The organism is Butyricicoccus sp. AM27-36 (assembly GCF_003480945.1).
Taxonomy (GTDB): Bacteria; Bacillota; Clostridia; order Oscillospirales; family Butyricicoccaceae; genus Agathobaculum; species Agathobaculum butyriciproducens.
The window spans coordinates 1-48,645 of sequence record NZ_QUJR01000013.1 but is presented as its reverse complement, the minus strand read 5'-3'; the positions used below and the strand labels follow the sequence as shown (position 1 = coordinate 48,645).

The following is a 48,645-nucleotide window of genomic DNA, read 5'->3' as shown; positions in this document are numbered from 1 at the left end:
GTTCATCCTGAGCCAGGATCAAACTCTCTAAAAATTGTATTTAAAGAACCGAAGTTCTTAAAATCGACTTTAGAGTCTGACGTGTCACTTTATTTTAACTGGAGTTGTGACTTCCAGTGATTTACCAAGAGTAAAAAACTCTCGAAATTTCAGGTTCGCACTACAACCTTCGTTCTTTTGAACAAAAGTTTAAGCACATCGTTGTTTAATTTACAAGGTGCAATTTTCCTTTGCCTTCAGCGGGAAATTGTACCGCGTGTCGAAAATCTTCGTGATTTTCGACCAAGGCACTCAAATGCGTCAGCATTTGACCACTAAAGGTTCGGATTCTGTTAAATCGAAGCAGTCTTAACTGCTCATCAACAGCTTATTTAGTATACCTCTCCCCATACGCTTTGTCAACACATTTTTTCATTTTTCCCAAAAGTTTTTGCGTATAGCTTGCTCTCCCCTTGTCCATACTGAATTCCGAGGTGAATTTCCATGAAGTATTTCTGCAATCTTACAGCACTGTTGTCCATTGATCAAACGGCTTACAACTGTTTTTACGCACTTTCTCCGGAAATCCGACAGCGCATTCTTCCACACAGCGCACAGCTGCACACGCGTGAGGAACTTCTGCTCTGCGCCTTCCGTCTGCTGCTGCCGCAGGTACAGCAATAGTAAAAATCCCGAAGCCTATCGCCTCGGGATTTCTTTTTATTTCGCCGCCAGCAAGCACGCATACCGCAGTTTAAGGCGCATTTTCCAGCTTTTCTTCACATTTCTTCCCCAAAGCCGCTGCACGAACAGATCGAGCGCGCGCTCCTCGAACGGCTCAAGCGCGATGCCGCCGTATATGGTTTTCTCAAGCAGACCGTTCACACGCTCGTACTCTCCGGGCTTAACCGACGGCAGTGTGTCCGCAAGCGCCTTATCGGTCGCTGCGGTCTCCCAGCCGAGCGCCGCGTCAATTCCCCAGAGGGAAATCAGCTTGAACATCAGCTTCTGCGACTGCCGCACACGCTCCTCGATCGACATTCTGCGCCGTCTGCGTTCCGCATGCCACAGCAGGAACGCGCGCGTCAGCTCCACCGCGCACAGCAGCAGCGTGAACAGCACAATAACTATGCCGGCAATACCAAATCCAACCGCAGCCACGTTTTTCACCACAGCCAGCGGCTTGGACTGCTCGGAACCACCGGTGCCGGACGGCTCGACCACCTGATCCGCACCTGACCGATCTTCGTCGATAGCCGCAGTTTTGCGCACCGTATCCGGCAGGCTGACCATCTGCTGCAGCGCAACCGCGTCAAAATAGTAACCCGGCGTCGCATCAACCGGCAGCCAGCCGATACCGTCAAAATAGACCTCAGCCCATGCATGTGCGTCCTGACCGGTCAGCGCAGCTGTTCCGTCCGCGCTGCTCTGCGTTTTGGAAATCGGCAGATAGTAGCCTTCCGCGTAACGTGCGGGAATGCCGTGTGCCCGCAGCGCCTGCACGGTCGCTGAGGCATAAAGCACTGCATTGCCCTTCCGCGAGTCTGTCAGAAAATATGCAATCGGGTCCGCATTATCCGGTGCGGCTTCGGCAGTCTCGCTGTAGCGCACCTGCGCTTTCAGCACCTCGCGGATGCGGCTGAGCGCACTGTAAACGCCGTCATTTTCATCATCATAATCCTGCCAGAACAGACGATTCAGCACAGACAGCAAATCCTCGTCCGCTGCGGTATATACATCATACACAAAGCTGCGATAGACGGATTCCGCCTGCGCATAGGCTGCCTGCTCCTCAGTCTGCGGGTTGCTGACCCAGCTCTCCGCGACCATGAGCTCCGACGGCCGCGTACCCGAAACCTCGGTCACCGTATAATTGCGGATGCCGAACAGACCGCGCCCCTTGAGCAGCGCGTCCCTGCGTTCGCGCACGTCACCGTCCGTTACCTTTTCCATCGAAGCCGGTGCGTACACCTCGTCGCGCGAAGCGTTCTTCACCGACACCTCGACCGTGTTGGTCTCCGGTGCATCGCCGGTCAGCCGATAGTATGCCGCCGACTGTGTAAACGGGTCAAAGCCCTGTGTCTGCAGCCAGTCCAGCATGCCGATGTTTTCTCCGCCGTAGACGGCATCCGGCAGCGGTTTCCATGTGCCGTTTTCATATTTTCCGCCGGTAAATCCGCGCAGATAGACCGACTTTTCCTGCTCCGTGTGTACATTCAGCATGGTTTCGCTGCTCTCGTGCAGAAGGTTCGCCTGAGAAAGCTCGCCCTGCGGCAGCGTATCCCTGCCGTAGCGCAGATCGTGCACTGTCTGCTTGATATTCTGCCGCAGACGATCGACCGACGGCATTTCCGTGCCGGACAGTCCCACCGCACAGGCACACAGCACTGCCGATATGCCAAGGCACCATGCAACCGCTCTGCGGGTGATCGCGCGGCTGCCGCTCGTCATGTGCAGACCCAGCTGCCCCGCTGTCAGCAGCACAAGCGCCAACGGATAGAATCCCTCGCCGAACAGCGAAAGCAGCAGCCAGAATACGCTGATGAACGCCGCGAGCCGGCTGCTCTGCCGGCTGACCGCATACCACGACAGCAGCCCGATGAGCACCGCCGCCAACAGCGCAAACGCCCATACATCCCGCTCGGAGGCTGTACCGGAAAACAGCGCGAGACCGCCTTCATGCACCGTATTCCACCGGTCGAGCATGGTGTTGAGCCATGCACGGCCGCCTGCAATGTATCCGTGGAAACCGGTCACGATCAGCACGGCCGGAACGGGTGCGAGCGCCAGCAGCTGCGCCGCCGGAATGCGTTTCGCCGCAAAATCCGCCGCAGCGCCGCACAGTGCGCTGAGCGCGGCAGCCGCAAACACGGCAGCAAAGGACGGTGCGCGGCCGTTCCACAGCCGCTGCATGGTCAGCAGCGAACCACTCAGCAGCAATGCCGCCAGCAGCGCCATCCATCCGGCGGCCAGATATGGATTTGTCCGTTCGCCGGGTCGATACCGCCGAATCTCAGCCTGCTTCATCGTTTACTCCTATGACTCAGCATACCACGCGGTACACTTCATTGATATCCTGCTCGGTCGGCAGCTCCATGATGCTGCACGAGCCGCTGCCCTCCACACGGGCGGTCTTGATGCCCGAAACCGCACTCAGCACCAGTACACCGACGCGGCTGTCCAGTCCGCTGAGATCCTGCTCATAGCGTCCTGCGGAAAAGATGAGCAGGCGCGTGAAATACCGGTCCAGATGCTCCATGACAAAGTACCGCAGGCCCGAACCGCCGGTCTCCTGCACCGGAAAGCTGAGCCAACGCGGCAGAAGCTCGTGAAAATCTCGCTCCGTGCATACCTCAAACCGCTCTATGCCTTGTTTCGTCGGTACGACGGTGCAAAACGGCACGCCGCGGCGAATCAGCCGCTCGGCAACGGACGATGCAATGGCGACAGCCGCATTCAGCTCCTGCTGTGCCTCCGGTCCGGCCAGATGGCTGCGGCCGAAATCCGGCAGCAGCGCGATATTGTAATGAGAAGGGGCGCTCGCCTGACGAACGATCAGCTCATCCGTCTTGCCGGACAGCTTCCAGTGGATGGTTCGTATATCATCACCCGGGACATAGTCGCGGATGTCGAACATTTCGCTTGCATCGCTGCCCTTACGGTTCTGCATAACGCCGTCATTGCGCGTTGCGCCGATCGTTGCACTCGACAGCTCGGTTGAAACGCGCACATGATGCGGGTAGACCACCGTGCAGATTTCGGTGAACGGCTTTGCCTTGCTGCTGAACAGCCCAAACATATCCCGCACCTGCACCGAAATGCAGCGGAACGTGACCTTGCCGCACCAGACGAGCGGCACACCGATGGTATACTCCTGCTGATCGTCCGCCAGGTCGAACACCAGATATTTATGCACGCTCACGCCGAACATATCGTTGCGGGATTCCACCTCGACCAGAATGCTCTGTGCCGCCAGCAGCCGCCGTTTCGGCGCAAACGTGAACGTCATCGGTACGGTTTCGCCTTCCCGCCCGCCGGATTTAACGCGCACAGAGGTGCGCAGCAGCCGCGCATCCCTGCGGGTGAGCAGCGCCATCAGCGCCGCCAATACCACCAGAACGATGAGCGCCGCCAGCAGAAACGGCTTGCTGAACAGGAGCAGCAGCACGAGCAGCGCCGCATACAGCAGCGCGAACGCCAGCCGGTTTTTCCACATAGCGCCTCACTCCTCTGTGTGCGCGGGCTTGATCTTCGCCATGATCTCCTCCAGCACCTGCTTTGCGGCAACGCCCTCCACGCGCGCCTGCGGGCGCAGCGCCAGACGGTGTGCACATACATCGACGAACACGTTCTGCACATCCTCGGGCACAACGTAGTTGCGCTCACGCAAAATCGCGCCTGCGCGCGCCATCCTGACCAGTGCGGACACGCCGCGCGGCGAGATGCCCAGCTCTACCAGCGGATGGCTGCGGGTCTGCTCGCACAGACGGATGGCATACGCCAGCACGCCGTCGGTCATGCGCACCGAGGTCAGGTAGTTCTGCACCTCAAGCAGATTCTGCGCGTTAGTCACCGCGCGGATCTCCTCCAGCGGATTGCTGTACCGCTGTGCGTTGATGATCTTCATCTGGTTTTCGAGGGTCGGATAGCCGATGGACAGGCTGACCATGAAACGGTCGATCTGGCTCTGCGGCAGCGGCTGCGTACCGGCAGAACCCAGCGGGTTCTGGGTCGCAATGCAGATAAACGGCGCGGGCAGCGCGTGCGTTTCGCCGTCCACCGTGATGGTGTGCTCCTCCATGACCTCAAGCAGCGCGGACTGCGTTTTCGGTGAGGTACGGTTGATCTCGTCGGCCAGCAGCAGCTGACAGTTCGCCGCGCCCTCGCGGTACTCGAACCTGCCGGTCTCGCGGCTGTACATCGTAAAGCCGGTGATGTCGGACGGCAGCGTATCCGGCGTAAACTGAACGCGCTTGTTGCTCAGTCCCAGCGCGCGGGAAAACGCCACGGCGAGCGTGGTCTTGCCCACACCGGGACAGTCCTCCAGCAGCACATGACCTCCGGCATAAATGGTCATCAGGATCTTCTCGACAATATCTTTTCTGCCGATGAACGCCTTATTGACCTCGGCAATGATCTGCTTGGATTGTTCAACAATCATTCTGTTTCTCCTTCATCTTCTGTGGAAGTGCTGTCCGACGGTTCGGGCGGAATGACGATCTCGTGCTTGCCGTCCGGCATTGGCAGAACCGTCGCATCATCCGCCGAGGTGTCGGTAGAGCCGGTGTCCTTGCCGGTGCTGTCACCGGCCGGCTCGTTTGCCGCATCGCCGTCGATGGTCGGCGGTTCGCCGGTATTGCCGTTTGAGGTGTCCGTGTCCGTGCCGGGATTCGGCTCCGGAACCGGCGTCAGATCATCCTTCTCCTCCGGATTCCTGTTCTGATCATCCGGCTCAACCATTTCCGGCTCCTGCTTTTTCGGCGCAAGCTCAAAGCTGAGCTTGTCCACTTCCGGATAGTGAGTATCTACAGTGGTGCCCTCTTCAAATTCCGATGCGCCCGGAATCCACTCACGATGCCACAGCATTCTGCGGATACGATTCTCGACCGGCAGCAGGATTTCCTCCATTTTGGCATGGATTTCCTCCTCGGCTGCATCCGGCATGCCTGCAGCAACAGCTGCATACATTTCCGCATAGTTTTTATATCCCGCCATCGGATAGATCCATTTTTCAATGAAACGGAGATAAGCCTCCTCATCTCCCCAGGCAAGAATGTAGATTTTGATCCTGCTTTCATCAATACCGAAGGAATATCCCTCACCCGGTGTAAAATTCAGCAGCTCCGGCGGATTGCCATCCATGAAGGTCATGGTCAGAGTATCGCTCTCCACCCCTCGGAACGCATCCTGCTCAATACCGGCCAGACCGCTTTCCAGGATGAGATATTCCAGGTTTTTGGTATTGGAGAAGGCTCCCTCACCGATATAATCCAGGCGCCAGCCATCCAGCAGTCCCAGTGTTTCATTATCCAGATCAATCGTGGTCTTGTCGGACGGCGCACCGATCAGCGTAATATAATCTCCCCGTACACGATACGGATAGAACTCCGAGGGTTCCTCTACCTTCGTTTCTGCGCCAAGCATGGTGCGGATATCGTTCTCCACATCCACGAGTTTCTGTTTAACTGCCGCATCGGTTTCTGCATACAGATCCTCCCATGTTCCATTGAACATCAGGTCCAGCATGGTGTTGTCCCACAGATTCATGTAGCCGGTCGCATTCGGTGTGTCCATGCTGCCGAGCAGCGAATAGCGCCATTTCTTTACATAAGACGGTGCAATATCGTCTCCGGTCTCCCAGGCGGATCTGATGTGAACCCGCTGCAGCGTATCCTGCCACGTCCATTCATAGTTAAAGGTAAACGCGGAGGATGCACTGAATGTCAAAAGCTGCGGCACATTGCCGAAATCAGCAATCGTGATATCCTCCAGCGCACTGCATGCACTGAACAGACCGGTGTATATGCTGCTGTTATTTTCAAAGCCCCGTGTAATGGAAACACCGGTCAGGCTCTTGCAATCCACGAACGAGTTCATATCCAGACGCTGTATATAGCCGTTCAACTCCAGCTTCGTGATATTTGTGCTCTGGAATGCCGCCTCACCGACCTCGCTGACGGCTGTAACGACCTCACCCTCCAGACCGGAATCGGCAAACACATAAGCATCAATATACTGCAGGTCCGGCAGTTTATCTCAGTTGATGGTAAACGAGCCCTCGGCACCGTAAAACGCCTTATCGAACAGCTCTACCGTCCCCTCCGGCAAGGCAAGCTCCCCTTCGGTGTGCCTGCCGGCACGCAGACCGAGCCAGTCCTTGCCGTCGCTCGCGCCATACAGCATTTTCGTGCTGCCGATATCTACAACATCGTAGCGCTGCACACCGGATTCCTCAACGAAATACGTCCAGTCCTCACCGTAGCCGATTCCCCCGGTCGGGGAATACATCACCGTTGCCTGTGCTCCCGTGCTGACCGAATACTCGCCCATATTGATGGACGGCGCGTTGGACGCGATAAAGTTCAGCGAGGTACAGTTATCAAACGCCGCATTGCCGACAGACACCTCTCCGTTCGCATCAATCATGATGCCCTCCAGATTGGAGCAGCCGTAAAACACCTGTGCACCGATATTTGTCAGCGATTCCGGCAGAAGCGCCCACTGCAGCTTCTGACTGCCTGCAAACGCACCGTCCGCCAGTGTGGTCACCGACAGCGTATTGCCGTCCGCATCCTGAATCGTGCCGTCAAACTCGGTCTTAGTCGGGTCACCGGCCATCAGCACAACCTCCGCGCTGCGCTCGTCTGTGTAGTAGGTCTCGCCCCGGCTGTTGGTCTGCAGGACGATTGCGCGGACATCTGTAATGCCTGCCGCGTCAAGCTGCGCCTGCACGTTCTCTGCCTGCGCCTTCCCGCCGCACAGGATGGTATCCACATTGCTGCTTCGGAAACTGTCCGGGGCGATTGCAATCCCGTCTTCGCCCTCGGGCAGAATGATAGTTTCAACCTTTTCCGCGTCCGCAAATGCGTTCGGACCGATGGCATTGACGCCGCTCGGCAGAGTATAATATCTGGTCTGTGCCCGCACACGGGTGAGCGTTTTGTTCCCCTCGGTGTCCTTCTCCAGATAAGCACCATCGTGTGATTCCCAACTGCCGTCCGAGGATGCAACGTTCACACGCATGCCCTCCAGCGCAGTTTCGTTACTGCTCACGAAAGCATGAAATACGTCCGGCTCCACAATAATAACGCCGCTGTCCATACCGCCAAAGTCGATTTCCGGCAGGTCGCAGGCAGCTTTCGCCTGCAGGACCAGTCTGGTCACCTGTGTTGCGTTCGGCAGCGTCACCTTCTCTACATTTTTCGGAACGGTCAGCTCGGTCATGTCATACGGAATGCCGAGGTATGCACTGCCGTCCGCATTGGTAAGAATACCGTCCGCGGTTGCGGCATACGCTGTGCTGCCCGCATCCACAATATAGCCCTTCTTGACCTTGATGCCCTTTACGGCTGTCTGTGTGCCTTCCGTCTGTTCGCTGTAGCTTTTCGTGTTGACATACCGCACCGTATCCGGGATTTTGATGTAATCAACCTCATGCAGGGTGTTTTCCGTGCCCATATCCACCGCCTGCACATACTTCGGTACCTCGAGCACACTGCCGGGATCGCCCTCATAGCCGGTAAGTGTCTGCATGTAGATGAATTTCTGGGTGATTGAGAACTTCGGTGCGCTGACCGGCAGCTCCGATTCGGTCTCGTCCCAAGAATCCGCTGCAGGACCGTCTGCGGCATCGTCCTGCGAACGGGTTACCGCGCCGGTATCCATGTCATACCAACGGATTTTGACCTGCACTATATAGTTATCCTCCAACGGGACCATATCCGCAGGCTCGATAACACGACGGCCCGCCGCCGGATGATACATCCACGGAATCAGCTTGCCGTCCTCCAGCCAGCCGGGGAACAGCGCGGACAGACGTTTCTCTCCCAGTAGATCTCTCTGATAGCTGTACAGGTCGATTACCTTGCTCTCATCATCCGGATCAAAGCTGGTATCCTTATATGGATTGAGCAGGATATCACTGCTGAACTGACCGTTTTTATCGCTTTCCGTCAGCCTGCGGTTGAGGATGAAGATACGGTTTCGCTCCAGCGTGTAGGTAACATCCGAGTAGTCCTTCCACGCACTTTCTGCACTGAAGCGGTAAGACGCACTGATTTTGATCTCGGTCGCATCGCTCGGAATCTCATCCAGAGTCTTATCATATTCTCCGGTTGCCTCATTAAAGAAGCTGAAGAAGGTATCGCCGATCCAGATACCGTTGATACGGACGAACACGCCGAAATGCAAATCGCTGTTGTCTGCACCCTTCAGGTTGCTCCAGTAGTAAATGTTGCCGTTGTGGTCATTTACATAGGTTTCCAATGCATTGTAGATCTTGCGGGCAGTGATGTTTTTCTGACCGGCGTACAGCGCAGACGGGTCTGCCTCTCCCGAACTATTCTGCGGCTGCCGAATAACAACCTCCTTTACTGTGTTGTCATTCACATTCCCTTCATAATACGGCTTACTGATCGGATCGTGCTCACCGAAGATGCCTACGCTGGTCTTTCCGGAATCCGGCTCCCGCATGGTATCCGCAATGGAGCCGCCCTGTCCTGATGGCGGGGCAGCCGTGCCGCCGCCATTCGTATTGTCCGAACTGCCGCCGCCCGGCTTGCTCGGCTTATTATTGCCCGGCGCGGACGGCTCTCCCGGGGTATTCGGCGTATCAGGCTTTGCCGGATTTGCCGCGCCGCTATTGCCGCCCGGATTTTCTCCTGTGCCGGCGCCGCCGTTTCCGGGCACAACGGCAGTCGTGCCGCCCGGTCTGCCGCCGATGATGACATCCGCGCTGTCGCGGTCATTCGTCACGTTATATACGATATCGCCGGAGCTGCTCGCCGTCATGCTCGTGTCTGCCGTACCGCCGGCAACCGAGAGCGGGTCGGAGAAATTCTCCTGCATGCGCTCGCGCTGGAACATGAAATCCGCACTGCTGTCGTTCTGCGGACCGCTGGTATCGTCCGCGCCGCTGTCCCGCTCCCAAAGCTCGCTGTCGTCCTTTTCTGCCGTGCTGTCGCTGCCCTTTACGTCCTGATCGTCATCAAAATGCACCTGATTGGCATTGAAGCCGCGCTCCGTGTCCGAGGGGTGAAAATGATTGCCCGAGCGGTACGACGAAACGCCCAGAACCGTGCCCGTTGTCAGCGCTGCGGCGGTTGCCGCACCGAGTACGGTTTTGGTCAGTATTGCCCGCGACAGCAGAATCTTATCCAGCTTTCCCATCAGTTCCTCCCTTCTCTTCTCTGCAGAAATTTGCCGATATTACGCTGCAGTGCCTGAAAATCGACCGGTTTTGCGTAATGACCGTTCATGCCGCTCTCGACGGACAAGCGCTCGTCCTCGACAAACGCATCTGCCGACAGCGCAAAAATCAGGATGCTCTTCGCATCCGGACGCTCCATCGCACGAATGGTGCGGGCCGCCGTGCGGCCGTCCATCACCGGCATCTGCACGTCCATCAGAATAAAATCGTAGTAGTTTTCCGGATGATCTGCGAACATATCCACCGCGATCTGTCCGTTTTCGGCCTTCTCGATCTCGGCGCCCATCTCCTGCAGCACCTCGACCATGATCATCGCGTTGATCTCGTTGTCCTCGACAAGCAGGATGCGTCTGCCGCGGAACGCATCCGCGTACTCCTCCGCAGATGCGCGAGACGGCTCTGCCGCCGGTTCCGCAGGCTTTTCAGCAACCGGCAGATGCAGATACACCGAGAAATCCGAGCCTCTGCCCGGCTGGCTCTCCACCACGATCTCGCCGCCCATCAGCTTGACAAGCTGGTCAGTGATGGCCATGCCGAGACCGGTGCCGCCGTATTTCCGAGAGGTCCCCACGGTCTCCTGCTCGAACGGACGGAAAATACGGCTGATAAACGCCGGCTGCATACCAATGCCGGTATCGTGTACGCGGATCATCATATCCGCCACGCCGTTCCGCAGCATCATCTGCCGGAAGGTGACAATAATTTCACCTTCGCTCGTAAATTTGACCGCATTGGACAGAAAATTGATGATAATCTGGCTGATGCGCAGCTCATCGCCAAGGACGTAATCCACGGCCACACCGTCAAAGTTGACCTCGTAGCGGATGCCGCGGCTGTCAAGGTTTTTCGCAAACATATCGTACAGGCGGTCACCCAGCTCCCGCAGGCTGAACACCTTGTTTTCCAGTTCGACCTTGCCCGCCTCGATACGCGACATATCCAGAATGTCGTTGATGAGCGCGAGCATGTGATCGGACAGCTCATCCGCCTTGGTCAGATACTGCATCGCCGGTGCATTCGCCTCGAGGTGGTTCTCCGCGAGCGTCAGCATACCGATTATGCCGTTCATTGGGGTACGGATCTCGTGTGACATGCGCGAGAGAAACGTCGTCTTGGACCGGCTCTCCTCCTCGATCTTGGCAAGGCGCTCCTCGTACTGTTCCATCCGCCCGCACAGCCCGGTCGTGCGGCTGAAGCAGAACAGATCATATCCATCGTCCTCACTGCGTGTCACATTCAGCTGCACCCACTCGCCGTTCCTTGTCCGAAATACGGTCTCGAACGGCTGCGCTCCGTCCCACGCACGGTATTTCTTCCAGACAGAAACACCGTTCTGCCCGTCCTCCAGCGCGTCCGCAAGCAGCATAACATCCTGCCGGAGCTGCTCGAACGTCACACCGAGCAGGCTCTGCATATCGCCTGCCGCACAGATCGGCAGCAGGTCGTGCTGACGCATGATAAGGCATACGTCATTGCTCTGTCGATCGTTGTACAGCAGAATCTCATCTGCCCGCCGGAGTGCGCTCCGTTTTTTATCCGCACACTGTCTGCGGTTCCGCAGCGCAGCACACAGGAGCACAACCGCCAGCAGTGCCTCAGCACAGCCGATCACCACCAGCGGAAAGTGCTCACCCAGCATTTCCAGTCAATCCGTTATGTGCATTCCTTCACCTGCCAAATTCCATTTTTACTCTTTTCTATATTTTTCATCCAGTCGATACCTACATATCCATTTATACATAACAGCTCCTATATCTGTCGATTTACAACATTTTCCCCAATGCAACCGCTCTCTCCGACAAATTTCTCCCCAAAAAGCACAAAAAGGATACAGAACAGTACCGTTCTGTATCCTCTTGTATCAATTCGGTTTTAAGCTGAATTACAGCTTTGCCAGCTCGGATGCGATCAGCTTGTTGATGATCTGCGGGTTGCCCTGACCCTTGGAAGCCTTCATGCACTGGCCTACGAGGAAGCCGGTAACATTCTTGCCTGCCTTGAAGTCGGCAACAGCCTTTTCGTTCTTGGCGATAACGTCCTGTACGATGGCGAGGATTGCGCCCTCGTCGGATACCTGCTTGAGGCCCATGCGGTCCACGATGGCCTCGACGGTCTCGTCGGTCTCGAACATGCTCGGCAGAACCTTCTTGCCGGCGTTGCCGGAGATGGTGCCCGCCTCGATCAGCTTTACCAGAGCAACCAGCTTGTCTGCGGTCATCTTGGTCTCGCGGAGGCTTACGCCCTTGTCGTTCAGGTACTTGGAGATATCGGACAGGATCCAGTTTGCGGCAGCCTTGGGCTTAACCTGCTTTGCGGCAGCGTCGAGCAGCTCGGCCTTCTCAAAGCTGTCGGACAGCAGACGCGCCTCCATGGCGGTCATGCCGTACTCGTTGAGGTAACGCTCGTAACGGGTGATCGGCAGCTCCGGAACCTCGCTCTCGATCTGGTGCAGCCACTCGTCGGAAATCTCGACGGCGATCAGGTCCGGATCCGGGAAGTAACGGTAATCCTGTGCGTCTTCCTTGGTACGCATTACCGTGTTCTTCAGCTTAACGTCATCCCAGCGGCGGGTCTCCTGCTGGATTTCGCCGCCGTTCTCTACAACCTCGATCTGGCGTGCAATCTCGTAATCAATCGCACGAACCGCACCGGAGAAGGTGTTGATGTTCTTCATCTCGACACGGGTGCCCAGCTCGGTGGAGCCTTCCGGACGGATGGAAACGTTTACGTCGCAGCGGATGGAGCCTTCCTCCATCTTGCAGTCGCAGATGTCGAGGTAGGACAGGGTGGTCTTGATCATTTCAAGGAATTCCTTCGCCTCGGCAGAGGAATGCAGGTCGGGACGGGTTACCATCTCGATCAGCGGCACGCCGCAGCGGTTGAAGTCAACGATGGTGCCGTCGATCTCGTCATGCAGCAGCTTGCCCGCATCCTCCTCGAAGTGGATGCGCTCGAGACGGCAGGAGTGCTTCACGCCGTCCACATAGAAGAATACCTCGCCGTTCTCGCAGATCGGCACATCAAACTGAGAGATCTGATATGCCTTCGGCAGATCGGGGTAAAAATAGTTCTTACGGTCAGCCTTGCACAGCTGATTGATGGTGCAGCCGGTAGCCTTGCCCATCTTTGCGGCGTAGTGTACAACCTGCTTGTTGAGTACCGGCAGTGCGCCCGGCATACCGGTGCAGACCGGGCAGGTGTGGGTGTTGATCGGTGCGCCGAAGCCAGTGGAGCACGAGCAGTAGATCTTGCTCTTGGTGGACAGCTCCGCATGCACTTCCAGACCGATGACAGCTTCGTATTTCATGTTTGTCTTCCTCCCTTACAGTGCAGCGATGATGTTCTTGAGACCGGACGCCTGCTCAAAGGCCAGACCGGCGTTCAGCAGCGTCTGCTCGCCGAAGCGCGGACCGATGAGCTGCATGCCGACCGGCATATGATTCTCATCAAAACCGCACGGCTGAACCAGACCCGGCAGACCGGCGATATTGACAGAAACCGTGCAGATATCACCTGCGTACATCTCGAGCGGATTGGTGGTCTTGGAGCCGATCTCGTAAGCGGTGGTCGGCGCAACCGGCGTCAGGATGACGTCGCACTTCTCAAATGCGTTTGCAAACTCCTCGCGGATCTTGCGCTGTGCGGCACGAGCCTTCTTGTAGTACGCATCGTAGTAGCCGGAGGACAGAACGTAGGTGCCCAGCATGATGCGGCGCTGAACCTCGGCGCCGAAGCCCTCGGAACGGCTCTTGGTGTACAGCTCGATGATGTCATCGCCTGCATTCGGGGTACGGTAGCCGTACTTTACGCCATCGAAACGGGCAAGGTTGGAGGAAGCCTCTGCGGAAGAGAGGATGTAGTAGATCGGCAGTGCATACTCAACGAGCGGCAGAGAGATCTCGAATACCTCAGCACCCATCGCCTTGTAGGCCTCGGCGGCTGCCATAACGTTCTTGCGGACAGCATCCGAGATGCCCTCGCCGAAATACTCCTTCGGCAGACCGATCTTGAGGCCCTTGACGTCTGCGTTCAGGTTTGCGCGCAGCGAACCCTCAAACGGGGTCTTGACAGAGGTGGAATCGTGCAGCGGATCGTGACCGGTAACCGCATCGAGCAGCATGGCTGCATCCTCGATGGAGCGGCCGAACGGGCCGATCTGGTCGAGAGAAGATGCGAATGCGATCAGACCGTAACGGGAAACCGCACCGTAGGTCGGCTTCATGCCGACAACGCCGCAGAAGGACGCCGGCTGACGGATAGAGCCGCCGGTATCCGAGCCGAGCGCCAGCGGAGCCTCGCCTGCTGCAACAACAGCAGCGGAGCCGCCGGAGGAACCGCCCGGTACGCGGTCGAGACCATGCGGGTTGTGGGTCGGGTGCATAGCCGAATTCTCGCAGGAGGAGCCCATTGCGAACTCGTCCATGTTGGCCTTGCCGGTGATGACCGCATCGGAAGCAATCAGCTTCTCCATAACGGTTGCATTGTACGGCGGCTTGAAATTGCCCAGCATCTTGGACGCGCAGGTGGTCAGCGTGCCCTTGGTGCAGATGTTGTCCTTAATGGCGATCGGGATACCGGCCAGCGCGGACAGCGTATCGCCGGCGGCGCGCTTCTTGTCAACCGCTTCTGCCTGTGCCAGCGCGGATTCCTCGGCTACGGTAACGTAGCCCTGAACCTTATCCTCTACCGCCTTGGTGCGGGCAAAAACGTCCTTTGCCAGCTCTACTGCGGAGATTTCCTTTTTGCCGAGCAGCTCGGACAGCTCGGACGCAGTTTTTTCGTAAAGTGCCATGATTCTGTCCCCTCCTTACTCGACAACACGCGGAACTGCTACGCCGCCGCACTGGAAGTCCGGTGCATTCGGCTCGATCAGCTCATCCGGTGTGAATTCCTGAATCACTTCGTCCTCGTGGAACGCATTCTTGCGCTCGGTGTTGATAACATCGGTGATATCGCCCAGGTCAAGCTCAGCCAGCTTGTCCACCATTGCGACGATACCCTGCATGTCATCGGCCAGACGGTCGAAAATGCCGCCGGTCGAATCCAGACGTGCCAGGGACGCGATGTGCTCAATTTCTTTTCTGGAAATTGCCATGTCGTTTGCCTCCTAATTATTTATCTTAAATCTATGATACGAATTTTATGATCTATCGTAGGACGGGGTGCCCTACGGCATATCTTATTTAAGCGTTTCCGCTGCCTTCTTCAATCATCGTCTTAAACTCTTCTTCGGTCAAGACCGGGATTCCCAGTTCTGCCGCCTTCTGCAGCTTGCTGCCGGCATTCTCGCCTGCGACAACGTAGCTGGTCTTTTTCGAGACCGAACCGGCCGCTTTGCCGCCGAGAGACTCGATCAGATCGTTGATCTCCTTGCGGGTATAGAGCGTCAGGCTGCCGGTCGCCACGATGGTCTTTCCTGCGAGCAGGTCGCTCTTTGCAGTCTTTTCACCGATAAAGTTGACGCCGTGTGCGCGCAGCTTTTCGATGAGTGTATGCGACTGCGGCAGCTCCCGCCAAGCGGCGATGCTCTCCGCGGTGGTCTGTCCGATGTCGCGGATCTCGGTCATTTCCTCTACCGGTGCGGCAAGCAGTGCGTCCAGCGAGCCGAAGTGGTCGCTGAGGATGCGGCCCGCCTTCTGTCCGACATGCCGGATGCCGAACGCAAACAGCAGCCGCGACAGGTCGCGGGTCTTGCTGGCTTCAATCGAGCGGACAAGATTGTTCGCCCAGACATCCACCTTTTTGCCGAGCGGCAGCAGCTGCTCGACCGTCAGGTCGTACAGGTCAGCCGCCGACTTGACCAGTCCGGCGTCGATCAGCTTCTGCAGGTTGCCCTCGCCGCAGCCGTCGATGTCCATCGCGTCACGCGACGCAAAGTGCATCAGGTTTCGCAAAAGCTGCGCCGGACACGAGGCACTCGTGCAGCGAATCGCAGCTTCGTCCTCGTCATCGTAGACCGGAGCGCCGCACACCGGACAGACCTTCGGGAACTCATACGGCACGGAATCCAGCGGGCGCCGGTCCTTTTCCACGCCGATGATCTCCGGAATGATTTCTCCGGCTTTTCGGACGGAAACAATGTCGCCCACGCGGGCATCGAGCTGACGGATAAAATCGCGGTTGTGCAGCGTTGCACGCGAAACCGTTGTCCCGGCAAGCCTTACCGGCTCAAGCACGGCATTCGGCGTCAGCACGCCGGTGCGTCCCACCGTGATGACGATATCCTTGAGCAGGGTCTGCTTGACCTCGGGCGGGTACTTGTACGCCGCCGCCCACCGTGGAAATTTCGCGGTCGAGCCGAGCGTTTCGCGCTGCGCGAAGGAATTGACCTTGACAACAGCACCGTCAATGTCGAAATCCAGCTCACCGCGGGTCTCACCCATGTTCTCAATCTCGCGCTGCACGTCCCGCGGGTCGGTGTAGACCGGATAGCGCGGGCTTGTCGGGAAGCCGAGGCTCTTGAGGTAATCGAGCGCCTGCACATGGCTTTCCATCGGCAGCTCGTCGCTGTTCTGGATGTTGAAGCAGAAGATGGACAGCTTTCTTTCCCGCGTAATTTTGCTGTCCTTCTGCCGCAGAGAACCCGCCGCCGCGTTGCGCGGATTGGCCAACAGCGGCTTTTCGTGCAGCTCCAGTTCGGCGTTGAGGGCATCGAACACGGACTTTTTCATGTAGACCTCACCACGCACGATCAAATGCGGCGGCGCGTTCTCCAGCTTTTTCGGGATGTCCTTGATGGTTTTGAGGTTCTTGGTTACGTCCTCGCCCACCTGACCGTCACCGCGTGTCGCACCGCGGACGAACACGCCGTCCACATATTCGAGCGCGACCGAAAGGCCGTCGATCTTGTACTCGACAACGTACTCCGCCTGTCCGACGGCATTCTCCACACGGGAATAGAACTCGCCCAGCTCGTCAAACGAGAAAACATCCTGCAGGCTTTCGAGCGGGTAGGCGTGCGTCACCTTGGCAAACCGGCTGCTCGCCGTACCGCCGACCCGCTGGGTCGGAGAGTTCGCGTCTGCCATCTCCGGATGCTCGGCCTCGAGCGTGCGAAGCTGACGCTGCAGCATGTCGTACTCATAGTCGGTGATCTCGGGCGCGTCCTCGTTATAGTATTTTTCGTTGTGATACCGCAGCTGCTCCCGCAGAGCGGTAATCTGCTCACGCACGTCCATAATAAAACTCCTTTGGTGTGAGCAAATACTCACACAGATTAAGTATACCAAATGACGAGCAGTTTTTGAAGTATTATTTTCCGATTTCGTGAGAAATATCCGAATTTTCCTCGTAATCGCGGATTTCGCCGAGCAGATCAGAGCCGGAGCCGCCGATATAGGTGTACCGTTCGGGCACCGTGCCGACGATAACCGTGTCCGTGACCGGGTATGTCGAGACGATTTCCCGGTCTTCCCCGCCAAACGGCGTGAGAATGCGGAAGCCGGCGTGTACCTCAATGAGAATCCGGTGGCGCGTCTGGTTGATGCCCGCCGAGGTAAACGCGCTGACGAACTGCGCCTCCATCTGAGCAAGACCCGCAAGACCGACCTTCACCCTCGGGCCCATTCCGGTAAACAAACTGGGCGCGAATACCGTGCCGAGCGGCACCTCGGTCTGCGTTTCCTCCAGATAATCCAGCCGGTCAAACAGACCGTTGACGATACGCGCCTTCACCTTTCCGACTGCGATAATATCCGTACGCAAGGCCGTGATGCGGTTGTCGCTGTCGCGCTCAAGCACCACAAGGTCGGCAAATTCGTCCGGATGGGAGAAAACCTCGTCCTCCATCAGCGTGTTGATCTCCTTGATGGCGCTGTCCTCGCAGACGTTGACGGCGTACTCCATGAAAATGCGCTGAAAGCGTATAGTCAGCAAGCCAAGGCCAGCCGCTACTATCAGTATCAGTATGACAAGTGCCAGTCTCCTGCCGTTTTTTCGTCTGCGCCGCATAATACCACCCCATTCAGCGTATGCGGCATACGTTTGCATAATCACCTTGTCGCACCCTGCGGTAAAGCGTTACAATATATTTCTCTATTAAAAAACTGTCCTAAACCGTCCTAAACTGTTTTACTATTATTATCTGCCAATATATATTCCCCTTTTAACAGATTAGGACACATTAGGACGGTTATTTTACATAACCGCTTAACCGTCACGTTAATTACTGACTACTAATTACCAATTCGCAATCACCAATTAACAAAAAAGAAGCACCCGATAAATCAGGTGCTTCTTTGCGCTTAACAACTAAATGAGGAATTAGTCCTCGTAATCCTCGCCGTCCTCGAGCAGAGCACGGATGGACAGAGATACCTTCTTCTTCTCATCGTTGATGTCGATGATCTTAGCCTCGACAACCTGGCCAACCTCCAGCTCGTCCTCCGGCTTTGCGATGCGGTGATCAGCGATCTGAGAAATGTGGATCAGGCCGTCAACGCCCGGTACGATCTCAGCGAATGCGCCGAACGGCATGAACTTGAGGATCTTAACCTCAGCAACAGAGCCGATGTCGTACTTGGACTTGAATACGTTCCACGGATTGTCCTCCTCGCGCTTGTAGCCGAGGGAGATCTTCTTGTTTTCCTTATCCAGACCGATAACGAATACCTTTACCTTGTCGCCAACAGAAACGACCTCGGACGGGTGCTTGATGCGGCCCCAGGACAGCTCGGAGATGTGAACCATGCCGTCCACGCCGCCGATGTCTACGAATGCGCCGTAGGAAGTCAGGGACTTAACGGTGCCGTCGTACTCGTTGCCGATCTCGATGGTGTTCCAGATCTGCTCAGCAGCAGCCTTGCGAGCCTCCTGCTGGATCTGACGGATAGAACCAACAACGCGCTTGCGCTGACGGTTGATCTCGGTGATATAGAAGGACTGCTTGGTCTTAACCAGCTGGCTCATCGGCTGATCCTTCGGTACGCCGGTCTGGGATGCCGGGATGAATACGCGTACGCCGAATGCAGTTGCTACAACGCCGCCGCGGTTCTCCTCAACGATGGTGCCCTCAACCGGGGTGTGCTCCTCGTAAGCCTTCTCAACGGTCTCCCAGCCCTTCAGCTGATCAACGCGCTTCTTGGACAGAGTGATGGTGCCCTCGCCGTCGTTTACGCGAACAACAACAGCCTCGATCTCGTCGCCAACGTGGATGTTGGCAGCTACGTCGTAGTTCGGGTCGTCAGACAGCTCACCCAGCGGGATATACGCAGTGTGCTTAACGCCCAGATCTACCTGTACGTCGTTATTGGAAATACCTACAACGGTGCCGGTTACCTTTTCTCCATTATTTAAAGTCTTGAAGGACTCCTCCAGCATTGCTGCAAAGTCCTCACCAGTTTCAATCTTGGTTTCTTCGCTCATCATGTTACTGACCTCCTTAATTATCCATGCCGGTGTGGATGCTCCCGCCGTGATCCCGATGTGCTGGTGCTGCCCGAGCTCCTGCGTAGTAAGCTCTGCCGCGTCTTCGATGTAGCGCACATCCGAGCACAGCGACCGGCTGATCTCATACAGCCGTTTGGTGTTGGAGCTTTTCTTATCTCCGATCACGATCATTTGATCCGATACACCGGCAAGCAGACGAGCCTCCGACTGGCGCTCATCCGTCGCTTTACATATTGTATCAAAAATTTTGAGGTTTGTACACCTTTTTTTTATAAGTCCTACGGAAATATTCCAAATTGACCGGTTGACGGTGGTCTGTGCGACCAGAGAAATGGGTTTATTTCCCATTTCGAGCCGTTCCGAGAAGGCTCTTGCCTGCTCCTCGCCCTCAAGCACGACCGACTCGCCGCACCAGCCCTGAATGCCCACAACCTCCGGATGTCCTGCGCTGCCGAGAATGACGATCAGCCGTCCGTCCGCGCTCTCTTTATCCACGATTTTGTGTATTTTCCGCACAAAAGGGCAGGTTGCATCAAAGATTTCGCACTTTTTTGCTTGAAGCAGCGTGTATACATTCCGCGGTACACCGTGCGCCCGAATGAGCACGCCGGCACCGTCCGGAATGTCCTCAAGCGCATACGCGGTGTACACACCGAGCTTCTCCAGCCGCTCGATTTCGTGCATGTTGTGAATGATTTCACCATAGGCATAAATTTTTCCGTTTTTTTTCGCCTGCTGCTCGGCGAGGTCCACGGCACGGCGTACGCCGAAGCAGAATCCGGCGGTCTTGGCTACCGTTACGCTCATACCTGCTCCTTCAGCGCGTAGATGCGGCGCAGGATATCATCCGCGATCAGGCCGTAGTCCTTCTGCTTCGGATCCGGCGTGAACGGCTTGCCGATCACGACCGTGGCTCTGCAGCGGAAACGCTTGCCCTCGGTGATATACATCGGCAGGATCGGCGCCCGGGTCTTGACCGCCAGCATAGCCGCGCCTTTTTTGGTTTCGCCCTCGGCGGCGTGGCGTGTGCCCTGCGGGAAGATGATGAGCTTCTGACCGGCACGAACCGAGCCGAGCGCGGTCTTGATGGCGGTGATATCCGCGCCCTCACGGTCGATCGGAAAAGCGCCGAGCGCCGCGATCAGCCACGCGAATATCTTCTTCCGGAACAGCTCCTTTTTCGCCATTAGGCGCAGCGGTGTCTTGCCGCCGAGTGCGACCGCCGCAAACGGCGGGTCGGACAGCTGCACATGGTTCGGACAGACAACGCAGCCGCCCTCCGGGATGTTTTCGCGTCCGATCACGCGGTAGCCAAAGAAAATATGGAATGCCAACGCTACAAGCGGCACAACCAGAGCCTGGAACCAGCGGTGGTACTTGAATTTCATGCCTTTTCCTCCGTTTTTTCACGAATAATACGCAGAACGGCTGCTATGCTCTCCTCGAGCGTCAGGCTGCTCGTATCCAGCAGAACCGCATCGTCCGCCTGTTTGAGCGGCGCAACGGCTCTCGTCATGTCCTGCCTGTCGCGCTCGTTGATATCGTGCAGGATGCCGTCCATCGTCACCTGCTGGCCCTTCTCAATCAGTTCCTTATAGCGGCGCTCCGCGCGGGACTGTGCAGACGCGGTCAGGAAAATCTTGACCGGCGCATCCGGCAGGATAACCGTGCCGATATCGCGGCCGTCCATCAGGATGCTGCTGTTTTTCGCCATGCTGCGCTGGGTCTCCAGCAGAAACCGGCGTACTTCCGGCACAGCGGACACCTTGGACGCGTAGTACGAAATCTCCGGTGTGCGGATGGCTTCGGAGACATCCTCGCCGTTCAGGAGAACGTGCTGTGCGCCGTCCTGATAGGTCAGCTGAATGGCAATCTCCGGCAGGGTTGCGATAATGCCTGCCGTATCCTCTCCGGCAATGCCCCTGCGGCACACCGCCAGACCGATGGAACGGTACATCGCACCCGTATCCACATATACATAGCCGAGTTTTGCCGCGGCAGCACGCGCCACGGTGGATTTTCCGGCCCCGGACGGACCGTCAATGGCAACCGAAATGTACTTCATCATGATTCCTCCTCCGCAGCCGACAGACCCGCCAGACGGCCCGTGGACCACGCAATCTGCAGGTTGAAGCCGCCCGTGTAGGCGTCCACATCGAGCACCTCACCTGCGAAATACAGGTGCGGCAGCTTTTTGGACTCCATGCTTTTCGGGCTGACCTCGCGGACGGACACGCCGCCCGTGGTGATAATCGCCTCGGCGATCGGACGCTTGCCGGAAAGCTCGACCGGAAACGCCTTGAGTACGCGCAGCAGCGCCGCCCTCTGTGCCTTGGTGATGGAATTGACCTTCTCGCGCGGGTCGATGCCGCTCTTTTCGATCACCACCGGAATCAGCTTCTTCGGGAGCAGCTCACCGAGCGCGTTGATAAAATCGCTGTTCTTGTGCTTGTCAAAGTCCGCGAGCAGACGCTTGTCGAGCGTCTTTTCGTCCAGCGCAGGCTTGAGATCAATCTCCACACGGTACTTTTTGCTGCCGAAATAGCGCATATGCGCACTCGCGGACAGCACCAGCGGACCGGACAGACCGAAGTGCGTGAACAGCATTTCACCGAAGTCTGAGTAGAGCTTCTTCTCGTTTTCATACACGGTCAGCTGCACGTTGCGCAGGCTGAGACCCATCAGCTTTTGACAGGTGTCGCCGTCCTCGACCAACGGCACGAGCGACGGATTTGCGGGCACAACCGTGTGTCCCGCCTGCCGGGCGAAGCGATAGCCGTCACCGGTCGAGCCGGTCTGCGGATAGGACGCGCCGCCGGTCGCCACGATAACGCGATCCGCCTTGTACGTCTTGTGACCGGCACGAACGCCTGTGAGCACACCGTCCTCGATGAGCAGCTCGTCTGCGGTCGTATGTACGATGGTCACACCCGCCTTTTTCACCCACAGGAACAGCGCGTCAATGATGTCGGCTGCCTTGTCCGACTGCGGGAACACGCGGTTGCCGCGCTCTGTTTTGAGCGCCACGCCGCGGCTCTCGAAAAAGTCCATCACGTCCGCCGGACCGAAGCCGCCGAGCGCGGAATACAGAAAGCGCGGATTGACCGGCACGTTGCGCAGAACCTCCTGCACATCGCAGTTATTGCACACGTTGCAACGGCCCTTGCCCGTGATAAACAGTTTGCGGCCAACTTTTTCGTTGGTTTCCAGCAGCGTCACCTGCGCGCCCTGCTCCGCGGCAGTGCCTGCCGCCATCAGACCGGCTGCGCCGCCGCCGATTACGATAATGTTCAATTTATATCGTCCTCCGGTTTTTCATATACGTCGTATTCTTCCCAGATGCGCTCCAGCTTGTTAAATGTCTGCTCAATCTCATCGCGGCGGCTCATGCCGACGGCCACGATCAGTGCGTTGATGACCGACAAGGGCGCCACGAGCGAATCGACAAAGCTCGCCATATCGCTGCGTGCGAGCAGCACATGATCGGCCACACGCGCCAGCGGCGACAGCTGCGAGTCGGTCAGTGCGATAACGCGGGCACCGCGGTCGCGGGCGTACTTCATCGCACTCAGCGTGCGCTTGGAGTAGCGCGGGAAGCTGATGCCGAACAGCACGTCACCCGGTCCGACACGGAGCACCTGCTCAAAAATCTCGCTGACGCTGTTCGTATGTACAAGCGTCACATTTTCAAACAAAAGGTTGAAGTAAAAGCCTAAAAAGCTGGCTAAAGCGCTTGAAGAGCGCACACCGAGGATGTAGATCCGCTTGGCGCCCATGAGCGCATCCACCGCGCCCTGAAAGGCATCGCGGTCGATCTCGTCGAGCGTTACGCGGATCATATCCGTGTCCGCATGCAGCACGGTCTGCAGCACATCGCGGCCGCCCATGCGGTCGCCCGCGACCTCCATGCGCTGCACCGAAGTCAGCTTGTTGCGGATCATCTCCTGCAGAGCGCGCTGCAGGTGCGGATAGCCGTCATAGCCAAGCTCGGTCGCAAAGCGCACGACCGTACTTTCACTCACGCCGACAGTCACACCCAGACGGCTCGCGGTCATGAACGCAGCCTTGTCGTAGTGCTCTAAGATAAAACGCGCGATCTGCTTCTGACCCTTGGAAAAGCCGGGCAGCTCGCTTTGAATTTTTGTGATCAGGTCATTCATTATATTCTCTCCTGCATTGCATTCTCTGCATACATTCCTGCATTTGCACGATACTATTGTAAGTGAACCTGCAAAAAAATGCAAGAGCATATGGGTGCAAATTGCAAAAAGACAGGGATTTCCTTAGAAGATCAGAGGTTCTCCTGCACGTCGGCAGCGATGTCCTGCAAATAGCCGATCTCCTCGTCGGTCAGCTCGCGCCATGCACCGCTCTTGAGGTGCGGGTCGAGCGGCATCGTACCCATTGCCACGCGCTTGAGGCGGCGAACCTCCAGACCGCACTTCTCGCACATTTTGCGAATCTGGCGGTTGCGGCCCTCGTGAATGGTCAGGCGCAGCTTGGCGCTCAGCTCATCGCGGTCAATGGTAACAACCGTTGCCGGACGGATGCTGTAGCCGTCAATCTCCATCGGCTCTGCGAGCTTCGGGATGTTTTCCAGATTGCCGCGCACGCGCACCTCATAATGCTTCTCGACCTCGTGGCGCGGATGGGTCAGCGCGTTGAGCAGATCGCCGTCGTTCGTCAGCAGCAGCAGACCCTCGGAGTTGTAGTCCAGACGGCCGACCGGCACAACACGCGCACCGCAGCCGCGCACGAGGTCGGCAACCGTCTTGCGGCCGTGCTCGTCCTTCATGGTGGTGACGTAACCGCGCGGCTTGTACAGCATTAAGTACACCTTTTCCTCGGCACCGCCGATGGGCTTGCCGTCCACGAAAATTTTGTCACGGCGCGGATCGGCCTTGTCACCGACCGAAGCCTTTTTGCCGTTTACCGTTACGCGGCCGTCGTCGATCCAACGCTCCGCCTCACGGCGGGAGCACAGGCCTGCCTGAGCCAGTAATTTCTGCAGTCTTTCTTCCATGTATAATTCCTCTTTCTCAATTATTGCATTATGTAACATTATTCCGTAGGACGGGGTGTCCTCACCCCGCCGTCTAACGACAATCGCCGTATCAACAACAACGGATACCGTAAAAATGAAAACCGGTATCTCAATAATCCCCATTGCACTCATTGGTTCATTGGGGAACGGCGGGATGCGGTCAGTCCGCCCTACAATAAAGTGTGTTGCTAATTTGTAAATCGCTCTAAAATTTTCTCAACGATACCCTTTTCCTCCGCCGGCAGCAAGGATTCCCCGCCATAGACCAGTGTATCGCGTCCCAAGACGCAATCCCCGAGCCGATACTCCATCGAACCCGCCTGTGCCGTCTTCACGACCGGTGCATAGCAGATTTTTTCGCCGTAGCGCACGCGCTGCAGCTTCTCTTTCTCGCCGGGCAGCAAATACGCCGTCACGGTATTCTTCGCCGCGAGCGGCACGGACGCGGTATCGCCGCCGAACACGCGTGCGTTTGCAATCGTGTCTCCTGCTTTATGCAGCGTGACCTCGCTGTACTGCGCGAAACCGGCGTCGAGCATCTCCATGTGGTCGTTCCAATCGTTCGGGTCATTGAGCGTCACCGCGATGATGGTGCGCCCGTTTCGCTCGGCCGCCGAGACCAGACACCGCCCTGCCGCCCGCGTAAAGCCGGTTTTCACGCCGATCGCGCCGTCATACATGCTCAGCAGACGGTTGTGATTGCTCAGCGCGTGCCCGCTGACCGTGCAGCTTTTTGTCGAGACGATCTGCCGGAACACCGGGTCCTTGAGCGCCGCCGCCGTGATTTTCGCCAGCTCATGCGCGGTGGTGTAGTGCGTGTCCGACGGCAGGCCGTTCGGATTGTCGAAATGCGTGTCCGTCAGACCGAGTTCCACCGCTTTGGCGTTCATTTTGCTCACAAAGGCGTTCATGCCGCCGCACTCTCCTGCGATGGCGACCGCCGCGTCGTTGCCGGACGCGAGCATGAGTCCGTACAGCGTATCCTGCAGAGAGAGTGTCTCACCTGCTTTCAGGTACATGGACGAGCCTTCCACGGCGGCGTACTCCGGCTTTACGGTATACACGCGGTCAAGGTCGCCCTCACCGAGCGCGACGAGCGCGGTCATGATCTTGGTGGTGGACGCCATCGGCAGGCGGCTGTCCGCGTTCTGCTCGAACAGCGTTTCACCTGTGTCTGCATCGATCACGACGGCCGCCCGTGCGCTCACCGCGCCTGCCCTCGGCAGCACGAGCAAAAGCGCGAGCACGCAAAACAGCTTTTTCACATTGCACCACTCCCCGCATAACAAAACCTACTCAGCATTCACGCGAGTAGGTTTTGCGGGAAAACGCGGTTTTATTCGTCGCCGGACAGGGTTTCCGCCACTTCGGCTGCGTCCTCGGTCTTGCCCTTGAAGCCGCTGACGAAATTGGACACCTTGTTGATCGCGCCCGGGATCATCTCGACCAGACGGTCCACCGTGTCGGATGCCTGTGCGTTGATGCCGAGGATATTGGCGCTGCCGTCCCTGCCGATGACAAGGAAGCACACCGGCGAAACCGTCACACCGGCGCCACTGCCGCCGCCGAACGCAAGCGGAGACCCGCTTGCCGCGTGCTTGGACGCGAACTCGCTGCCGCCTGCGCCGAAGCCGAACGACACCTTGGAGACCGGGATAACGGTCGTGCCGTCCGCCGCCACGATCGGGTTGCCGATAATGGTATTAACATCCACCATTTCCTTGATTTTGGACATGGTTTCGGTCATCAAATCGCTGATAGGATGATGTTCACTCATAATTTTCGCCTTCCTTTATACGTTTTAACTGATTATTTGAAATATTTCTTGTACAGCTGATACATCGGCTTGCCATGCCGCAGCAGCACTCTGATGAGCGATATCGGCCGTATCGAGCAGTTTACGGTAAACGCCCACTCGGTATGGTCGGCGTTGAAGTCCGCGTCCGCGCTGACATGGTAATCCTGCATATCAAAAGTATTCTCCAGAAATGGAACAACGATTCCGCAGAGCGCCGCAGTCTGCCCGAGCAGAATGCCGGTCTGCGCCGCATCGTCCGTGCCGATAACTACGCGCGCCCGCAGTCTGCTGATGCGCAGGCGGTCGGTCAGGTCGCTGAGGAAATCGCGCACCGTGCCTGCAATCTCACCGACATCCAGTCCGTCCTTCGGCAGCGAGAAACCGGACTTGCCGCTCTTTTTCTTCTCGCTTTCCTCGGATTTCTTCTGCTCCGCTTCCGTTTCCTCTTTTTTCTTTTTCAGGTGGCGCGGTCTCGGGTACAGCGGAATGCGAACCGGCCCATACCGTGCCTCCACGCTCACCTCGCCGGTCACGCCGACGGCTTCAATGCCTGCCCGAATGTTCAGTAGCACCAGCACAATCACCAATGCCAGCAGTACAATTCCAAGCAGAATGCCTAAAATCCAGAGTAAAACCGTTCCCATAGGCGGTCACTCCGTTTCCGGCGGCACAGGCTCGCCGTTCAAGAAGCGCAGCTGCTCGCCGGGCGGCGTCTCGTGCAGCGTGCCGTCCATGTTCAGCTCCATCTGCTCGTTTTCCTCGAGTGCGGGCAGCGCAGGAAGGTCCTCGATGCTTGCCAGTGAAAAGCTGCGCAGGAACTGGTCGGTCGTGCGGAACAGCATGGGCTTTCCGGGCACGTCCAGCCGTCCGGCCTCCTCGATGAGCCCCTTTTCCGCCAGACTGCTCACCGTATTCGATGAATCGACACCTCTCAGCTGGTCGATGAACGCACGCGTTACCGGCTGGCGGTATGCGATGATGGTCAGCACCTCAAGCGCCGCAGGCGACAGCGCAGGCGGTCTGCGCGATTCGGTCACGCGGCGCACATACGGCCCGTACATCGGCCGGGATGCCAGCTGCAGCTTGTCCTCGATGCGCAGCAGCATGATGCCGCGGTTCTCGAAGTCGTAGCGGTTCTCAAGTGCAGCCGCCGCGTCCAGCAGCTCTGCCGGTGCGGCCTCGAGCGCCGCGGACAGCCGTTCAAGAGTAACCGCATCGCCTGCCGCGAACAGCACGGCCTCCAGTCCGGCCTCGAGCGCCGTCATGCTGCCGTTATTTTGTGTTGTCATTTGTCAGCATCAGCTCCATCTCCTCGCCGTCCCCTTCCAAACGGATTCGGCGGGTCTTGGATAATTCCAGCACTGCCAGAAAGGTAGCCACAATCTCCGAGCGGTTTCTCGCATCGTCGAACAGCCGCATAAACGGCACGCGCATCCGGTACAGAAAGCGTTTGAGGATCGCGGTGACGCGTCCCTCTACCGGTGCAGGCTCCCGCCCGACAATGCCCTGAAACGAGGTCACCGGCGGCGGCAGACGGCGCTTGGTGCGGCGCAGCATTTTGTTTGCCGCGCGGATGAGATCGTTTACCGTGTGGTGATACTCCACCGGCGCATCATCCTGCCGTTCGGGCGGTTTGACGTAGATATCACGACCGGTTTCGTTCTTTTCCGCAAAAAACGCAGTCGCGCTCTTGAGTCTCTGGTACTCGAGCAGCATCTCGACCAGACCCGCTCGCGGGTCCTCCCCGTCCTCGTCCTCCTCGTGCTTCGGCAGCAGCATCCTGGACTTGATGTACACCAGCTGCGCCGCCATTGCGATGAAGTCACCGGCAACGTCCAGATCCATGTGCTCGGCCTCGTGCAGAACCGCCATGTACTGCTCAAGGATTTCCGCGATGGGGATATCGTAAATGCTCACCTTGTTTTTGGAAATCAGGTGCAGCAGCAGGTCAAGCGGCCCGTCAAAGTTGTCTAAATGAAAATCCATAGCTTACAGAAACAGGCTGACGAAGTTTACCGCCAGCATGAGAACGCCGTTGCCGACCCAGTCCATAATACCGTCCAGCCAACCGAACCAGAGCGCCACGATAAACACGAAAAAGATGATATTCTGGTACTTCTGCAGCTTGAGTGACCACGAAAACGGCAGAAAAGCGTCAACGACGCGCGAACCGTCCAGCGGGTGCACCGGAACAAGGTTGAACACACCCAGACCGATCGACATGCTCGCAACGATGAGCAGGAACTGCGACAGCGACCACAGGAATGTATTCGTCATGTTCATGCGCACCACAAAATACAGGCAGTACGCGATAAAGGCGGTGATAAAGTTGGATACCGGACCGGCAAGCGCAGTCAGCGCCATGCCCCAGCGTCTGTTCCTGAAATTGGCGATATTGACCGGCACCGGACGCGCCCAGCCGAAGCCGAACAGCAGCAGGCACAGGAAGCCGATCGGGTCGATATGCGCCATCGGCGACAGCGTTACGCGGCCGGAATCACGCGCGGTACGGTCACCGAGCAGATAGGCAGCACCGCCGTGCGCGGTCTCGTGGATGGACAGGCACAGTACGATCGCGGGCAGCGAAAGCGCCAGTGTGATAAATGCGGAGCGGATATCGCCGCTCATCAAAGCTCTCCAAAGCAAGCTGTTTCCTCCATTATTGCAGTGATTCTGATTCTATATTACCCTATAATGGATTATTATAACACGGATAGCGGTTGTTGTCACCCGAATATTTGTTCTGTACAACATTCGGCAGGATTTTGTCGTTTAATCGCAGGGCGGGGCCCCGCCCTGCATGATAACTTACCGAATGGATAATATCTTTGCTGCATAATTCTCCACTCAGTAAGTTTTAGCAGCACATTAACGGATTATCTGCTATAATTAACTTGTACATTTATGCACTTGGAGGCTTCGACATGAAACGACAGGACGGTAAACCGCGTTTATTCTCGTTTACACTGCGGGATTTTCTTATTTTCGCGGCGATATTTATCTGTGCACTGGTACTCTGCACCTTGCTGCGCCGCTCGGACATCAGCGACGGCTTCGCCTCTCCGGTATTTGTTCTCGCGGTGCTGCTCATCTCGCGCTTCACAAACGGATACCTGTTCGGCACGCTTGCCGCATTTCTGAGCGTTATCGGCATCAACTACATCTTCACCTTCCCCTACTGGGAATTTAACTTCACGATGACCGGCTATCCGCTGACGTTTTTCGTCATGCTGTGCGTATCGCTCATCACCTGCACGATGACCACCAAGATCAAGCAGCAGGAGCAGTTCCGCATGGAGAGCGAGCGCGAGAAAATGCGTGCCAACCTGCTCCGCTCGGTCTCGCACGACATCCGCACGCCGCTGACCTCCATCATCGGTTCAACCTCGGCCATTCTGGAAACGCCCGACCTGTCTCTCGAACAGCAGCATCAGCTGCTCGAGGATGTGCGCGATGACGCGCAGTGGCTGGTCCGCGTGGTGGAAAACCTGCTGTCCATCACCCGCATGGGCGAGGACACCCGGATCACCAAGCAGTCCGAGGCCGCCGAGGAGGTGCTCGGCGAGGTCGCCCGCAAATTCCGCAAGCACTATCCCGGTGTCAAGATATCGGTGGCTGTGCCGGATGAGCTGCTCATCGTACCGATGGATGCGATCCTCATTGAGCAGGTCATGACCAATCTGCTTGAAAACGCCGTTCGGCACGGCAAAAACACCACCCATATTGCGCTCTCTGTGCATCAGGATGGCGAAAACGCCGTCTTTGCCGTGCAGGACAACGGCGGCGGCATCCCGCCCAAGCTGCTGCCCATGCTGTTCAGCGGAACGCTGCGCCACAGCGACACGCCCACCGGAGACGGCAAGCGCAATATGGGGCTGGGACTTTCTGTATGCAACGCCATTGTCCGCGCACACGGCGGCACAATGCACGCACAAAATAAGGACGGCGGTGCGGAATTCATCTTCCGCCTGCCGATGATAGAAAAGGAGCCGGAACTGCAATGAACATTCGAGAAAAAATACTCATCGTGGAGGATGAAAAGAGCATTGCGCACTTTATCTCCACTATTTTGAACTCCAACGACTACGAAACGCTGCTGGCCCGCTCGGGCAGCGAGGCGAAGACCATGATCTCCTCGCACTGTCCGGATCTGGTCATCCTCGATCTCGGTCTGCCGGATATGGACGGCATTGACGTCCTGCGCGAGCTGCGCTCGTGGTCGAGCCTGCCGGTGGTGGTGGTTTCCGCCCGCTCGCACGAGCACGACAAGGTGCAGGCGCTCGATCTCGGCGCGGACGACTACCTGACCAAGCCGTTCGGCACCGCCGAGCTGCTCGCACGCGTGCGCACCGCCATCCGCCACACGAGAACTACCTCCGCGAACAGCGAAATCGCCCGCGAGGGCACCTACACGGTCGGTGAAATGACCATCGACTATAACAAGCATCAGGTGCTCGTCCGCGGCGAGAATGTCCACCTCACGCTCAGCGAGTTCCGTATCGTTGCGCTGCTCGGCAAATTTGCCGGCAAGGTGCTTACCTACGATTACATCATCAAGGAGCTTTGGGGACCGCGAGCCGGCGGTGACAACCAGATCCTGCGCGTCAATATGGCAAATATCCGCCGCAAGATCGAAAAAAATCCTGCCGAGCCGGAGTATCTGTTTACCGAGGTCGGCGTGGGATATCGTATGGCAGAGAATTCCGAACAATAACGCGGTATGCCGTATATAACGACATGCAGATGATTTACAACGGCGGGATGAGGTCATCCCGCCCTACAATTTAATTTATTTTATACCAACAAAAAAACCCGAGTCAAACGATTCGGGTTTTTTCATATAGTTTAGGTAAACTCCGTCGGCGAATAGCTGCCGTCCGCGATCTGCTGCGCGACTTCATCCGTCAGACCGTTGTAGACAACGCCCGGCTCCAGCGTAATGCCGTGAATTGCGGCAAGCTGAGAGACCGTTACAAACGCGTAGGTCTTATCCGTGCGGCTCTGCAGCTCGTCGATTGCTGCCAGCGCACCCCGAACCGAAGTCTCATACAGGTCGTGCATCAGGACAACATCGCCGTCCTGCGCCTGCTCCACGATGACCTTCTTTACATGATCGGCATCGCGGTAGTTCCAGTCCTCGGTATCCACGCTCCAGTTGATGATCGGATAGCCAAGCTCTGCGGCTACCGCCTTGACATCCGAGTTGACGCCGCCGCCTACCGGACGCAGCACCTGCGGTGCCTGCCCCGCAATATCCTTGATCGCATTGGTCGCATCGTCAATCTGTGTGCGGATATCATCCACGCCCAGACCGGTCAGATGGCACATCGGGTGATTCATGGTGTGGTTGCCCAGCTCATGGCCTTCGTTTACCATGCGCGGCAGCACATCCGATACCTCGGAGACACGCTCACCGACCATCAAAAACGTAGCGACTGCGCCGCGCTGCTTGAGACCGTCCAGCAGATAGTTGGTCAGGCCGTTCGGATAGCCGTCCTTCTTGCCGGTCGGACCGTCGTCAAACGTCAGCGCGATATAGACATCGGCCTCCGGAATATCGCCGTCCACGGCATCGCCCAGCTTATCCTTCATGTTTTTGAGGTATGCCTTCTGGCTGTCAAAGCCGTCAAGCGTTACGCCGGTGAACGAGAATACGCCGTCACCGAGATCGGTATACGTCTTGCCAAGGATCGCCGCAAGCACCTGCGGAGAAACGTAAAAACGGTTCTTGTCCTGATCCGTGTAGGTGGAGAAGCCATTGCCGGAGGCACGCTTGCCGTCCACCTTGGTCTTGCCGTCGTCCGCATCCACGGTCGCGGTGGATTCACCGCAGGTGACATTCCATGCACCCTTGCCGTCGTCCTCCGCCTTGCCGCCGAGCGCGGTCATCGCGGCCTTGAGCGGGATATACGCCGTGCCGTCCTGATCGAGCACGCCTGCACCCAGCTTTTTGCCTTCTTCCACCATGTGCTTGGTGCTGCCTTCATAGAGCAGCTGATCCGAGCCGGTTCGCATAACGATGCTGCCGCTCATCACCTGTCCCTCGTCCGGGCCGAGCACCTCGAGCGCCTGATCCGTAATTTCACCGATCTTCTTGTCGGTCAGCGCTTTTTTTGCCTGACTGATGATGATCAGATCGCCGTCTTCGGCGGCGACCTCGCCGGTCTGCCACGAAAGCGCCTGACAGATATCCTTGACCGGCGCATAAACCACGCCGTTCTTCTCCACCGGTGCGGAGGCGAAGGTTTCGGTCGCGTCACCGACCTGCAGGTTTGTATCACTGAGCTTAATTGTCAGCACGGTCTTTTTGAGCGTGATCGTGCCGGATTTAGCGTTCTCGTCCCAGTTCAGTTCCAATCCGAGGTTATCGCACAGTGAGCTGATGGACGCCATGCCGTTGCCCTGACTGTCACGGTAGGGCGCAGCGTCAACCTGTATCGCCTTGCCGTTCTTATATGCATTCGTGTTGCCCACCTGATACACCAGCACGTTGTTGCTGCTGACCACGTTTCCGACAATCGAGCGGATCGCCCGCACACCGAAGAAAATGACCGCAATGATCAGAATGATCAGGGCAAACAGTACACCGTAGTGACTGTTGCGCCGTCTGCGTCTTCTTCTATGCGGGCTGCGCGGCGCCTGCCGCGCCGATTCATATGCCATTTTTGTCATCCTTCCTATCCTTTTTATAGTATATGCTTCTAAGATATAAGTATACCACCTTTCGACACAAAGCGAGGTTACAGTTCTGTTACTTTTTACAGCTTCCGCCCGCACTTTTCCTGTCCTTTTCTGACGACAGACTTACGGCAGCACCGCACAATGAAAGCCGCGGCTTCTTGCGCGAGTTCCGTCCGCGCTGCCGCGGCTTCTTGCACAGGCTCCGGTCGCGCTGCCGCGGCTTCTTGCGCAGGCTCCGGTCGCGCTGCCGCGGCTTCTTGCGCGAGTTCCGTCCGCGCTGCCGCGGCTTCTTGCACAGGCTCCGGTCGCGCTGCCGCGGCTTCTTGCGCAGGCTCCGGTCGCGCTGCCGCGGCGCTTTGCCTTACAAATCCTCGCCTGCACTCCAGTTGATAAGATGAGGCGACTTCTTCGGCTGCACAGCTGCCGGGTCGGGCACCTTTACACCGAAGAAATCATACCACTGACCGCACTGCTCGCACTGCCAAGCCGTTGCTTCGGTTTCATCCATGATGAAAATCTCGTTTCCGCATTCACAATTTAGAATTGTCATGATACTTCCTGCTTTCCTGCTGTTATATTTCTGCTATCAGTATAGCACAAGCCGCGCATAAAGTCGAATGTCGGCGCAAAGAAAAAGGGAGTGTTTCCACTCCCTTTCTGTTCGGTTACGGCAGCCTGAGCAGTCCCGCCTCGCGCAGACTGTTGAGCAGCTCGTTGAACCGTGCAACGATGTCGTCCGCACCGGTTGCGTCTGCTACCGATGCCGCCGGTTCCGGACTTGCACCGGCAGGTCCGGTCGGACCGGTTGGGCCGGTTGGGCCGGTCGGGCCGGTAGCGCCGACTGCGCCTGCTTCACCTGCAGGGCCGGTCGCGCCGACTGCGCCTGCCTCACCTGCGGGACCGGTCGGGCCGGTGGCACCGACTGTACCTGCTTCACCTGCGGGTCCGGTCGGTCCGGTTGGGCCAACTGCACCCGCTTCACCTGCGGGGCCGGTCGGGCCGGTAGCGCCGACTGCGCCCGCTTCACCGGCGGGACCGGTCGGGCCGGTTGGGCCGACTGCGCCTGCTTCACCTGCGGGGCCGGTCGGACCGGTCGGGCCGGTAGCACCCGCTTCACCTGCGGGGCCGGTCGGGCCGGTAGCGCCGACTGCGCCCGCTTCACCGGCGGGACCGGTCGGGCCGGTTGGGCCGACTGCGCCTGCTTCACCTGCGGGGCCGGTCGGGCCGGTTGGGCCAACTGCGCCTGCTTCACCTGCGGGGCCGGTCGGACCGGTAGCACCGACTGCACCCGCTTCACCTGCGGGGCCGGTCGGGCCGGTCGCGCCGACTGCGCCTGCTTCACCTGCAGGTCCGGTCGGGCCGGTTGGGCCGACTGCGCCTGCTTCACCTGCGGGGCCGGTCGGACCGGTTGAGCCGACTGCGCCTGCTTCACCTGCAGGGCCGGTCGGGCCGGTTGGGCCAACTGCGCCTGCTTCACCTGCGGGGCCGGTCGGGCCGGTAGCGCCAACTGCGCCTGCTTCACCTGCGGGACCGGTCGGGCCGGTTGGGCCGACTGCGCCTGCTTCACCTGCGGGGCCGGTCGGGCCGGTTGGGCCAACTGCGCCCGCTTCACCTGCGGGGCCGGTCGGGCCGGTTGGGCCAACTGCGCCCGCTTCACCTGCGGGGCCGGTCGGGCCGGTTGGGCCGATGGGTCCCGGGAAGCCCGGCGGTCCCGGAGGACCCGGAATGCCTCTCGGCCCCATTGGCCCCATCGGTCCCCTTTCTCCTCGCGGTCCGCGCGGACCCGGAGGACCCGGAGGACCGGGAGGTCCAGGAGGTCCCATCGCGTCCGGTCGGCCGTTGCCCATCACCGCATCGCACATGCGCTCCTGCCAGCGTTCGCTCGGGCGTTCCCAGTTGCCGCAGCAGTCCTGTCGATCGTTCATGTCGTTCTTCCCTTCCTTCCGATTTGCCGGAAATCTCCGGCAGTTCAATCTATGCCGAAGGCGGCTTTGCGGTGAGACCCTGCGCGGCAAAATACCGTCGGTTGTACGCCACCGCCGCCGACTGTGGACGCACAAGCGCTGCCCGTTCGTTCCAGGCACAGGCTTGCTTTGGGTCTCCCAATTTGTCCCAGCAGACACACAGGCCGAGTGCCGGTGCATACGCACAGGCGTTCACATCAACAAAGCCGTGCGGCGCTGTGCTTGCGGCTCGAATGGCGGTTTCGTACCAGAACACCGCCTGTCTTGCGCGGTTATCCGCGTATTCGAGGGTTGCAAGCGCACAGCACACGGCACTGCGCGGCACCTCCAGTGCAAATGAGAGGGTCAGTGCCCGCTTTGCCTGCTCGCGCTCTCCGAGGGCGGTCAGCGCCTGCGACAGACCAAGGCACGCATCTATTTTGTTCTCTGCCCAGCCGTCCGGCATCGCAAGGAAGGCTTCAAACGCTTCGACCGCCTGTGCGTACCGTTTATGCGCCAGCAGCTCGCGCGCGTAATAATAGCTGCCGCGTGCATCCAGCATTTTCCCCTTAGCGAGCAGGTTTTCGTAGATTTTCAGATTGCGGTCGGAGTTCGCACACGGCGGCTTGCGGTGTGTCACCGCCGCGTCTCCGTACCGGATGTTCCCGCGCGGCACAATGCACTCGTGCACCGCACCCTGCCATCGAAAATGCGCAGACGTTTTAAGCAACCGCTCACGGTAACAGAAAAACGTCGGTCTGCCCTGCTCATCAAAACCGGTGTGGTACGGCAGCATGACGACATCGACTGTGCCGTCCAGCTCCGCTTTGAGCGCAAGCAATTTCTGACGGTCGGACGGCAGAAGCACATCATCCGCATCCAGCCACAGCGTATAGTCCATGCGCGCCTGCGCAAACGAAAAATTGCGTGCGGCAGAAAAATCATCGCACCACGGGAACACCTGCACAGTGCCGTATTGTGCAGCGATCTCCCTCGTTTTGTCGGTCGAGCCGGTGTCCGTGATGCAAATTTCATCCGCAATGCCGCGCACGCTGTCCAGACACCGCGCGAGCACCTTCTCCTCATTGCGTACGATCATGCAAAGGCTGACGGTCGTCATAGCATCCCTCCCAACCAGTCTATGCAAGGCGAATGAAGGTTGCTAATCTGCACAGATTTTGGTACAATAATAAGAAGAGTAAATCATGGAAACGGAGAGATTTTTCGATGGAGACCGAAGTAAAGCTGACCAAACTTGCAGGCTGCGCCGGCTGCGGCGCAAAAGTCGGCGCCGGAACGCTCGTACACCTGCTTGAAGGCTTTCGCACGCATACCGACCCGCGTTTGATCGTCGGCTATGACAAGAGCGATGACGCAAGCGTGTATGTGCTTGACGAGAACACCGCGCTCGTGCAGACGACCGACTTCTTCCCGCCCATCGTGGACGATCCGTTCCTGTACGGACAAATCGCTGCTGCCAACGCGCTCAGCGACGTGTACGCCATGGGCGGTGAGCCCAAGCTCGCGCTCAACATCATGTGTCTGGCGCAGAGCATGGACAATCATGCGGTGCAGGAAATCCTGCGCGGCGGCTACGACAAGGCCTACGAGGCCGGCGCGATCATCACGGGCGGCCACACCATTCAGGGTGCCGAGCCGATTTACGGACTGGCGGTTTCTGGCTTCGTGCATCCGAAAAAGGTGCTCACCAACAGCGGTGCAAAGCCGGGTGATGTGCTGATTCTGACCAAGCCGCTCGGCGTTGGCGTGCTGACCACGGCAGCAAAAGCGGATCTGGTTGAAAAGTCCGTGCTTGACCGCATCTACCGCCAGATGGCTGCGCTCAACAAGGCCGCGCGTGACGTGATGGTGAAATATCCGGCGCACAGCTGCACGGATGTCACCGGTTTTTCGCTGCTCGGCCACAGCTTTGAGATGGCACAGGGCAGCGGCGTTTCCGTGCACCTTCGCGCGGACGACGTACCCTATCATGCAGAAGCATACCCGCTGGCAGAGATGGGACTGATTCCGGCAGGCGCGTACCGCAACCGGCAGTATGCGGAAGCCGGCGTATGTATCAAGGGTAAGGTTTCGCGCACCCTGCAGGATTTGTTTTACGACCCGCAGACCAGCGGCGGTCTGCTGTTTGCCCTGCCGGAGCAGGACGCACAAGGCTGTCTGGATGAACTGCAGCAGAGCGTACCGGAGGCGAAAATCGTCGGGTATGTTACCGAGAAACAGGAGTTTTCGATCTATTTGGAGTAAATTGAAAATTGGGGATGGAGAATTGAGAATGGAAAATTAACGCGGTGGTTGACCGTTTTCTTTTGAAATAGAACCCAATCAAAAAACACCCCGAACCACAGGTTCGGGGTCAGTCTGTCGAAAAAGTCGTATAGTCAACAGTTTTCAGTATTTCGCGCGGCAGCGCGCATAAAATAGCATTTGCTCTGCAAATGCTCAAAAAGGGGGAGCATGTATCACCATTTTTGAACTTCTGGAGGGAGAAAGTTTCTGTATAGAAACTTTCGGACGACTTTGGAACGGCCCACGGTCCGTTCCTGCTTGTCGGCGAAACTGTAGTTTCGCGACAGCCTCACCCCGAACCTAGGTTCGGGGTGTTTTCTATTCGGAGCAGAAACTGAAATCTGACATTTCATTCTCCATCCTCCATTTTCAATTCTCCATTACTCTTTCCCGCCCTGCAGGATATAAATTCCATGCTCAACGGGTTCGAGCACGGCCTGCAAATTTTCGCACGCGCCCTTGGGACTGCCCGGCAGATTGATGATCAGGCTCGTGCCGCGAATGCCCGCTGCCGCGCGCGACAGACACGCCTTCGGCGTAATCTGCATGGACGCTGCCCGCATGGCCTCCGGGATACCCGGCGCGAGCTTTTCGCAGACCTTGATGGTCGCCTCCGGCGTTACATCGCGCGGTGCAAAGCCGGTGCCACCGGTGGTGACGATGAGTGCGAACTTCTCCTCGTCGGCGGCACGGATGAGCGCGGACTCGATACGCGGCTGCTCGTCCGGCAGCACCTCGACCGCACCGACCGCGTAGCCTGCCCGCTCGAGCAGATTCTTGACGGCAGGGCCGCTCAAATCCTCGCGCTCACCGCGGAATGACCGGTCGCTGACGGTAATAACTTTAGCGGTCAGTGGGCGAACACTGTTCGCCCCTACGGAACACGACATATCACACACCTCCGAAGCCGCAGTGCGGATAGGTGCAGACCTCACAGCCGAGACACAGACCGCCTTCTCCGAGCGCAACAAAGTCGCGCCTGGTCAGCCGCACGCCCGCCGCGATGCGCGGCAGCACCAGATCAAAAATGGTGGCCTTGGCGTACATGACGCATCCGGGCAGACCCATCACCGGACGGCCGTCCGCGTAATAGCCCAACAGGAACATGGCGCCCGGGAGCACCGGCGCACCGTAGGTGACGATATCCGCACCGCTGGCCTTAATCGCACCTGGCGTCGAATCGTCCGGGTCAACACTCATGCCGCCGGTGCACAGAATCATATCGACCGGCTTGTTTTTCATCTGCTCGATGGCCGCCGCAACGTTCTCCATGCCGTCCTCGACCAGAACGTGCTCGGTCATTTTGATGCCGAGTGCAGCCAGCTTTCGTTCTACAACCGGCGTGAAGCTGTCCGGAATGCGGCCTTTGGCTACCTCGCTGCCGGTGGTGACAACCGCTGCTGTTTTCAGCGTAAACGGGCGGACTTCCAGAATCGGCGTGCCGCCCGCCGCCTGCTCAGCCTGCCGCAGCTTCTCCTCCTCGATTATAAGCGGAATCACGCGCGTGCCGCACAGCTTGTCGCCCGGATGGACGATGCCGTTGCCACGCCTCGTGGCAATCATGATTTCGTCAATACTGTTGACCGCGTTCAGCCGCTCGGTATCCACCAGAAAAACGCCGTCAATGTCCGAAGAAATCTCGATTTTTCCCTCTTTGGTCTCGCTTTTGCGCATATTGGCGTTCTGACAGAGCGCACACAGCCGCTCTGCCGCGTCATTCTCGTGCAGAAAACCCGGCTGCAGCTCCCAGACGTAAAGCTGCTCCTTCCCCATCGAAAGCAGCACCGGAATGTCCTCCGCGGTGACGATGTGGCCCTTGCGGAAGCGCGGCCCCTTGCTCACGCCCGGGATGATCTGCGTCATGTCGTGGCACAGAACATGACCGACCGCGTCCTCGGTTTTGATACATTTCATGGCTTTTCCTCCTCGATCTCGTCACCGGCGGTGATCGTGCCGCCCGTCAGCACAATGGCAAAGATACCGTCGGTCGGCATGACGCATTTGCCCGTCAGACGGCGGATTTCACAGTCATTATGGCATTCCTTGCCGATTTGCGTCACCTGCAGACGCGTTTTTCCCACGCGGAGCACCGTACCGACCGGTAAATGCTTGAGGTCAATCCCTTCGGTGAGGATGTTCTCCGCAAAGTCGCCCGCATGGAGTGTCAGACCGGTTCGGCGCATTTCGTCCACGCTCTCCTGCGCCAAAAGGCTGATCTGGCGGTGCCAGTTGCCCGCGTGCGCGTCACCGACGATGCCGTGGTTTTCCTTCACTGTGATACGCTCCACCGGGTGCTTTTTTGTTCCTTTATGTTCACTGATACAAACTGCAGCTACTTTTGACATAGTGCCTCCCATTCGCTAATTGAAAATTGAGAATGGAAAATGATTGCCTTAGTTATCGCGCTCTGCGCGATACCTCAATTCTCCATTCTCAATTTTCCATTATTTATCCTCCGATTTGACTCATACCTCTCCGGCTTTCACTCGGCTGCCCGGATTGCATATGGTGGCTGACCGGTTTCCCGAACATACCCTCGCGCAGTGCGCGTTCAAGGTTTTCACCGTGCAGACCGCGCAGCGGAATCTCCTGCGCCGAGTGCAGGCACGGTTTCAGCCTGCCGTCTGCGGTAACGCGAATGCGGTCGCAGTCCGCGCAAAAACGGTGGCTCATCGGGCGAATCAGACCGATTTTCCCCTTCCAACCGGGCATTCGGTACAATTCCGCAACGCCTTCATTCGGCAGACGCTGCAGTTCCGGCAGGGCGTGCAGCACCGCATCCGCAGAGAGAAACCGCTCACGCGGCCAGTCCGCGCACTCACCGATCGGCATGAGTTCAATAAAGCGCACCTCATATTCTCCGTCCTGCGCCAGCTGCGCCAGTGCCGGAATCTCATCCTTGTTTACGCCGCCGAGCAGCACGGCATTCAGCTTTGTGCCGCGGAATCCAGCGTGCCGCGCCGCGTCCAGACCGGCCAGCGTATCCGCGAGCGAGCCGCCGCGCGTCAGCGACGCAAATTTATCCTTATTTAAGGTATCCAGACTGATATTCAGCCGGTCAACCCCCGCTTGTTTCAGCTCTGCGGCGTACTGCGGCAGGAGTGCGCCGTTGGTCGTCATGGCAAGCTCCCGCACACCATTGATGGCACGCAGACTGCGGCACAAGTCCACGATGCCGCGCCGCACAAGCGGCTCTCCGCCGGTTAGCCGCACCTTGCTGACACCGAGCGAAACTGCCGTCCGCACGATCTCGGTCAGCTCCTCGAACGACAGCATTTCGCTGTGCGCCCGCTTGCACACGCCCTCAGCGGGCATACAGTACCGGCACCGAAGGTTGCATCGGTCGGTCACCGACAGCCGCAGATAGCGGATGTTTCTTCCTTGATTATCCAGCATTTTGCTCACTCCGTCAGCGGCATAACGTCCTCTGGGCAGACGTACAGCGTCAGCTTTTCCGTGCCGGAAAGCGTCTCCCAGACCGCCTTATCCAGCTCCCACCGCAGCCTGCCTGCGCCTGTCGTCTGCAGCATGACCACGGTCGAAAACGGGTTTTCGACTACGCGCTCGACCGTGCACGGAATGGCGTTCTCCGTGCCCTCTGTGGTAAAGTAATGCGCCCGAACGCCAACGTAAGCGATGTTTTCCGGCACATGCAGCGCGGTTTTGAGCGTTACGTTCCAGTCCTTGCAAAACAGGGTTCCATCCTGTTTTACCTCGGCGGCAGAGACGTTCTTGCAGCCGGAAATCAGTGCAGCACCCATGGTTGCCGGTGCGCGGAACAGTTCCTTGACCGTCTCCTTCGGGTCGGATTTTCCCTTGTTCAGCACGCACACCGTATCGCACAGGCGGTAGACCTCATCGCGGTTGTGCGTAACGAACAGCGTGCCGCACGAAAGATTTTTCAGGATGTCCGAAAGCTCCAGTTCCACCTGCCATTTCAGGTACGCATCGAGCGCGGAAAACGGCTCATCGAGCAGCACAAGCTCGGGCTGCCCGACCAGAATGCGCGCCAGCGCGCACCGCTGCTGCTGTCCGCCGGAAAGCTGACTTGGACGGTTGTTCTCCAGTCCTTCGAGTCGGAACGCGTGCAGGACCTCCCGCACCGCCTGTTCGCGCTCGTTTTTCGGACGGGCGTGCGCGCCTGCGCGGATGTTCTGCTCGACCGTCATGTGCGGGAACAGCGCGTACTGCTGAAACAGGCAGCCGACTTTTCGCTTCTGCGGCGGCAAGTCGATTTTCTTTTCGCTGTCGAACAGGACGCGCCCGTTCAACTCAATATGACCCTTATCCGGCCTCACGATGCCCGCGATGCACCCCAGCGTCATGCTCTTGCCGCAGCCTGAGGCACCGAGCAGCGCCATCACTTCCCGCTCAGCGGTGAAGTTCACTTTCAGGTGAAAATCTCCGAGCGTTTTCTCGATATCCACGATTAGTGCCATGCCTTACGCACTCCTCTCTCCCGCTTTTCGAGCAGATTGACCGCCAGCAGCACCACCGCCGAGATGGCAAGGTTGATCACGACCCACTTGAACGCCAGCGCGTCATCATTCGTGCGCCACAGCTGATAGACCGTCGTCGAAATCGTTGCCGTGCGTCCGGGCGTGTAGCCCGCCACCATGGATGTTGCGCCGTACTCACCGAGCGCACGCGCGAACGCGAGCACCGTTCCCGCAAGGATACCCTGCCTGCAGCAGGGCATGCGCACCCGCCAGAAAATCCAGGTGTTCGAGCGGCCGAGCGTGCGGCCTGCGTCGGCAAGCGTTTCGTCAAAGCTCTCGAACGCACCGCGCGCCGTGCGGTACATGAGCGGGAAAATGACAACGGCGGTTGCGAAAATCGCCGACCACCAGACCATGGTCAGCTTGAGATTAAAATGCGCGAGCGCCCATGCGCCGACAGTTCTTTTCGGTCCGAGCATGCGCAGCAGCAGATAGCCGACCACCGTAGGCGGCAGCACGAGCGGCAGCGTGAACAGCACATCCAGCACACCTTTGAGCACGCGCGGCAGACGCGCAACATAATAGGCCGCCGCAATCCCCGCGAAGAAGATGATCGCTGTGGAAATAAGCGCGATACGCAGTGAGTTATATAATGGATACCAGTCCATAATCGTCTCCTTTTGTAAATAAAGGCGAGAGATTGCTCCCTCGCCTTCCTATTGTATCAGATTATGCCAACGTGGTAAAGCCTACGCTCTCGAATACCTTGCCTGCTTCATCGGTGGTCAGATAGTCAAGGAACGCCTTTGCGTCGTCTGCGTGTGTACTGTTCTTGAGCACGGCTGCCGGATAGATGACCTGACCGCACATATCAGCAGTTGCCTCGTCAACCGTGTCGAGGCCTGCCGAGAATGCGTCGGTTGCGTAGATAATGCCGCAGTCCACCGCGCCTTCGCTTACCTGCGTGGTAACTTCCTTTACGTTGGAGCCGTAGGTCAGCACGCCTGCATCCGCCAGCGCCTTCTCATCCAGCTTGTAGCAGCTGAAAATCTTCTGGGTATACTGACCGACCGGTACATCGCTGTTGCCGATGGCAAGCAGCACGTCACCGCTCTTCAGCTTTTCCGCAAGATCGTCAAAGCTCTTGATTCCCTTCGGGTTGCCCTCCGGTACAGCCAGCGTTACCTTGTTCTCGAGCAAGTCGATACGGGTGCCGCCCTGCAGCTCATCCAGACCGTCCGGGTTCTTGTCGGTATCGTCCTTGAGAGAGCCGTCGAGTGCGTTCATCTGCTTGGGTGCTGCAGAGATGAACACGTCGCAGTCCGCGCCTTCCTTGATCTGGGTGAGCAGGTCGCCGGAGGAGGCAAAGCTGAACGTCAGGGTGACGTTCGGGTCAACCGCCTTGTAGTCCTCTGCGATCCGGTTCAGGGTCTCGGTCATGGAGGCCGCCGCAAAGACGGTCAGCTCTGCGGAATCTGCAGAACCCGTGTCCTCAGCTGCGCTGTCGCTGCTCTGGGATGCACCGCAGCCTGCTAGCATTGCCAATGACAGAGCCGCTGCTGCAAATCTTGCAAAACGGTTGTTTTTCATTGCGTTTTCTCCCTTATTTTATAACACTTTAATGAAAGACGTTGGAAAAGTGAAGCAGCGCTTCCAGCACACCGCCGCCGACCGCAAGCGCCTTATCGGATGCGGTATCGCAGTTTTCACGCTTGCCGCGCGGATCAACGTCGCCGGATTTCATACCCTCATGTACAGGTACGCCAGCCTGCAGCAGACCGCGCAGACAGCCGCTGATGGTAGTTTTCATGGGTTTTCCCGCAACGTACGCGATGGTGTCTCCCGTCTCGACCAGATCGCCAATTTCATGGCACGGCTCGAATAAACCGTCTGCCGGGGCACGCAGAACGCGCTCTGCCGCGTGACCGCCGATTACACCGGGAACGCCCGTATTCGGCAGCGGCGAACCCGTATACAGCACCCGTCCGAGTGTATGCCCGCGCATGGTCTCAACCGCTGCGTGACAGTCCACGCCGGCCGTAAAGCCCGGACCGACCGCAATGACGATCGGCGCGTCCGTGATGTGCGTACCGAGGTTCTTTTTCGCCAGAATCGCGTCCACCAGAGCATCAGGGTGCAGCTCCTGCACGCAGCTTGCCGCCGGATCGGCCAGCACCGCAATGATGCCCTGTTCGGTTAGTGCTGCCGCTTCGGCTGCAGTATCGGCTCGGCGTGCATGCACGCCCTCAACGACTGTTTCGCCCAATCGAATCGCTTCCGAAAAGCATACTGTACGGCGGATCGACGTTGGCTGCGGCAGGTCTGTCAGCACCAGACGAATGCCCGCACGGTACAGCCGCAAGGCAATCCCCGTGGCAATGTCTCCCGCACCGCGTATCACGACTAACATGGCGTTTTCCTCCGTTTATCTTCGTTGTATTTTGCAAACTATAACGATTACCACCGATGATTATAGCGTATCGGTCGAGTGAAGTCAATATTTTTTCTGTGTGGCAGACATGATATAATACTATTATAAAAGCATGGTTGCAGGGCGGGGTGACCTCCCCCCGCCGCATATAACAACATGCAGATAATTTACAACGGCGGGATAAGATCATCCTGTCCTACGGTAAACATGGTTGTATTAGGTGGATTTATGAAAATATGTGAACAATTACACATTATAAAAGGCATAACCGCCGTGATCGGCAGCGGCGGAAAAACAACTTTACTGCGTATACTGGCCGAAGAATTATCCGGAACGGTGATTTTGACGACTTCCACACACATTTTGCCGTTTGCGGGCATTCCCCTGTTAGTGACAGATGACATCGACCAGGTCCGCCGCGCACTTGCGCTTCACCGCGTAATCTGCATGGGCACGCCTGCCGCTGAGGGCAAGCTGACCGCGCCGGCACTTCCCTTTTCCGTGCTCGCGGACGCCGCTGACTATGTGATTGTGGAGGCCGACGGCTCCAAGCGGCTGCCGCTCAAGGCACACGCCTCGCATGAGCCGGTCATACCTGAGAATACACGCAAAACCGTGTGCGTCGTGGGCGCATCCGGGTTTGAAAAGCCGGTCGAACAGACCGTACACCGACCGGAACTGTTCTGTGCGCGCACCGGTGCACACATGAGCGGTATTGTCACGCCGGAGCTGGCCGCGCAAGGCATTATCGCAGAACACTTAGCGGATATCGTTGTGCTCAATCAGGTGGAAACGATATCTCCGGCAGCAGCGAAAAGTTTTGCAGATACACTTCAAAACGCCAATATAACGGCTATCTGCACCAGTTTAATGCAGAATAAACGCTGATTTGCATCTTTGCTCTTCACGCTCAACGCTAATAAGAAAGAACCGCACAATGTGCGGTTCTTTCTTCAGTCTGTCAAAAAAGTCAGATTGGCGTTTTGCGTTTCGTGCGGCAGCACGCATAAAATAGAATTTGCAAAGCAAATTCATAAATTCCGGGAGCATGTATCTCGGAATTTATACAAAGGAAGAAAAAATGTGCCCGTCAGGGCGCGGTTTTTCTTCGGTTTCGCTCGAAAGCGTGGTTTCGAGCGAGAGGCTGCTCGGAAAACGTTAGTTTTTCGACAGCCTCAAGAAAGAACCGCACATTGTGCGGTTCTTTCTTATTCCATTCCTACAGGTTTATCGCTGTTAAACTTGGTTTTGATTGCAATATCCGTATAAAGCAGTTCTTTTTCCGGTGTTTTTTTGTTCTGCAGATAGTCAAACAGCAGGAACGGCGGCCGGTAGCCCTGCTCGAATGCCTTCTGATCGAGCACAAAACTCAAGCTATCTGACTGGAGCAGCTTCATATTCATCGGGTTGAGGTCGAATGCAACGACCTTGACCTTGCCCTTTCGGCCTTCTTCCTCTACAGCTGCGCACGCACCGGCCTGTCCGTTGGACGCAACGTAAATGCCGGTCAGGTCAGGATTTGCACGCAATGCGTGCTGCGTAATCTCGTGGGCATAGTCATCTCGGTCGAAACACGGCTGAAATGCTAACAGTTCAATTTCGTTTCCTGTTTCGCCGTTAATGGTATCCATAAATCCGTTTAATCGGTTATTATGTGCGGTATTATTCAAGTGTCCCGCCAGCGGAAGCACCTTGCCGCCCTCGGGCAGCATCAGCCGAAGCAAGCCTGCGGCGGTCTGTCCGGCGCGGTAGTTGTCCATGCCGATGAACGCAAGACGTCTGCTGCCCGGTGCGTCCGAGTTGAGTGTGATGACCGGAATGCCCTGTTCGTACAGTTCATCGATGCACTGGCGAATCTCCGGCGAGTTGTTCGGCGCGATAGCCAGTCCCTGCACGCCCTGTGAAACCAGTTCTTCAATGTGTTCAAGTACCATTTCGGTATCCAGACCACGGTTTTCGCGCATGATCAGTTCCACGCCCGAGGCGGCAAGCTCCTCTGCGGCACGCTGCACGCCTGCACGCACGATCTGTATCGTCGGCGTCTCGACGGATTGCAGGATCGCCCCCAGCTTGAACTCCCTGCGGGATTTGACCAGCGCCTGTCCGATCAGGTTGGGTTTATACCCTAATTCTGCTGCAATTTTATGAATTTTCGCTGCTACTTCGGGGTTTACGCGCCCTCGATTGTGCAGCGCACGGTCTACCGTACCGCGGGATACACCTGCCAACTCCGCGATCTGCTGTGCGGTTACAGCCATGTTTTTTCCTCCTTATTCTATGATAGAAAGCACCGTAGCTTTCATTGTGCGGTGTTTCCTCACCACATTCTTTTTTCTTTATTTACAGTATAGCACACTGCACGCATCTTGCAACTATTTTTTGCGTGTATCCCTGTTTAAATTTACGTGTTTCCGTTTTTGTACGGCTTATTTACAAACAAATCGTCTATTTTTCGTGCAGTTTTACCAATATAGTGCACGCCTCTGCACGCATACTCACGAAAATAAATGTCCTTTCGCACAAAAAACCATCCGTGTTTTTGTTGCGTTCACCGAATCATTCAGAATATCATTCTTAAGACTTGAAACGCGCAGGATATCGTGATAACCTATAGACAACGAAATAAATCCCCTGAAAACGCAGTGAACATCACCCATGATTCAAGTGCATTTTCGACGGGGAATTATTTTTCAAAAAGTGCGTTCACGAGAACGCCACAGACTATATCTTACTTATAGGGGGTAACACAATGTCATTCTTCTCCTCACTCGCCTGGACAGGCATCTCCTTCCTGCTGTTCACGGTGCTTGTTGCGGTCATTTCCGCTTGGAAAACCCGCGATGAGCAGCTCGACACAGCCGAGGGCTACTTCCTCGCCGGCCGCGGATTGCCCGGTGTGGTAATCGCCGGTTCTCTGCTGCTGACCAACCTCTCCGCCGAGCAGCTCGTCGGTCTGAACGGTCAAAGCTGGAAAACCAATATGGGCCCGATCGCATGGGAGGTCGGCTCGATGTTTACGCTGCTGGTTCTGGCGTATTACTTCCTGCCAAAATACCTCAAAATGGGCGCCATGACTATTCCTTCTCTGATGGAAGCACGCTACGGCAAGGGCACCAAAACGATGTTCTCGCTCGTAATCGTCATCATGTACTCCATCCTCAACCTGCCGGTCATCCTGTACTCCGGTGCAGTCGTATTTGAGCAGATCTTCGACATTTCCGGCATCCTCGGCACCAGCAAGTTCATGGCTGTTGCCATCCTGTGCATCATTATCGGCATCATCGGCGGCTGCTACGCGATTTTCGGCGGCCTGAAAGCAGTTGCAGTATCTGATACCATCAACGGCGTCGGTCTGATTATCGGCGGTCTGATGATCCCCTTCCTCGGCTTCGCGGCACTGTCTGCAGCAACTGGCGGTCATGGCATTTTCGACGGCATCAAGTACATGGTAGAGGCAGATCCGGCCAAAATGAACGCAATCAACGCATGGAATGCACCGGAACCGGAAGTTCCGTGGCCGCTGATCATCACCGGTATGTTCTTCAACAACCTGTACTGGTGGTGCACCAACCAGTCCTTCGTACAGCGTTCCCTCGCAGCAAAGAGCTTGAAGGAAGGTCAGAAGGGCGCTATCTTCTGCGGCTTCCTCAAGTGCCTCGGCCCTCTGTACCTCGTTATTCCGGGCGTTATCGCATTCTACCTGCCGTCCATTCAGGACAAGCTGACCGCTGCCGGTTCCTCTGCAATCGACTTTGCTTATCCGGCACTGATCGCTGAGATCGTTCCGAAGCCGGTCATGGGCTTTTTCGCCGCAGTCATGTTCGGTGCGATCCTCTCCTCGTTCAACTCCGTGCTGAACTCCGCATCCACCATGTTCACCTTGGACCTGTACCGTTCGTCCATCAACCCGAAAGCTTCCGACACCAAGTGTGTTAAGGTCGGCAAGATCTACGGCACCATCGCAGGCTGCATCGCAATTGTTATCTCTCCGTTCGTTATGTACGCCGGCGGCATCACCACGTTCCTGAACTCCATGAGCCAGTTCGTTTCCCTGCCGGTACTGTGCACCATCCTCGGCATCTTTATGTTCAAGCGCATCCCGAAGTATATGCCGAAGGTAATCACCGTGTTCCACGTTGTATGCTACGGCGCCTTCCTGCTGATCAAGCCGTGCTATCCCGGTTCGTCCAACCCGATCCACTATCTGTACGCAATGGCTGTTCTGTTCCCGATCGAGCTGCTCATCATGTGGTACCTGAACAAGTATCGTCCGGGTGAGGAATATGAGATTCACGACGTCGGCGCAGTTGATCTGACCCCGTGGAAGTACCGTCATGTAGTTTCCATCGTTGGTCTGATTATCGCTGTTGCGATCTATATCCTGTTCTCTCCTCTCGGCATCGCAGCTTAATTTGTCCCTTGTTGCACTCTTTGTGCATTGATCCCTCGCTTTCCGGCGGTGAATTGTCCTCACCGCCGGAAAGCAAAATTTTTTTACGAAATTTGAAATTTCCTCTTGCGTTCTCGTGAACGCGGATGTATAATCACCTTGACCTCAGAAATGAGCGGTGCACGCAAAACTTCGAGCAAGCCGCGTGCAGCAAAACAAACCATAAATAACGCAGGCAACTGCACAACACGAATTTATCACTTTTTAGGAGGAATTCATCATGGAAAATCTGAACATTGCACTGATCGGCTGCGGCAT

The 48,645-nt window shown here is 57.3% G+C and carries 41 protein-coding genes; 5 read left to right on the top strand and 36 right to left on the bottom strand.

Features of this window, described 5'->3' with window-relative positions; genetic code table 11:
- Window positions 1-699 precede the first annotated feature (699 nt).
- From DW724_RS14410 to DW724_RS14300, 23 genes are all read right to left on the bottom strand, one after another.
- Window positions 700-3,006 (bottom strand): transglutaminase-like domain-containing protein, encoded by a 2,307-nt coding sequence (locus DW724_RS14410; RefSeq protein WP_118761943.1) that lies wholly within the window; start codon window positions 3,004-3,006, stop codon window positions 700-702.
- A 16-nt stretch (window positions 3,007-3,022) separates the two neighbouring features.
- On the bottom strand, window positions 3,023-4,195 hold the full coding sequence (locus DW724_RS14405) for a DUF58 domain-containing protein (protein ID WP_118761942.1): 1,173 nt from the start codon (window positions 4,193-4,195) through the stop codon (window positions 3,023-3,025).
- 6 nt (window positions 4,196-4,201) lie between these two features.
- On the bottom strand, window positions 4,202-5,140 hold the full coding sequence (locus DW724_RS14400; protein WP_118481275.1) for an AAA family ATPase: 939 nt from the start codon (window positions 5,138-5,140) through the stop codon (window positions 4,202-4,204).
- Window positions 5,137-6,711 (bottom strand): leucine-rich repeat protein, encoded by a 1,575-nt coding sequence (locus DW724_RS14395; RefSeq protein ID WP_256372151.1) that lies wholly within the window; start codon window positions 6,709-6,711, stop codon window positions 5,137-5,139. The genes DW724_RS14400 and DW724_RS14395 overlap by 4 nt, the downstream gene beginning before the upstream one ends.
- Before the next feature lie 24 nt (window positions 6,712-6,735).
- A complete protein-coding gene (locus DW724_RS14390; RefSeq protein WP_118761940.1) occupies window positions 6,736-9,867 on the bottom strand; it encodes a leucine-rich repeat protein in 3,132 nt (1,043 codons plus the stop codon).
- Window positions 9,867-11,546, bottom strand: a complete 1,680-nt coding sequence (locus DW724_RS14385) for an ATP-binding protein (RefSeq protein ID WP_118761939.1) — start codon at window positions 11,544-11,546, stop codon at window positions 9,867-9,869. The genes DW724_RS14390 and DW724_RS14385 overlap by 1 nt, the downstream gene beginning before the upstream one ends.
- 243 nt (window positions 11,547-11,789) lie before the next feature.
- Window positions 11,790-13,214, bottom strand: a complete 1,425-nt coding sequence (gene gatB / locus DW724_RS14380; RefSeq protein ID WP_110436651.1) for an Asp-tRNA(Asn)/Glu-tRNA(Gln) amidotransferase subunit GatB — start codon at window positions 13,212-13,214, stop codon at window positions 11,790-11,792.
- A gap of 15 nt (window positions 13,215-13,229) precedes the next feature.
- Entirely contained in the window at window positions 13,230-14,699 is a 1,470-nt protein-coding gene (gatA, locus tag DW724_RS14375; RefSeq protein WP_118761938.1) for an Asp-tRNA(Asn)/Glu-tRNA(Gln) amidotransferase subunit GatA, read from the bottom strand.
- Window positions 14,700-14,714: 15 nt separating this feature from the next.
- Entirely contained in the window at window positions 14,715-15,002 is a 288-nt protein-coding gene (gene gatC / locus DW724_RS14370) for an Asp-tRNA(Asn)/Glu-tRNA(Gln) amidotransferase subunit GatC (protein ID WP_110436649.1), read from the bottom strand.
- 88 nt (window positions 15,003-15,090) lie between these two features.
- Window positions 15,091-17,085, bottom strand: coding sequence for an NAD-dependent DNA ligase LigA (gene ligA / locus DW724_RS14365; RefSeq protein ID WP_118761937.1), 1,995 nt, complete (start codon window positions 17,083-17,085; stop codon window positions 15,091-15,093).
- Window positions 17,086-17,158: 73 nt separating this feature from the next.
- On the bottom strand, window positions 17,159-17,857 hold the full coding sequence (gene yunB / locus DW724_RS14360; RefSeq protein WP_158580377.1) for a sporulation protein YunB: 699 nt from the start codon (window positions 17,855-17,857) through the stop codon (window positions 17,159-17,161).
- A 312-nt stretch (window positions 17,858-18,169) separates the two neighbouring features.
- Window positions 18,170-20,101, bottom strand: a complete 1,932-nt coding sequence (locus DW724_RS14355; RefSeq protein WP_118761935.1) for a bifunctional 4-hydroxy-3-methylbut-2-enyl diphosphate reductase/30S ribosomal protein S1 — start codon at window positions 20,099-20,101, stop codon at window positions 18,170-18,172.
- A complete protein-coding gene (locus tag DW724_RS14350; RefSeq protein WP_118286267.1) occupies window positions 20,098-20,682 on the bottom strand; it encodes a lysophospholipid acyltransferase family protein in 585 nt (194 codons plus the stop codon). The genes DW724_RS14355 and DW724_RS14350 overlap by 4 nt, the downstream gene beginning before the upstream one ends.
- A complete protein-coding gene (cmk, locus tag DW724_RS14345) occupies window positions 20,679-21,362 on the bottom strand; it encodes a (d)CMP kinase (RefSeq protein ID WP_243105778.1) in 684 nt (227 codons plus the stop codon). Before cmk ends, DW724_RS14350 begins: the two co-directional genes overlap by 4 nt.
- Window positions 21,359-22,588 (bottom strand): NAD(P)/FAD-dependent oxidoreductase, encoded by a 1,230-nt coding sequence (locus DW724_RS14340; protein ID WP_118761933.1) that lies wholly within the window; start codon window positions 22,586-22,588, stop codon window positions 21,359-21,361. The genes cmk and DW724_RS14340 overlap by 4 nt, the downstream gene beginning before the upstream one ends.
- A complete protein-coding gene (locus tag DW724_RS14335) occupies window positions 22,585-23,454 on the bottom strand; it encodes a MurR/RpiR family transcriptional regulator (protein ID WP_110436642.1) in 870 nt (289 codons plus the stop codon). The genes DW724_RS14340 and DW724_RS14335 overlap by 4 nt, the downstream gene beginning before the upstream one ends.
- A 131-nt stretch (window positions 23,455-23,585) precedes the next feature.
- Window positions 23,586-24,317 (bottom strand): pseudouridine synthase, encoded by a 732-nt coding sequence (locus DW724_RS14330; RefSeq protein WP_118481265.1) that lies wholly within the window; start codon window positions 24,315-24,317, stop codon window positions 23,586-23,588.
- Window positions 24,318-24,526: 209 nt separating this feature from the next.
- Window positions 24,527-25,603 (bottom strand): D-alanyl-D-alanine carboxypeptidase family protein, encoded by a 1,077-nt coding sequence (locus DW724_RS14325; RefSeq protein WP_158580376.1) that lies wholly within the window; start codon window positions 25,601-25,603, stop codon window positions 24,527-24,529.
- A gap of 71 nt (window positions 25,604-25,674) precedes the next feature.
- Window positions 25,675-26,115, bottom strand: coding sequence for a GerW family sporulation protein (gene ytfJ / locus DW724_RS14320; RefSeq protein ID WP_118761931.1), 441 nt, complete (start codon window positions 26,113-26,115; stop codon window positions 25,675-25,677).
- 32 nt (window positions 26,116-26,147) lie between these two features.
- On the bottom strand, window positions 26,148-26,780 hold the full coding sequence (locus DW724_RS14315) for a DUF2953 domain-containing protein (RefSeq protein WP_118761930.1): 633 nt from the start codon (window positions 26,778-26,780) through the stop codon (window positions 26,148-26,150).
- 6 nt (window positions 26,781-26,786) lie between these two features.
- The gene (gene scpB, locus DW724_RS14310) at window positions 26,787-27,425 is read right to left on the bottom strand and encodes an SMC-Scp complex subunit ScpB (RefSeq protein WP_243022957.1); all 639 of its coding nucleotides are present in this window, start codon (window positions 27,423-27,425) and stop codon (window positions 26,787-26,789) included.
- Window positions 27,409-28,122, bottom strand: coding sequence for a segregation and condensation protein A (locus DW724_RS14305; RefSeq protein ID WP_118761929.1), 714 nt, complete (start codon window positions 28,120-28,122; stop codon window positions 27,409-27,411). Before DW724_RS14305 ends, scpB begins: the two co-directional genes overlap by 17 nt.
- Window positions 28,123-28,125: 3 nt before the next feature.
- Window positions 28,126-28,782, bottom strand: a complete 657-nt coding sequence (locus DW724_RS14300; protein ID WP_147358677.1) for a site-2 protease family protein — start codon at window positions 28,780-28,782, stop codon at window positions 28,126-28,128.
- A gap of 278 nt (window positions 28,783-29,060) precedes the next feature.
- Here DW724_RS14300 and DW724_RS14295 point away from each other — a divergent pair, with 278 nt between their 5' ends.
- Together DW724_RS14295 and DW724_RS14290 are read left to right on the top strand one after the other, a co-directional pair.
- Window positions 29,061-30,140 (top strand): sensor histidine kinase, encoded by a 1,080-nt coding sequence (locus DW724_RS14295; protein WP_118761927.1) that lies wholly within the window; start codon window positions 29,061-29,063, stop codon window positions 30,138-30,140.
- The gene (locus DW724_RS14290; protein ID WP_117492305.1) at window positions 30,137-30,850 is read left to right on the top strand and encodes a response regulator; all 714 of its coding nucleotides are present in this window, start codon (window positions 30,137-30,139) and stop codon (window positions 30,848-30,850) included. The genes DW724_RS14295 and DW724_RS14290 overlap by 4 nt, the downstream gene beginning before the upstream one ends.
- Window positions 30,851-30,981: 131 nt before the next feature.
- Here the strand turns inward: DW724_RS14290 and DW724_RS14285 are convergent, their stop codons facing one another.
- From DW724_RS14285 to DW724_RS14265, 4 genes are all read right to left on the bottom strand, one after another.
- Window positions 30,982-32,799 (bottom strand): polysaccharide deacetylase family protein, encoded by a 1,818-nt coding sequence (locus tag DW724_RS14285; protein WP_158580375.1) that lies wholly within the window; start codon window positions 32,797-32,799, stop codon window positions 30,982-30,984.
- 379 nt (window positions 32,800-33,178) lie between these two features.
- Window positions 33,179-33,367 (bottom strand): hypothetical protein, encoded by a 189-nt coding sequence (locus DW724_RS14275; protein WP_118761924.1) that lies wholly within the window; start codon window positions 33,365-33,367, stop codon window positions 33,179-33,181.
- A 115-nt stretch (window positions 33,368-33,482) separates the two neighbouring features.
- Complete coding sequence (locus DW724_RS14270; RefSeq protein ID WP_243105777.1) at window positions 33,483-34,742, bottom strand: hypothetical protein; 1,260 nt, start codon at window positions 34,740-34,742, stop codon at window positions 33,483-33,485.
- A gap of 49 nt (window positions 34,743-34,791) precedes the next feature.
- Window positions 34,792-35,880, bottom strand: coding sequence for a glycosyltransferase family 2 protein (locus DW724_RS14265; protein WP_118761923.1), 1,089 nt, complete (start codon window positions 35,878-35,880; stop codon window positions 34,792-34,794).
- A gap of 107 nt (window positions 35,881-35,987) precedes the next feature.
- Between DW724_RS14265 and selD the strand changes: the two genes are divergently transcribed.
- Window positions 35,988-37,025, top strand: coding sequence for a selenide, water dikinase SelD (gene selD, locus DW724_RS14260; RefSeq protein WP_118761922.1), 1,038 nt, complete (start codon window positions 35,988-35,990; stop codon window positions 37,023-37,025).
- Window positions 37,026-37,447: 422 nt separating this feature from the next.
- Here selD and DW724_RS14255 read toward each other — a convergent pair whose 3' ends face one another.
- The 8 genes from DW724_RS14255 to yqeB all read right to left on the bottom strand — a co-directional run bounded on the left by DW724_RS14255 (window position 37,448) and on the right by yqeB (window position 43,916).
- Window positions 37,448-37,957 (bottom strand): MogA/MoaB family molybdenum cofactor biosynthesis protein, encoded by a 510-nt coding sequence (locus tag DW724_RS14255; RefSeq protein ID WP_118761921.1) that lies wholly within the window; start codon window positions 37,955-37,957, stop codon window positions 37,448-37,450.
- Window position 37,958: 1 nt separating this feature from the next.
- Complete coding sequence (locus DW724_RS14250) at window positions 37,959-38,981, bottom strand: molybdopterin-binding protein (RefSeq protein WP_118761920.1); 1,023 nt, start codon at window positions 38,979-38,981, stop codon at window positions 37,959-37,961.
- A complete protein-coding gene (locus DW724_RS14245) occupies window positions 38,978-39,412 on the bottom strand; it encodes an MOSC domain-containing protein (protein ID WP_118761919.1) in 435 nt (144 codons plus the stop codon). The genes DW724_RS14250 and DW724_RS14245 overlap by 4 nt, the downstream gene beginning before the upstream one ends.
- A gap of 103 nt (window positions 39,413-39,515) precedes the next feature.
- Window positions 39,516-40,463, bottom strand: a complete 948-nt coding sequence (gene moaA / locus DW724_RS14240; RefSeq protein ID WP_118761918.1) for a GTP 3',8-cyclase MoaA — start codon at window positions 40,461-40,463, stop codon at window positions 39,516-39,518.
- Window positions 40,464-40,468: 5 nt separating this feature from the next.
- Window positions 40,469-41,506, bottom strand: a complete 1,038-nt coding sequence (locus DW724_RS14235) for a sulfate/molybdate ABC transporter ATP-binding protein (protein ID WP_118761917.1) — start codon at window positions 41,504-41,506, stop codon at window positions 40,469-40,471.
- Complete coding sequence (gene modB, locus DW724_RS14230; RefSeq protein WP_118761916.1) at window positions 41,497-42,174, bottom strand: molybdate ABC transporter permease subunit; 678 nt, start codon at window positions 42,172-42,174, stop codon at window positions 41,497-41,499. The genes DW724_RS14235 and modB overlap by 10 nt, the downstream gene beginning before the upstream one ends.
- A 61-nt stretch (window positions 42,175-42,235) precedes the next feature.
- Window positions 42,236-43,096 carry a molybdate ABC transporter substrate-binding protein gene (gene modA / locus DW724_RS14225; RefSeq protein WP_118761915.1) on the bottom strand — a complete coding sequence of 287 codons (861 nt, stop codon included), beginning with the start codon at window positions 43,094-43,096 and terminating at the stop codon, window positions 42,236-42,238.
- A gap of 28 nt (window positions 43,097-43,124) precedes the next feature.
- A complete protein-coding gene (gene yqeB, locus DW724_RS14220) occupies window positions 43,125-43,916 on the bottom strand; it encodes a selenium-dependent molybdenum cofactor biosynthesis protein YqeB (protein ID WP_118761914.1) in 792 nt (263 codons plus the stop codon).
- A 228-nt stretch (window positions 43,917-44,144) separates the two neighbouring features.
- On the opposite strand from yqeB, the gene yqeC reads away from it, so the two are divergent.
- On the top strand, window positions 44,145-44,825 hold the full coding sequence (yqeC, locus tag DW724_RS14215) for a selenium cofactor biosynthesis protein YqeC (RefSeq protein WP_442861291.1): 681 nt from the start codon (window positions 44,145-44,147) through the stop codon (window positions 44,823-44,825).
- A 320-nt stretch (window positions 44,826-45,145) separates the two neighbouring features.
- Here the strand turns inward: yqeC and DW724_RS14210 are convergent, their stop codons facing one another.
- Complete coding sequence (locus DW724_RS14210; protein ID WP_118761912.1) at window positions 45,146-46,195, bottom strand: LacI family DNA-binding transcriptional regulator; 1,050 nt, start codon at window positions 46,193-46,195, stop codon at window positions 45,146-45,148.
- Between the two features lie 491 nt (window positions 46,196-46,686).
- Between DW724_RS14210 and DW724_RS14205 the strand changes: the two genes are divergently transcribed.
- Entirely contained in the window at window positions 46,687-48,348 is a 1,662-nt protein-coding gene (locus tag DW724_RS14205; RefSeq protein WP_118761911.1) for a solute:sodium symporter family transporter, read from the top strand.
- Window positions 48,349-48,645: the final 297 nt, after the last annotated feature.

Excerpts from the sequence above, each read along its gene's own strand:
- DW724_RS14410 (WP_118761943.1), bottom strand. The coding sequence starts at position 3,006 with ATGAAGCAGGCTGAGATTCGGCGGTATCGACCCGGCGAACGGACAAAT.
- DW724_RS14405 (WP_118761942.1), bottom strand. The coding sequence starts at position 4,195 with ATGTGGAAAAACCGGCTGGCGTTCGCGCTGCTGTATGCGGCGCTGCTC.
- DW724_RS14400 (WP_118481275.1), bottom strand. The coding sequence starts at position 5,140 with ATGATTGTTGAACAATCCAAGCAGATCATTGCCGAGGTCAATAAGGCG.
- DW724_RS14390 (WP_118761940.1), bottom strand. The coding sequence starts at position 9,867 with ATGGGAAAGCTGGATAAGATTCTGCTGTCGCGGGCAATACTGACCAAA.
- DW724_RS14385 (WP_118761939.1), bottom strand. The coding sequence starts at position 11,546 with ATGCTGGGTGAGCACTTTCCGCTGGTGGTGATCGGCTGTGCTGAGGCA.
- gatB (WP_110436651.1), bottom strand. The coding sequence starts at position 13,214 with ATGAAATACGAAGCTGTCATCGGTCTGGAAGTGCATGCGGAGCTGTCC.
- gatA (WP_118761938.1), bottom strand. The coding sequence starts at position 14,699 with ATGGCACTTTACGAAAAAACTGCGTCCGAGCTGTCCGAGCTGCTCGGC.
- gatC (WP_110436649.1), bottom strand. The coding sequence starts at position 15,002 with ATGGCAATTTCCAGAAAAGAAATTGAGCACATCGCGTCCCTGGCACGT.
- ligA (WP_118761937.1), bottom strand. The coding sequence starts at position 17,085 with ATGGACGTGCGTGAGCAGATTACCGCTCTGCGGGAGCAGCTGCGGTAT.
- yunB (WP_158580377.1), bottom strand. The coding sequence starts at position 17,857 with ATGCGGCGCAGACGAAAAAACGGCAGGAGACTGGCACTTGTCATACTG.
- DW724_RS14355 (WP_118761935.1), bottom strand. The coding sequence starts at position 20,101 with ATGAGCGTAACGGTAGCCAAGACCGCCGGATTCTGCTTCGGCGTACGC.
- DW724_RS14350 (WP_118286267.1), bottom strand. The coding sequence starts at position 20,682 with ATGAAATTCAAGTACCACCGCTGGTTCCAGGCTCTGGTTGTGCCGCTT.
- cmk (WP_243105778.1), bottom strand. The coding sequence starts at position 21,362 with ATGATGAAGTACATTTCGGTTGCCATTGACGGTCCGTCCGGGGCCGGA.
- DW724_RS14335 (WP_110436642.1), bottom strand. The coding sequence starts at position 23,454 with ATGAATGACCTGATCACAAAAATTCAAAGCGAGCTGCCCGGCTTTTCC.
- DW724_RS14330 (WP_118481265.1), bottom strand. The coding sequence starts at position 24,317 with ATGGAAGAAAGACTGCAGAAATTACTGGCTCAGGCAGGCCTGTGCTCC.
- ytfJ (WP_118761931.1), bottom strand. The coding sequence starts at position 26,115 with ATGAGTGAACATCATCCTATCAGCGATTTGATGACCGAAACCATGTCC.
- DW724_RS14315 (WP_118761930.1), bottom strand. The coding sequence starts at position 26,780 with ATGGGAACGGTTTTACTCTGGATTTTAGGCATTCTGCTTGGAATTGTA.
- scpB (WP_243022957.1), bottom strand. The coding sequence starts at position 27,425 with ATGACAACACAAAATAACGGCAGCATGACGGCGCTCGAGGCCGGACTG.
- DW724_RS14305 (WP_118761929.1), bottom strand. The coding sequence starts at position 28,122 with ATGGATTTTCATTTAGACAACTTTGACGGGCCGCTTGACCTGCTGCTG.
- DW724_RS14295 (WP_118761927.1), top strand. The coding sequence starts at position 29,061 with ATGAAACGACAGGACGGTAAACCGCGTTTATTCTCGTTTACACTGCGG.
- DW724_RS14290 (WP_117492305.1), top strand. The coding sequence starts at position 30,137 with ATGAACATTCGAGAAAAAATACTCATCGTGGAGGATGAAAAGAGCATT.
- DW724_RS14285 (WP_158580375.1), bottom strand. The coding sequence starts at position 32,799 with ATGGCATATGAATCGGCGCGGCAGGCGCCGCGCAGCCCGCATAGAAGA.
- DW724_RS14275 (WP_118761924.1), bottom strand. The coding sequence starts at position 33,367 with ATGACAATTCTAAATTGTGAATGCGGAAACGAGATTTTCATCATGGAT.
- DW724_RS14270 (WP_243105777.1), bottom strand. The coding sequence starts at position 34,742 with ATGAACGATCGACAGGACTGCTGCGGCAACTGGGAACGCCCGAGCGAA.
- DW724_RS14265 (WP_118761923.1), bottom strand. The coding sequence starts at position 35,880 with ATGACGACCGTCAGCCTTTGCATGATCGTACGCAATGAGGAGAAGGTG.
- selD (WP_118761922.1), top strand. The coding sequence starts at position 35,988 with ATGGAGACCGAAGTAAAGCTGACCAAACTTGCAGGCTGCGCCGGCTGC.
- DW724_RS14255 (WP_118761921.1), bottom strand. The coding sequence starts at position 37,957 with ATGTCGTGTTCCGTAGGGGCGAACAGTGTTCGCCCACTGACCGCTAAA.
- DW724_RS14250 (WP_118761920.1), bottom strand. The coding sequence starts at position 38,981 with ATGAAATGTATCAAAACCGAGGACGCGGTCGGTCATGTTCTGTGCCAC.
- DW724_RS14245 (WP_118761919.1), bottom strand. The coding sequence starts at position 39,412 with ATGTCAAAAGTAGCTGCAGTTTGTATCAGTGAACATAAAGGAACAAAA.
- moaA (WP_118761918.1), bottom strand. The coding sequence starts at position 40,463 with ATGCTGGATAATCAAGGAAGAAACATCCGCTATCTGCGGCTGTCGGTG.
- DW724_RS14235 (WP_118761917.1), bottom strand. The coding sequence starts at position 41,506 with ATGGCACTAATCGTGGATATCGAGAAAACGCTCGGAGATTTTCACCTG.
- modB (WP_118761916.1), bottom strand. The coding sequence starts at position 42,174 with ATGGACTGGTATCCATTATATAACTCACTGCGTATCGCGCTTATTTCC.
- modA (WP_118761915.1), bottom strand. The coding sequence starts at position 43,096 with ATGAAAAACAACCGTTTTGCAAGATTTGCAGCAGCGGCTCTGTCATTG.
- yqeB (WP_118761914.1), bottom strand. The coding sequence starts at position 43,916 with ATGTTAGTCGTGATACGCGGTGCGGGAGACATTGCCACGGGGATTGCC.
- yqeC (WP_442861291.1), top strand. The coding sequence starts at position 44,145 with ATGGTTGTATTAGGTGGATTTATGAAAATATGTGAACAATTACACATT.
- DW724_RS14210 (WP_118761912.1), bottom strand. The coding sequence starts at position 46,195 with ATGGCTGTAACCGCACAGCAGATCGCGGAGTTGGCAGGTGTATCCCGC.
- DW724_RS14205 (WP_118761911.1), top strand. The coding sequence starts at position 46,687 with ATGTCATTCTTCTCCTCACTCGCCTGGACAGGCATCTCCTTCCTGCTG.